The 57,671-nt window shown below is 45.0% G+C and carries 42 protein-coding genes and 1 pseudogene (1 of these 43 running past the window's edge); 19 read left to right on the top strand and 24 right to left on the bottom strand.

The features are described from left to right. The 3 genes from BWI96_RS09575 to purB form a co-directional block, all read right to left on the bottom strand. Positions 1–1,094 carry the 5' portion of an AAA family ATPase gene (locus tag BWI96_RS09575; RefSeq protein WP_106636432.1) on the bottom strand. Its footprint begins 19 nt before the window's first position, so only the first 1,094 of its 1,113 coding nucleotides appear in the window; its start codon is at positions 1,092–1,094; its stop codon lies beyond the left edge, outside the window. Between the two features lie 35 nt (positions 1,095–1,129). After that, entirely contained in the window at positions 1,130–2,338 is a 1,209-nt protein-coding gene (locus BWI96_RS09570; protein WP_106636431.1) for an exonuclease SbcCD subunit D C-terminal domain-containing protein, read from the bottom strand. Positions 2,339–2,612: 274 nt separating this feature from the next. Then, a complete protein-coding gene (gene purB / locus BWI96_RS09565; RefSeq protein WP_106636430.1) occupies positions 2,613–3,959 on the bottom strand; it encodes an adenylosuccinate lyase in 1,347 nt (448 codons plus the stop codon). 256 nt (positions 3,960–4,215) lie between these two features. Here purB and BWI96_RS09560 point away from each other — a divergent pair, with 256 nt between their 5' ends. Further along, entirely contained in the window at positions 4,216–5,625 is a 1,410-nt protein-coding gene (locus BWI96_RS09560; RefSeq protein WP_106636429.1) for an APC family permease, read from the top strand. A 59-nt stretch (positions 5,626–5,684) separates the two neighbouring features. Here the strand turns inward: BWI96_RS09560 and BWI96_RS09555 are convergent, their stop codons facing one another. The 9 genes from BWI96_RS09555 to rnr form a co-directional block, all read right to left on the bottom strand. Further along, positions 5,685–7,487, bottom strand: a complete 1,803-nt coding sequence (locus BWI96_RS09555; protein WP_106636428.1) for a long-chain fatty acid--CoA ligase — start codon at positions 7,485–7,487, stop codon at positions 5,685–5,687. A 114-nt stretch (positions 7,488–7,601) separates the two neighbouring features. After that, positions 7,602–8,735, bottom strand: a complete 1,134-nt coding sequence (locus BWI96_RS09550; protein ID WP_106636427.1) for a M48 family metalloprotease — start codon at positions 8,733–8,735, stop codon at positions 7,602–7,604. Between the two features lie 157 nt (positions 8,736–8,892). After that, positions 8,893–10,728 (bottom strand): tetratricopeptide repeat protein, encoded by a 1,836-nt coding sequence (locus BWI96_RS09545; RefSeq protein ID WP_232793665.1) that lies wholly within the window; start codon positions 10,726–10,728, stop codon positions 8,893–8,895. 589 nt (positions 10,729–11,317) lie between these two features. Continuing rightward, complete coding sequence (locus BWI96_RS09540; protein WP_157830288.1) at positions 11,318–12,940, bottom strand: Ig-like domain-containing domain; 1,623 nt, start codon at positions 12,938–12,940, stop codon at positions 11,318–11,320. Further along, positions 12,921–13,811, bottom strand: coding sequence for a class I SAM-dependent methyltransferase (locus BWI96_RS09535; protein ID WP_106636425.1), 891 nt, complete (start codon positions 13,809–13,811; stop codon positions 12,921–12,923). The genes BWI96_RS09540 and BWI96_RS09535 overlap by 20 nt, the downstream gene beginning before the upstream one ends. Before the next feature lie 136 nt (positions 13,812–13,947). Continuing rightward, on the bottom strand, positions 13,948–15,810 hold the full coding sequence (mnmG, locus tag BWI96_RS09530) for a tRNA uridine-5-carboxymethylaminomethyl(34) synthesis enzyme MnmG (protein ID WP_106636424.1): 1,863 nt from the start codon (positions 15,808–15,810) through the stop codon (positions 13,948–13,950). 138 nt (positions 15,811–15,948) lie between these two features. Then, positions 15,949–16,365, bottom strand: a complete 417-nt coding sequence (gene ybeY / locus BWI96_RS09525; RefSeq protein ID WP_106636423.1) for an rRNA maturation RNase YbeY — start codon at positions 16,363–16,365, stop codon at positions 15,949–15,951. 226 nt (positions 16,366–16,591) lie between these two features. Then, positions 16,592–20,047 carry a DUF4175 family protein gene (locus BWI96_RS09520; RefSeq protein ID WP_232793664.1) on the bottom strand — a complete coding sequence of 1,152 codons (3,456 nt, stop codon included), beginning with the start codon at positions 20,045–20,047 and terminating at the stop codon, positions 16,592–16,594. 581 nt (positions 20,048–20,628) lie between these two features. Then, complete coding sequence (gene rnr, locus BWI96_RS09515) at positions 20,629–22,941, bottom strand: ribonuclease R (protein WP_106636422.1); 2,313 nt, start codon at positions 22,939–22,941, stop codon at positions 20,629–20,631. 294 nt (positions 22,942–23,235) lie between these two features. Between rnr and BWI96_RS09510 the strand changes: the two genes are divergently transcribed. The 3 genes from BWI96_RS09510 (at position 23,236) to BWI96_RS09500 (ending at position 25,781) form a co-directional block, all read left to right on the top strand. After that, positions 23,236–24,267 (top strand): rod shape-determining protein, encoded by a 1,032-nt coding sequence (locus BWI96_RS09510; RefSeq protein WP_106636421.1) that lies wholly within the window; start codon positions 23,236–23,238, stop codon positions 24,265–24,267. Positions 24,268–24,347: 80 nt separating this feature from the next. Beyond that, positions 24,348–25,184: a rod shape-determining protein MreC gene (gene mreC, locus BWI96_RS09505; protein WP_106636420.1), complete on the top strand. Its 837-nt coding sequence runs from the start codon at positions 24,348–24,350 to the stop codon at positions 25,182–25,184. A 93-nt stretch (positions 25,185–25,277) separates the two neighbouring features. Further along, positions 25,278–25,781 carry a hypothetical protein gene (locus tag BWI96_RS09500; protein ID WP_106636419.1) on the top strand — a complete coding sequence of 168 codons (504 nt, stop codon included), beginning with the start codon at positions 25,278–25,280 and terminating at the stop codon, positions 25,779–25,781. A 336-nt stretch (positions 25,782–26,117) separates the two neighbouring features. Here the strand turns inward: BWI96_RS09500 and BWI96_RS09495 are convergent, their stop codons facing one another. The 4 genes from BWI96_RS09495 to glyA form a co-directional block, all read right to left on the bottom strand. After that, the gene (locus BWI96_RS09495) at positions 26,118–30,065 is read right to left on the bottom strand and encodes a S8 family serine peptidase (RefSeq protein WP_106636418.1); all 3,948 of its coding nucleotides are present in this window, start codon (positions 30,063–30,065) and stop codon (positions 26,118–26,120) included. Positions 30,066–30,460: 395 nt separating this feature from the next. Beyond that, entirely contained in the window at positions 30,461–30,871 is a 411-nt protein-coding gene (locus BWI96_RS23260; RefSeq protein WP_369804129.1) for a twin-arginine translocase subunit TatC, read from the bottom strand. Continuing rightward, positions 30,802–31,350, bottom strand: a complete 549-nt coding sequence (locus BWI96_RS23255) for a twin-arginine translocase subunit TatC (RefSeq protein WP_369804128.1) — start codon at positions 31,348–31,350, stop codon at positions 30,802–30,804. Before BWI96_RS23255 ends, BWI96_RS23260 begins: the two co-directional genes overlap by 70 nt. Before the next feature lie 205 nt (positions 31,351–31,555). Beyond that, entirely contained in the window at positions 31,556–32,851 is a 1,296-nt protein-coding gene (gene glyA / locus BWI96_RS09485) for a serine hydroxymethyltransferase (RefSeq protein WP_106636417.1), read from the bottom strand. A gap of 284 nt (positions 32,852–33,135) precedes the next feature. On the opposite strand from glyA, the gene BWI96_RS09480 reads away from it, so the two are divergent. After that, positions 33,136–34,095, top strand: a complete 960-nt coding sequence (locus BWI96_RS09480) for an MlaD family protein (protein ID WP_106636416.1) — start codon at positions 33,136–33,138, stop codon at positions 34,093–34,095. A 165-nt stretch (positions 34,096–34,260) separates the two neighbouring features. Here BWI96_RS09480 and rdgB read toward each other — a convergent pair whose 3' ends face one another. Together rdgB and BWI96_RS09470 are read right to left on the bottom strand one after the other, a co-directional pair. After that, positions 34,261–34,833: an RdgB/HAM1 family non-canonical purine NTP pyrophosphatase gene (gene rdgB / locus BWI96_RS09475; RefSeq protein WP_106636415.1), complete on the bottom strand. Its 573-nt coding sequence runs from the start codon at positions 34,831–34,833 to the stop codon at positions 34,261–34,263. A 358-nt stretch (positions 34,834–35,191) separates the two neighbouring features. Beyond that, on the bottom strand, positions 35,192–37,303 hold the full coding sequence (locus BWI96_RS09470; RefSeq protein WP_106636414.1) for a thioredoxin family protein: 2,112 nt from the start codon (positions 37,301–37,303) through the stop codon (positions 35,192–35,194). 270 nt (positions 37,304–37,573) lie between these two features. Between BWI96_RS09470 and BWI96_RS09465 the strand changes: the two genes are divergently transcribed. The 3 genes from BWI96_RS09465 (at position 37,574) to BWI96_RS09455 (ending at position 40,845) form a co-directional block, all read left to right on the top strand. Continuing rightward, positions 37,574–38,344, top strand: coding sequence for a TerC family protein (locus BWI96_RS09465; RefSeq protein ID WP_106636413.1), 771 nt, complete (start codon positions 37,574–37,576; stop codon positions 38,342–38,344). Between the two features lie 150 nt (positions 38,345–38,494). Further along, positions 38,495–39,982 carry an amino acid permease gene (locus tag BWI96_RS09460; RefSeq protein WP_106636412.1) on the top strand — a complete coding sequence of 496 codons (1,488 nt, stop codon included), beginning with the start codon at positions 38,495–38,497 and terminating at the stop codon, positions 39,980–39,982. Positions 39,983–40,209: 227 nt separating this feature from the next. Further along, complete coding sequence (locus BWI96_RS09455) at positions 40,210–40,845, top strand: thioredoxin family protein (RefSeq protein WP_106636411.1); 636 nt, start codon at positions 40,210–40,212, stop codon at positions 40,843–40,845. A gap of 81 nt (positions 40,846–40,926) precedes the next feature. On the opposite strand, the gene BWI96_RS09450 is transcribed toward BWI96_RS09455, so the two are convergent. Further along, positions 40,927–41,844, bottom strand: coding sequence for a DUF2167 domain-containing protein (locus tag BWI96_RS09450; protein ID WP_106636410.1), 918 nt, complete (start codon positions 41,842–41,844; stop codon positions 40,927–40,929). A 153-nt stretch (positions 41,845–41,997) separates the two neighbouring features. Next, positions 41,998–42,717: an outer membrane beta-barrel protein gene (locus BWI96_RS09445; RefSeq protein WP_106636409.1), complete on the bottom strand. Its 720-nt coding sequence runs from the start codon at positions 42,715–42,717 to the stop codon at positions 41,998–42,000. A gap of 336 nt (positions 42,718–43,053) precedes the next feature. Between BWI96_RS09445 and BWI96_RS09440 the strand changes: the two genes are divergently transcribed. Both BWI96_RS09440 and BWI96_RS09435 read left to right on the top strand, forming a co-directional pair. Continuing rightward, entirely contained in the window at positions 43,054–43,470 is a 417-nt protein-coding gene (locus BWI96_RS09440) for a 5-formyltetrahydrofolate cyclo-ligase (protein WP_255400688.1), read from the top strand. 321 nt (positions 43,471–43,791) lie between these two features. After that, positions 43,792–44,784, top strand: coding sequence for an aspartate-semialdehyde dehydrogenase (locus BWI96_RS09435; protein WP_106636407.1), 993 nt, complete (start codon positions 43,792–43,794; stop codon positions 44,782–44,784). Positions 44,785–44,811: 27 nt separating this feature from the next. Here the strand turns inward: BWI96_RS09435 and BWI96_RS09430 are convergent, their stop codons facing one another. Then, the gene (locus BWI96_RS09430; RefSeq protein ID WP_157830287.1) at positions 44,812–45,738 is read right to left on the bottom strand and encodes a hypothetical protein; all 927 of its coding nucleotides are present in this window, start codon (positions 45,736–45,738) and stop codon (positions 44,812–44,814) included. Positions 45,739–45,949: 211 nt separating this feature from the next. On the opposite strand from BWI96_RS09430, the pseudogene uvrB reads away from it, so the two are divergent. Then, positions 45,950–47,964, top strand: a pseudogene (gene uvrB / locus BWI96_RS09425) (excinuclease ABC subunit UvrB). Positions 47,965–48,022: 58 nt separating this feature from the next. On the opposite strand, the gene BWI96_RS09420 reads toward uvrB, so the two are convergent. Beyond that, entirely contained in the window at positions 48,023–48,271 is a 249-nt protein-coding gene (locus BWI96_RS09420) for a helix-turn-helix domain-containing protein (protein ID WP_232793681.1), read from the bottom strand. A 266-nt stretch (positions 48,272–48,537) separates the two neighbouring features. Between BWI96_RS09420 and BWI96_RS09415 the strand changes: the two genes are divergently transcribed. Next, positions 48,538–49,182, top strand: coding sequence for an NAD(P)-dependent oxidoreductase (locus BWI96_RS09415; protein WP_106636404.1), 645 nt, complete (start codon positions 48,538–48,540; stop codon positions 49,180–49,182). 235 nt (positions 49,183–49,417) lie between these two features. Here the strand turns inward: BWI96_RS09415 and BWI96_RS21565 are convergent, their stop codons facing one another. After that, entirely contained in the window at positions 49,418–49,570 is a 153-nt protein-coding gene (locus BWI96_RS21565) for a hypothetical protein (protein WP_157830286.1), read from the bottom strand. 57 nt (positions 49,571–49,627) lie between these two features. After that, positions 49,628–50,227, bottom strand: a complete 600-nt coding sequence (locus tag BWI96_RS09410; protein WP_106636403.1) for a PepSY-like domain-containing protein — start codon at positions 50,225–50,227, stop codon at positions 49,628–49,630. 89 nt (positions 50,228–50,316) lie between these two features. Between BWI96_RS09410 and BWI96_RS09405 the strand changes: the two genes are divergently transcribed. The 7 genes from BWI96_RS09405 to gcvT all read left to right on the top strand — a co-directional run bounded on the left by BWI96_RS09405 (position 50,317) and on the right by gcvT (position 57,627). After that, positions 50,317–51,090 (top strand): RNA polymerase sigma factor, encoded by a 774-nt coding sequence (locus BWI96_RS09405; protein ID WP_106636402.1) that lies wholly within the window; start codon positions 50,317–50,319, stop codon positions 51,088–51,090. Then, positions 51,087–52,694, top strand: coding sequence for a hypothetical protein (locus BWI96_RS09400; protein ID WP_106636401.1), 1,608 nt, complete (start codon positions 51,087–51,089; stop codon positions 52,692–52,694). Before BWI96_RS09405 ends, BWI96_RS09400 begins: the two co-directional genes overlap by 4 nt. Before the next feature lie 76 nt (positions 52,695–52,770). After that, complete coding sequence (locus BWI96_RS09395) at positions 52,771–53,973, top strand: glycoside hydrolase family 172 protein (RefSeq protein ID WP_232793663.1); 1,203 nt, start codon at positions 52,771–52,773, stop codon at positions 53,971–53,973. 31 nt (positions 53,974–54,004) lie between these two features. Further along, entirely contained in the window at positions 54,005–55,120 is a 1,116-nt protein-coding gene (locus BWI96_RS09390; protein ID WP_106636399.1) for a VCBS repeat-containing protein, read from the top strand. A gap of 131 nt (positions 55,121–55,251) precedes the next feature. Next, positions 55,252–55,719: a hypothetical protein gene (locus BWI96_RS09385; RefSeq protein ID WP_106636398.1), complete on the top strand. Its 468-nt coding sequence runs from the start codon at positions 55,252–55,254 to the stop codon at positions 55,717–55,719. A 215-nt stretch (positions 55,720–55,934) separates the two neighbouring features. Continuing rightward, positions 55,935–56,444: an HAD-IIIA family hydrolase gene (locus BWI96_RS09380; RefSeq protein WP_106636397.1), complete on the top strand. Its 510-nt coding sequence runs from the start codon at positions 55,935–55,937 to the stop codon at positions 56,442–56,444. Between the two features lie 91 nt (positions 56,445–56,535). Then, positions 56,536–57,627 (top strand): glycine cleavage system aminomethyltransferase GcvT, encoded by a 1,092-nt coding sequence (gene gcvT, locus BWI96_RS09375; protein ID WP_106636396.1) that lies wholly within the window; start codon positions 56,536–56,538, stop codon positions 57,625–57,627. Positions 57,628–57,671: the final 44 nt, after the last annotated feature.

Here is a 57,671-nt window from a genome sequence, read left to right as displayed (position 1 = left end):
TCAATACTTCGCTGAGCTGACTGGGCCGTCACTAATTCCGTTACTAATCCTGCAATGTCTGATAGTAACTGCTTCTGGTTTTGCTGAGCCAGTGCCTGCTCTTTGGTAATCCGTTCCCACTGAAGCTTAGTGCTTTTCAGGCTTTGCTCCTGTAGCTGATAGTTCGTAAGCGGTTCTGAAAATTGCTGGACTCGTTCATGCCGTTCCAGGACCAGAGCATCCTGCGTATCAAAGGTTTGTTTATCCACATTCCAACGTGGGTATTCTCTCTGATGCAGTACGTCGAGAGCAGTCTGAATTTCCCGAATCCGCTTTTTTCGCTGCACCTGTACTTCCAGCGATTTTCGTTTTGTTTCAGATACTCGGTATAACTCTTCGTGCTTTTCTATTTCTTCCAGCAAGACTTTTAGCTCTTCTTCCGTAAGAATTTTCTGAAGATCAAGGCTTTGTTGTTTGCTTTCGATTTCTTTTTTATGGTGATCGTGCCAGCGGGAAAAAGCTTCCATACCGAGTTTCCGGTAGATCTCCGTACCCGTAATCCGTTCGAGTAACTCCGCCCGTTCTTCGCGTCTGGCTTTCAGAAAAGCCGCAAAGTCGCCCTGCGAAAGCAAGATGGCTTTGACAAATTGTTCATAATCCAGCCCAACCCGTTTTCGGATTTCTTCCTGAACTTCCTTCTTTTTCTTCGAGGCCAGAATGGTATTACTTTCTAAATCAGCAATTTCAGCGTATTCATCCAGTCGGGACTGTCCTTTATTAGCTCCCCGGCTGATGATTTCCCGCTGTAAACTCCACTTGGCCCGGTACGACCCTCGTGGCGTGGTAAAGCTAACTTCCGCATAAGCCTGATTGGTATCCCGGGTGAGAATACCTCCCAGTTTTTCCAGCAGATTACTATTGACCTCTCCCAATCGAGGCGTTCGGTGATACAAAGCCAGGGTAATTACGTCGAGAATTGTGGTTTTCCCCGCTCCGGTGGGGCCGGTAATGGCAAAAAGATTGGAGTTGCGAAACGCAGCTTCATTCTGAAAATCAATGGTATGCTGGCCCCGTAAGGAGTTAATATTCTCGAAACTAACTTTTAAAATACGCATTCGGATGTTGGATCATCAGGGAATGAATTCAGGCTTTACTGCACCGAATTCATCAACTCGTGGAAAGCTTCCGTTAATAAGACTTTGGATTCGTCAGAACCAGCATTTTCCTGCAACCACTGCTCAAATACCTGAGCAGGAGCCAGCTCGGGCAAAGCCATGGTTTCACCGAATAATTCATCAGTCGTTTTGAGTTGTTGCTGGAATTTGAATCGCCAGTTCAACACGGAAAGGTGAGAATGGTTCAGTTTCAAAAAATAAGCCTTTGCCTGATCAATCAATGCCGGATCGCGATGCTCTTCGTGGATTTCTATTTCAGCTAATGTGGATAACTCATCCGAATGTTGATAACTATTCAATAGCGTTTCTATCTCGGTGAATGACCCCCTGAATCGGCGTAGCTGGCGAAATTTAGGAATGTTAACTTCCTGAATATCAATAATCTTATTATTCTTTATCTCGATGTGGATAACTAATTTCTCATCCAGTCTTTCACTAAAGCTGAGAGCTACGGGCGAGCCCGAGTAACGAACATACTCCTTTTTCCCTAACATTTGAGGTCTGTGGATATGTCCCAAAGCCAGGTAATCGAAAGCAGGGAAAAGACTTACCTCAAACAAATCGAGTGTACCAATGCTATGCAGTTTTTCGTCGTTGTCGGACGTAGCAGAGCCATTCACAAACAAATGACCCATGCCTAAAAGGGGTACATCAGCGTAGGTTTTTCGGCCATGAGCATGCACCTGGTCGTATCGACGCTGAATACCCGCCCGAACGGCCATACGGCGATCTTCAAAGGTTTCGCCTTCCACCGAACGTTTCAAATCCCGATCCCGCAGGAAAGGAACGGCGGCGACGGCAGCCTGAAGTTTTCCATGACGGTCGAGTAGGGGAAGGACTTCTTCGTGACAATCATCACAGGCTCCGCCAATGACGTGTACATCCAATAAGGCCAGTAACTCGCGGGGGCCATTGAGGACCGCCGCCGAGTCGTGGTTACCACCCGTAATAATCAGCCGACATTTCAGACGTATTAATTTTCTGAGAAAATCGTAATACACCTGCATCGCTTCCGTAGAAGGGTTAGCCGTGTCGAAAATATCCCCCGCAACGAGTAACACATCAATTTGCCGTTCTTCGATGGTCTGCAACAACCAGTCCACAAACCGACGGCTGTCTTCAAGCAAGTCCGTTTGGTAAAGTCTCTTTCCTAAATGCCAGTCGGCTGTGTGCAAAATCTTCATTCTTCAAAAATAAAACAATCGCTTAGAAAAAATCCCCGAATGGTACAGCTACCAAACGGGGATGCTTCCAAAATCTTATAACTCGGTGGAAAATGGGTCACTGAGAATTCGATACGTATGCTCAACTGCCCAACTCTAAATTTTTATTCAATTCTCAGAGCCTTAAAACCGATTATTTATCCACCCTTAATTTTTGAAAATCAACAACTTATCCACATATTTTTCCACACTCAAAATTGTTGTCCACAAATCGAACGAAACCTGATTTTTAGACTTATTCAAGTACACCGAGGTAATTAAAGGGCGAAATGGCTCTCAATTCGGCTTTTATGGCTTCTGACACATCCAGAGTCTCAATAAACTCAGCAATCGTTTTTTCAGTGATCGCTTCGTTCTTCCGGGTCAGGGCTTTGAGAGCTTCATAAGGTTGTGGATAACTTTCGCGACGTAATACCGTCTGAATTGCTTCGGCTACTACGGCCCAGTTGGCCTCTAGGTCGGCATCGATGGCCGCCTGATTTAATTCCAATTTGTCAATGCCGCGAAGTAAAGATTTCAGAGCGATCAGTGTGTGAGCCAAAGGCATACCCAAATTCCGAAGTACCGTTGAATCAGTCAGATCGCGTTGCAAACGTGAAATAGGTAACTTGGCCGACAGGTGTTCGTATAAGGCATTCGCCACTCCGAAGTTTCCTTCGGCATTTTCAAAATCAATGGGGTTAACCTTATGAGGCATCGCCGAAGAACCGACTTCCCCCGCTTTGATTTTTTGCTTGAAGTAATTCATGGAAACGTACGTCCACACATCCCGAGAAAAATCAATGAGGATGGTGTTCAGGCGTTTCAAAGTATCCAGTAAAGCCGCCAGATGGTCGTAGTGTTCAATCTGAGTGGTGTACTTACTACGGGTTAATCCCAAGTTATCCACAAACGTATTCCCAAACTCAGGCCAGTTAAAAGCGGGGTAAGCGACCCAGTGGGCATTGAAGTTACCCGTTGCTCCACCGAACTTAGCCGCGTGTGGAATAGCGGTTAACAGGGCCTGCTGCTGTTTAATACGTTCGATGAATACCAGAATCTCCTTGCCCAAACGGGTTGGAGAAGCGGGCTGACCGTGCGTACGTGCCAGCAGAGCCACGTCTTTCCAGCTTTCAGACCGTTCGGTTAACTTGTGGATAACTTCCTCAAAGGCAGGAGTAATGACTGCCTCCATCGCTTCTTTTAGCGATAATGGGATAGCCGTATTGTTTACGTCCTGAGACGTTAAGCCAAAGTGGATAAACTCCAGATACTGCTCAATGTCCAGATCTTTAAGTTTTTCCTTGATAAAGTATTCAACGGCCTTCACATCGTGATTGGTCGTTTTCTCAATTTCTTTGATTCGGAGGGCGTCCGTTTCTGAAAACTCTGTATAAATGGAGCGTAACTTTCCAAAAAGAGCCGTATCAAACTGAGCCAGTTGGGGAAGCGGCAATTCGCAAAGGGCAATAAAGTATTCGATTTCAATCCGAACCCGATAGTGAATTAACCCGAACTCTGAGAAAAAGGGAGCCAGGGATTCCGTCGCCCGGCGATAGCGGCCATCTACGGGAGAGATAGCGGTTAAGGTAGTGAGAGCCATACTAATTTGCTTCGTAAAAGACAAAGTTACCCTGATTTTGTGAAGAATAGCGATTCTGCTAGGCCTAATCCGTAGAGACGTCGATTTATCGCGTCTTCTTTTTATCTGATTCCTATTTATTTGAAATAGATACGCGGAATTAGACGCGATAAATCGACGTCTCTACGAATATTAATTCCAAACAAACACCCAGTAATGCCTATTTTTTCCGAATTTGCTTTCATATTTCATCAAATTACCTACATAAACTATTCTTATGCCTGAATCACAGGGTCATCTTCGTCGGTCTATTGGCCTGGTATCCGGGATTGTGTTTGTTATCAGTGCGGTTATCGGGACGGGCGTTTTTAAAAAAGTAGCCCCCATGTCGGCTGAGCTACAATCGCCGGGCCTGGTGCTGGCGGCCTGGTTATTGGCAGGATTAATTAGTCTGGCCGGAACGCTCAGTAATGCAGAGGTTGCCAGTATGCTCGTGGATTCGGGTGGGGAATACGTCTATTTTCGAACCATCTACAATCGCTTTTTTGCCTTTCTGCTCGGCTGGACCAACTTCGCGGTCATCAGAACGGCATCGATTGCTTCCATTTCTTACGTATTCGCTCAATCGTTAGGCTCACTCATTACCCTACCCGCCACGCCCGCCTCCCTGGCGGATATTAACCTTCTGGGATTGCACCCGCTGGATAACCTCAGTGTTAAGGCCGTTGCCATTGGACTGGTGTTAGCTCTGACTTTTCTCAATGCCCGAGGATTAAAAATGGGTGAAACCATCAGCCGGATTCTGACGGTAACCATGATTGGAACCATGCTGGTTATCATTATTCTGGGGTTAACTTCATCCACTGGAAGCTGGGCTAATATTCAGCAACCTTCGATTGATTTTAACGCTGAAGCCATGTCAGGAGGAACGCTTCTGAGTGCCTTAGCTTTGGCCTGTTTAAGTGCGTTCTGGGCTTATGAAGGCTGGAATAATCTGGGGTATATCGGTGGAGAAATTGAAAATCCGCAACGAAATCTCCCCTGGGCTTTAACTATCGGTACACTGATCATCATGACGATTTATCTATTGATGAACTTCGTGTACTTCTACGTATTACCCATTGACGAGATTATTAATGTGCATAAGTCACAAAATGGTATCGCAGCGGTGGTAGCCGTGAAGCATTTTCTGGGAGCAGGGGGTGGATTAGCCATTTCTTTGCTGATTCTGGTTACGACATTCAACTGTACCAGCAGTACGATTTTGATGGCTTCGCGTTTGTTTTACGCGATGGCGAAGGACGGTTTGTTCTTTAAATCAGCGAATTATATTCACCCGGTTTTTAATACGCCTTCTAAAGCATTGTGGATGCAGGGCGTATGGTCTTCGGTACTGATTTTATCAGGAACGTTCGATCAGTTAACCGATATGCTTATTTTCGCTTCGTTCATTTTTTACGGAGCTACAACGCTGGGCGTGTTCATTTTACGCCGGAAAATGCCAGATGTCAATCGTCCCTACAAGGTGATTGGTTACCCTGTAGTACCCGCCCTCTTCCTGATTTTCTGTGGCTTTCTAGTGATCAACACCCTTTTTAACCGTACAACAGAGGCTTTGATAGGTTTGTTATTAATGGCCACGGGCTTACCGTTTTACGCCATCTGGCGAAAGCGGGCGACAGTTTAGTAATTTGAGTGGTTGGTTATTAGTTGTTAGAAAGAAAAACTAATAACAACCACTATCAACTAACTATACATGCTTTCGATCAAATCCTTATACTTCTGAACCACTACTTTGCGTTTGATTTTCAACGTTGGAGTTAATTCTCCGGCGTCGATGGTAAAGAGTTTGCTGAGTAATGTATACTTCTTCACACGTTCGAACTGGGCAAAACTTTCGTTTAACTTTTCGATTTCCAGGTGCAGTTTTTCCAGTACCTGTTCGTTTTTTATCATCTTCTCGGGCGTAGAGTATTCAATCTGATTAAGGTTACAATACACCTTCAAGGCCTCGAAGTTGGGAACAATAATGGCCGATGGAAATTTCTGACCTTCACCCACCACGATGATTTGTTCAATGTACTTCGATTCCTTAAGCTTGTTTTCAATCAACTGAGGGGCTACGTATTTACCTCCCGAGGTTTTGAACATTTCTTTCTTTCGATCCGTAATCTTTAGAAAACGGCCTTCGACGGCTTCGCCAATATCACCCGTATGAAACCAGCCTTCGGCGTCAATAGCCTGAGCCGTCAGTTCCGGCTGGTTATAATACCCCTTCATAATATTGGGACCCTTGACCAGAATTTCACCATCATCCGCAATTTTGACAGTTACTTCGGGCAACACACTACCCACGCAACCTACCCGCAGGTCAGGCGGATTCACCCGGCCTACGGAGACCACGGGCGAAGTTTCGGTCAGGCCATAGCCTTCGGCTACGGGGATTTCCGCCGCCCAGAACACGCGGGACAAACGGGGCTGCAAGGCCGCCGATCCGGTACAAACGATTTTGATGTTCCCGCCTAAAGCCTCTTTCCATTTACTGAAGATGAGTTTGCGAGCCAGTTTCAACTGCGTATTATACCAAAAACCCTGATCAACGGCGGGATCATACCGAAGCCCTAGCTTCAAAGCCCAGAAGAATAACTGCTTCTTGATTCCCTTTAATTCATACCCTTTGGCCACAATCTTATCGTACACTTTTTCCAAAAGACGCGGCACCGTCGTGAATACAGTGGGCTTTACCTCCTTGAGGTTATCCGCAATCGTATCCATGCTTTCAGCGTAGAAAACCGATACTCCGTATCGCATATACACGTAGAGAATGGTCCGCTCATATACGTGACTCAAAGGCAGGAAACTTAGCCCCCGCTCGTGAGGTTTCATGGGCATGTAAGGTTTTACGCCTTCAATATTAGAGATCACATTTCGGTGCGTTAACATGACTCCTTTGGGCGTTCCGGTCGTACCTGACGTATAAATCAAGGTTAATAAATCCTCAGGCTGAACGGTTTCTCTGATTTCCTCCAGCGACGGAATGTCTGCTTCATTCGCCAGATCCGTTAGCTCCTTCCAGTTCTTTACGCCTGTAATGGAATCAATGGAATAGATTTGAGGTACTTCGGAAAGGCTATTGACCGCTTCAGATACCTTACCATACAGAGCTTCATTGGATACAAATACAATTTTTACTCCGGCATCATTAAGAATGTAACGGTAATCGTCAACAGTAATGGTAGGGTATAAGGGAACCGATACCGCTCCGATTTGCTGAATTCCGAAATCAATGAAATGCCATTCCGGACGGTTATTCGACACAATTGCAATCTTATCATCTTTCCGAATACCCGCTTTCAACAAACCTAAACTCACCAGATTGGCTTGACGAAGAAACTCAGCCGCCGGTATTTTTTCCCATACACCATTCTTTTTAGAGGCTAGAGCTTCCTGGCTGTTCGTTTCCTGAACGAATCGGGTTAATACTTCAAAAACTCGCTTATACGGGTACTCTTTCGCTTCGCTGGGAAATGAGGAGGTTATTACTTGCATTATAATGTGGTTTGTGGCTAAGTATTCAGATTTCAAGTCTAAGTTATACTTAATAAAGAATACTCCGAAAACAGTTACGAGTATACATAAAAAAAGGCCGGTAATCCGGCCTTCTCATTTGAAAAATAAATCGTTATTTTTTGTCCTGTCGAGCATCTTTGATGTAGTACAGAACTTCTTCGTATCCACTGGAATAAACGTATTTACCTCGCCATGTCGGTAACCGTTTTTAAATTCGCCAATATAGCGGTCGCCATTTTTGAATTTAAGCATACCCACACCCTGACAAACTCCGGCGTAAAAGTCTCCGGAATACACCGCTCCGTTGGTATACCAGAGCGTTCCCTTGCCTTCAAAACGACCGTTCAAGAAATCACCTTCGTATTTCTTTTTGCCATTGGCGTAAAATTGTGTACCGACCCCGTTAGGCCGATTATTTTTCCATTGCCCTTCGTATTTCTCCAGTGTCTTCCGATTGACATAGGAACCCATGCCTTCCGAACAGTTGCCGGTAACACAACCCGTGCGGGCAGGAGCTTCTGCGACTATTACCGGGGCTTTAGTTTCAACGGGAGCCGATGGGGTAGGGGAGGAATCTGGAACTTTATTCGCTATACGTGGGTAAAAATTATCCGCTTCACGCCATCCTTTCTCAATTGCGGATAATCGATCACGTTTGGCAGGGTGCGTCGCGTCGCCTTCGTCGTTCTGTAAAAGCTGAATCGCAATTTGGGCGTTTTCCAAAGTTCCCCCCAGATTGTGGATAACAAAACCAGAGAAGTAATCAGCCTGTAACTCCTTATCAGGGCGACTGCCGGTACCGTCCGATGTATGACCCAAAATGTGGTGACCAATCTCGTGAGCCATAATACTAGTAGCCGACCAATCCGTGCGGGTGCGGTTTTCTACCTGCTTTAAAAAGGCATTGTCATAAACTACGTAGCGAACTCCGTTGATAATGGTAGCATAACAGTTATCGGTATTGGGACATTCAACCACCTGAAAGTTTCGCTTCCCAAAACCCATGCCCGCCGACTTCAGAATGTTATCCACAACGCCTTCGGCATGTTGATTAGACTTAAATAGATATACGTCGCAAGGTCCTTTTTGTAGTTTTTGCGAGCCATAACTCCAAGTTGGAAACTTATCTTCCTGATTATCAGAAGAATTTTGAGAAAAAGCGGGTCCGCACAGAAACACCAAACCGCAGAAAAGGCCCTGCTTGACAAGACGGCTTAAAGTAGACATGTGGATAACTTTGTTGGGTTATTAACAATAGGAATGACTTTTCCACAACGAAAAGAGGGGGATAGAAGTTCGTGGCTCATCCAGTTGCGGCCCACGTCCGTTTTTCAACGGTATTTCCACGAGCCACGAACTCTAACTTAACAATCGAAAAGATTGATTAATTTATTGCATCACCCCGAAGATTTCTAAAACGTTTGCGGGCTTCAGCGGTGTAAATACTACCGGGATACTTCGTCAGGATTTCCTGATACAGCTTCATTGCCGTTTCCTTGTCATTTTTATTCTCCTGCTGAAGCTTTGCCATCAAAAACAAAGCATCGTCACCCAGAATGTCCTGAGGGTGGGTTTTGATGATTTTATCGAGATCTTCAATGGCTTCATCCGTCCGGTTTTCCTTGATCAGCGTATTGGCTCTTCGCCAGAGAATCTCATCGGCCAGCGAATGATCTTTGTATTTCTGGTATAGGTCATTGAGCGAAGCCAGAGCTTCATCCGTCCGGTTCTGGAAAAGTAACAGATCTATCGCCGCGTAGGCTTTCATGGCCGTTTCGGTGGTATCCATGCCCGTATTGTCCTGAATTAATAAACTCAGCTCAATAGCATCGTTGGAGATTTCGCGAGTAGTGGCCTTTTTGAGAATATCCAGTACATCTTTGGCCAGCTCAAAATCGCCTTTGTAATACGACAACTTCGCGTTTTTCAACTTGGCATCGTAACCCATCGGACTGTCTTTCGCTGACTTTTCCACTTGCGAGTAAAGTAGTGTGGATTCCCAGGGTTCGCCTTTCAACAGGAAAACGTCACCTAACTCCAGCTTGCACTTATTCACAAAATCCTGATCCATTCCACCCGCCTGAATGGCTTTCTGGAGAATGGTGGCGGCTGTATCTTTCTCGTCGAGGTAAAACGCGTAGAGGTGAGCCGAGTTACGCAGGGCTTCCAGCGTGCGGGGGTTTTCACCCAATTCCGATAACAAGCGACCGTATTCGTTAATTAGTACCCGGACATCTTCCTGTTTCACGGGATAAGTGGTCTTAACCACTTCTTCCTTGGCATTGATTAACAAACGGCGATAAACGGGATAGTTGGTACTTTTGGGGTATTCTTTCACCAAATACTCAAAAACTTTCCCCGCTGCTTCGTAGTCTTTGTTCTGCATGGCCAGGAAGCCAATTTCCGTAACTTTCTGACCTTCCTGCTTTAACCGCCGATCCAGAGCACGGGCCTGGATGAAGGCTTTCCCAAATTCTTTCTGCTGGAGCAGGTACCAAATCAGCATTTCCCCGTAATACTTCTCATTGGGCAATTCCTGTACTTTGCGGTAAAGCGTTTTCTCCAGTGCCAGTACGATTTTCTCGTCTTTCATTTCATCCTGCAAAATGCCCTGCACCAGATCGGTATTACTTTCATTCGATCCAAAGACGAGATATTCCTCGATCATGGCTTCCGATTGGCCCAAAAGTCGATGCAGACGAGCGATCTGCAAAGAATAGCGTGATGGGTCACGCTGAGCTTTTCGAGCCTCCTGGAAGAGTTTTAGGGCCCAATCGAGCTGATCTTTATCAGCCAGGTTCTTTCCGAGCCGATACGTCCATTCTTCTTTTCGCTGTCCTTTTACCAAAGCTTCGTTATACCACTTATCAGCTTCTTTGACTTTTCCCTGACTTTCGAGCATACGGGCATAGTCCAGCGAGTAGAAGGGATTCTCGGGCTCTTCCTTCATCTGCTTTTTCAAAAATTTTTCAGCCTGATTCCAGTCTTTCAACTTAACCAGACTTTCGAGGTAAGGCTCGTATACTTCCGCCAGCAGGCTTTTCTCTTTAGCCAGTTTCTCAAGGGTAGCACGGGCTTTTTCATATTCCCCATTGCGAAGGTATTCTTTCCCCAATTGAACTTCCGGCGTCTCCACCTGAGCGGGCATAATCTGAGCATTACTCCCAAACGAAATCAGAAGAGCTCCGCAAAAGAACAGTCTGAACAGTTTCTTCACCATTTACATTTATTAAGAAATTCTTTTTTAAAATCTTTTTTAATGGTTGTTATAAAGCCGGTGGAAAAGTGAATAAATTTTTTTTCAAAAACACTTGATTGGATCATCGTTGATTAAATCCCGGCTTGTCCACACTTACCCACATCTTTGTGCACATCTAATATACTGATTTACAATTAAATTCTATTTACCCACATTTTGAAGAGTTATACACCGTGGAAAAGTGGATAATTTTTACCCCTGGAAAAACGGTTAATAACTAGTTCATGATTCGGGGATTACTCGGGAGTTTTCAACGGATAACTTTCATTTTCAGTCTTTAGGGATTGGATTGTGGATAGCCCTATGAATAGTCCACAGGCTTTTTCCCCAGTATCCACAGCAAAAAGCCAGTTTATCAACGTTCTTATCCACAGAAAGTTTGGACATTTTTAATTTAGAATGTAGCTTTTCCGTAGTCTCCTATTTTAGGACCCAAAATGACTTTTTCCACCGGACTTTTCCACATAGTAAAAAGGCCTTCTATCGGTCTTCTGAGGCATAAAAAAGCCCGTCCGAGTGGGACAGGCTTTCGATGGGGATAAGCAAATGGCTACAATGAAAAGTCGTTACCTAGTAACTCGAAATTGGCCTTTAGCTTAATATCATTCGGAAAGACGATGACGGGCTCAGGCGGAATGAATTCATCAGGATTACCCGCATCCCATTTACCATTTTTATTCAAATCCAGAATGAGCCTTAACTTATAGGTTCCCGGAGGGACGGCGGTAAAGGTATAAGGGCTCTTATTAGGAATGCTGCGAATCACTTTGAAATCGGCTGCACTTAATAACTCGACCATATAATTCGACTGGACGTTTCGAACTTCGCCACTGATGGTCCCGTACTTTTCGGGATCACGTAATGGATTCAAATTTTTTACGGCCTGCACGGTATCTTCTTCAATGGAAATGAAAGTGCCTTTCGGAAAAAGGCTGCGAACGTCGCGTTTGAATTTTAATTCCTTTTCGATCTTGAATTCCGTTCGATAGGCATTCCATTCAAAATCGTTAGCAGTGAAATTAACATCGCGAATAGTATCTTCCTGAATACGGACCAATAGCGGATTAAAGCGGGTGATGGGTTTGTTGAATACCATCTGCATTTTAAAAACCTCGTCTATGTCTTCTCCACTTTTCGGCGTTTGTTTTACTTCCAGAGATTCGCGGGTATCCGCATCACGTTTGCCTTTTTCGCGGAAACGAATTTTTTGATCGCTGGTAAAATTGCGACCCAGAGAATCCTGAACGGTAACACTGGCCCGTAAGGTATCCGTAGAATTGATGGTATTATAAAACCGGATCTGATTGGATTCGATCAGAGCGTAAGGCAAGCTGTCACCCGCAAATTTAACCTTAACCGAAGTAATGCCTCTGGGATAAATCAGAGAAAAAGTCCGGGATGTTGCCAGCGTCTTGGGGGTTCGCTGCGGCGACTGGTCAGCGTTTGTAATTTTAAGAATGGGCGAATCCGTGAAGCCGGGTATGGTAATAGGGTTGGGGTGAAAAGCGATGGCTTCCTTTTCGGTATTATATAAAAGGTTATTGTTAACGTCTTTCAAAGCCGCTAGCCAGTACCGTCCCGGAGCCATATTTTCCAGATTAAATCGACCGGAGCTGTCGGTCTTCGTCAGGTAATAAGGTTTGTTTTTCGAAAACTTCAGGGTGTCACTTACCTGGTATAATCCGACCAGAGCATCATACACCGGACGGTCAGTAAGTAACTCCTTCACCGTTCCCTGCAAGCGAAGCGAGTCAAGTTGAGTACCTGTACTGAAAACCAGTTTAACGTTCCGGGCAGGGTTGCGTTCGGTTACATCCTTGAATGCATTCCGAAAGTTTAAGGTGTAAGTGGTGTTGGGGCGGAAGTCTTTTTCGAAAGTAATCCGCACGCCTTTGGGGTAAGTTTTAAAGTCAAACGTTCCTTCAATGGCGGGGGTAATAAGTAACTGTTGATTCAGGTTATCGATGTTGATATACTCATCAAAATCCAGCTCAACGATTTTCCCTTTAAAGTTCGTCGTTAGATTTTCAGGTACCTGGCGAGCCACTTTCGGGGGCGTTAAGTCTTTTTCTCCACCCGACGGCGAACTCTGCTGGGCACAACCCGCCAGCCCGATCATCCATATGATGGCCCAGCATAATGCGGTGAAATGGTTACGCTTTTTTGAATACATAAATAAGGCTGGAGTAATTGTTCTGATGGCTTTTGGCCCACTGATTCGAGCGAAGCCCTTTCCGTACGGCTTCCACATAATTGATTTTACCATCCCGGTATTTCGTGCTGAGCATACTCACGTAAAACGAATCGAAAGGCATGGGTAAGGTTTGCGTCAGTGTAAATCCTTTTTCTGATACTAATTGTTGAATGGCCTTTTGTGAGAAGTGATACAGGTGGCGGGGTACGTCGTAAGCGGCCCAGTATTTACCGTATTCCTGAGCATCGAAAGACTGCAAATTGGGAACCGCAATGACCAGATGACCCTGATTCGCTACCCGATCTTTCAGCCAGTTTAGGGTTGCATCGAGTTGATGAATGTGCTCTAACACATGCCACATCGTAATCATCTGAAAGGTCTCCCCTGCATAACTTTCGAGAATGGAAGACTGAATATGTTCAGCCGTTTGTTCGACTGCAATTTGGCGGGCTCCGGCGTCGGGTTCAATGCCTGCTACTTGCCAGCCGTCCTCTTTACATACTGATAGAAACATGCCCGTGCCGCAACCCACATCGAGTAAGCGACCTTTTTTAGGGCTTAATTCATTGACCAGTTTGAGCTTGTTTTGAAGCGTAATCTTCCGAACACTGTGATAAGCTTTGGCGACTAATCCCTGTTTGGTATTACTGTGAGAGATATAATCGGTCGATTGGTAATAGGCTCCAATTTCATTTTCTGCGGGACGTGGATTTGTAAAAACAAAGCCGCAGGACTGGCATTGCTCCAGTGTGAATTCTTCCTGACTAACAGTATAATCCTTGCAAACCAGGTAGGGGGTACGTCGCTCCCCTTTGCACACTGGGCAGCAACTGAGGGTTTCCATTTTCATGCTTCAAAAATAGCCGATGAGTTTTGATTCCCTGAGCATATCGGTCGAGCATCTTTCATGACTTCGTTAAATATGCTTAAGGCTAATAAAAAACCCCTTCGCGGAGGAAGGGGTTTTCATAAGAAAGTCTGGATGGTTATCGGCCCAGATGCACCATCAGGATTGAAATATCCGAGGGAGATACCCCACTGATGCGGGAAGCCTGGCCCAGCGTTTCGGGACGAATACGGGTTAACTTCTGCCGACTTTCAATAGATAAGGCCGTCAGTTTGCTATAGTCGAAGTTAGGATGAATGACCAGATTTTCAAGGCGACTCAGTTTTTCCACCTGACTTCGCTCCCGTTCCATGTAGTCCTCATACTTCACATTGATCTCCGCCTGCTCCAGAATTTCGTCTGAATATAGGCTCCGTAGTTCCGCTGTAGCAGTGCTCAGGTCAAGAAGTCCGTGAATATCCAATTCTGGACGCTTTAAAAGTTGGTATAAATTGGTTTTTTCCCGCAATAAAGCTGAGTTCTGACGCTCCAGACCCACATTTGCCTCTTCGGGAGTAACCTTCATTTTTTTGAGGTCATCGATCAATCGGGCGGTCATCATCCGCTTTTCCTGCACCTTTTGGTAGCGTTCTTCCGAAGCCAGCCCCAGTTGATAGCCTTTTTCAGTTAAGCGAAGATCCGCATTATCCTGACGAAGCAGGGTTCTGTATTCGGCCCGGGAAGTAAACATCCGGTAGGGTTCTTCCGTACCTTTATTAATCAGGTCATCGATTAAAACCCCGATGTAAGCCTCTGAGCGATGCAATACAAAAGGCTCTTTTCCGTGAACTTGATTGTGTGCATTGATACCTGCCATGAGTCCCTGGCAAGCGGCTTCTTCATAACCTGTCGTTCCATTAATCTGTCCGGCAAAGAATAACCCCTGAATCAGTTGGGTCTCCAGCGTAGACTTTAACTGGGTTGGAGGGAAGAAGTCATACTCAATAGCATACCCCGGGCGGAACATACGTACCTGTTCAAAGCCGGGAATTTTTTTCAAAGCAGCATACTGTACATCTTCAGGCAGTGACGTTGAAAACCCATTGACGTACACTTCAACGGTATTCCATCCTTCAGGTTCTACGAAAATCTGGTGACGATCTTTATCCGCAAAACGGTTGATTTTATCTTCGACGGAAGGGCAGTAGCGAGGACCTAATCCTTTAATCCGACCCGCAAACATGGGCGATTTCTCAAACCCAGTCCGCAGAATTTCGTGGACTTCGTGATTGGTATACGTAATCCAGCAACTGCGTTGTTCTTGCAATACGGGCGTATCCAGGTAAGAAAATTTACCGGGTAGCTCATCTCCCAGTTGTTCTTCCATTTTAGAATAATCCAGACTGCGAGCATCCACGCGTGGCGGCGTTCCGGTTTTCATTCGTCCGGCTTCAAAACCTAATTGAACGAGTTGTTCCGTAATGCCAGTCGCTGCTCGTTCAGCGGTACGTCCTCCTCCAAACTGTTTTTCACCAATATGAATTAATCCATTCAGGAATGTTCCGTTGGTTAGTACGACAGATTTGGATTTGATTTCAATACCGAGCTGGGTGCGAACGCCGGTTACTTTACCCTCTTCCACCAGAAGTCCTGAAACCATTTCCTGCCAGAAATCGACGTTTTTATTTTGTTCCAAAGCCAGACGCCATTCTTCCGCAAAACGCATCCGGTCGGATTGGCATCGGGGAGACCACATGGCTGGACCTTTCGAACGGTTGAGCATGCGGAACTGAATCATGGTTTTATCAGAGATAATACCTGACATACCCCCGAGGGCATCTACCTCCCGCACAATCTGACCTTTGGCTACTCCACCCATGGCTGGGTTGCAGGACATCTGGGCAATGGTATTCATGTTCATCGTAATGAGCAATACCTTCGATCCCATTTGAGCCGCCGCATGAGCCGCTTCACATCCGGCATGGCCGGCTCCCACTACTATGACATCGTACTCGTTAAACATCTTTTTGTATGTTACTCATTTTCAGTACTTAGTGCTTTGTATGAGTAAACGTTAGGGCTGTGTGAATTTTTGTAATTTTTGAATGTTTCACGTGGAAACTTATTTTTTTATCAAAAAGTAATGTTTCACGTGAAAATATTAAGGTCTTAAAGCCAGATAGTGAGACTCTAAACGACGCATTTCAGCTTCCTCTTCATCCGTCTTATCCAGATACCCCGAAAGGTGTAAGACGCCATGCACGAGTACCCGACAAAGCTCGTCGTAAAAAAGAGTATTGAGTGAACGGGCATTGTCTTCAACTCGTTCCACGCTTACAAAAATATCTCCGCTTAATAGACTCTCTTCTTCTGAGTTATCAAACGTAATGATATCTGTATACGTATCATGATCCAGATACTCAATATTGATCTTGTGTAGATACTCGTCAGAGCAGAAAATATAATTTAACTCATGGATTTTAAATCCTTCAGCCAAGGCAACCGTGTTAAGCCAGCGACGAGTTTTTTGTGGAAATGGGACTTTAAATTCTACGTCCTCTATGAAATAGCGAATCATTCAGAAACAAATTGAGAATCACAAAGATAAGGCGAATTCAAGTAGGATAGAAGCCTGAAAATGAAACGGTGGATAACTCTGTGGAAAACCCGGTGGATAAGATCGTGCATAACTAACGACCTGACTATTAATAACGTACAAGCTGGTGCTGCAATCTAACAATCACAGCAATCATAAACCTGAAGCAAGAAAAAAGCTGAACCTTTCGATTCAGCTTTCAGTAGGATTAACGAAGTTTTTTAAAGTACTGATCCACTTCCTTTTTATAGAACGGAGCCAGAGAGGGCGGAACCGTTCGTAATAACTCGGTCTGCTTTTGCTTCTCCTTTACGTACTGTTCAAAGGCAGGGGGGACTTTGGGAGGAAGGGGTTTTGCCGTTTCTGATTTCCTTTTTTCGTCCTCTTCCTGTTGCTGAATCGCCTTTTCAGACTCCAGTAAGCGGGTCAGAATATCCTTATTACGGTTAATGGTATTTGGAGTAAGCCGCTTATTAACCAAATCTTCTTCCGTCTGATCCATCTTTTTCATAAGATCATTCGCTTCGTTTTGCAATTTCTTACCTGCTTCTGTTCCTTTCAGCCGTTCCATAGCTTCCTGCAATTGTTTGCGAATAGCCGCCTGCTGAGCGGCCATCTGTGCCATTTGCTCGGAGAATTGTCGACCCTGTTTATTACCACCCTGCTGCATCTGCTGCATTTGTTGATTCATTTTCTCCTGCTGTTTACTCATGCCGGGGGCGTTGCCTTTTTGTTTTTTGCCTTTTCCTTTGCCGGAAGCCATCATATTCATGGCATTATCCTGCATTTGCTTGAGCACGTCCGAGAGCATCAGGGCCAGGTTATTCATGTTCGTCATGGCAAATTGCTGGCGAGCGGTGGCTTGTGACAGTTTCCGCTCACGGATCGACTTGGCAGCATCGTCCATGTTTTTCTTCATACTGCCTACTTCGCGGGTAACAAATGCTTCAATTTGCATGACGCGTTTCGCCAGGGAGTATAAACTGTCTTCAATGATCTTGGCATCATCCTGCATTTTGATTTGCTCCTGAGCCAGTTTTACGAAGCGAGGATCAGCCAGTTGAATGCCCCGGAACTCCTTCATTAAGCGTTCCTGGTCAAAACTCAGGTGAACCAGATTTTCCAGAATATCCCGTAGGTGATCCATATTTTCCTGATTCTCTTCCATCTCCGCTTCCTGTTTCATCTCCGACAGTTTCTGAGCCAGTTTCTGCATTTGCTGGGCGGCCTGCTTCTGCTTTTTAGCGGCTGATTTCTGATTGCCCTGCTTCATATCCTGCATGCTCTGTTCCTGCTGTTTGGAGATGTCTTCCTGCTCTTGCTTGCCCATATCCATGTTTTCCATGTCTTTGAGCTCTTTATTTAGTTCTTCCACCTGCTTCAGCTCTTCCTTGACATTCTTCATCTCATCCTGTAGTTTCTGCTGTTCCTGCTGAAGAGGAGAGGCATTTTCATCGGCCTTTTGACTCTCTTTAGAATCCTGATCTTTCTGGTCGGTGTTCTGATTTTTCAAGGAATCCGTTTCGTTCTTCCCATTTTTAGGATCCTTAGAGTCCTTATTAGTTGAATCGTTCGGCTGATTTTTATCTAATTTCTGATCTTTACCCGGATCCGTTTTCTGAGCTAATTGTTCCTGATTTTTAGCCAGTTTTTTTAACTCTTCGATAGACTTATCCAGCTTTTGTTCGCGTTGCAGACGCTTGAATAACTGCATCGCCCGATCCAGATCTTTCTCGGCATTACGCTCCTTTGACTTCAGGCGATCCAGCAAGTCCAGCATGCGTTCGTCCTGATTTTTTTCCAGCATTTCCTTAAGCTGCTCATAGAGTTTATCCGAGTCGTTTTTCATTAACTCATTCATGAGCTTCTGGAGCTGCTCAAACTTCTTGGCTAACTCGGGTTTCTGTTCACTGAAACGTTGCTGCTTTTCGGTTAAGCTTTGGTTCAATTCCTGTAACTGCCGGATTTCATCCTGTAGTTCCTGCCGCTTTTTCAGCAGTTCTTCTACCTGTTTTTTATCCTGATAATCCAGATCACGTTTGTTCTTCAGGCGAGTTTCCAGAGCTTCGAGTTCCTTTTTGAGTTGCTGGGCTTTACTCAAAGAGCGGTCCATCTGATGCTCGGTTTTATCAATAGCCTGTTCAATTTCTTTGTCAATCGCTTTTTTAGAAGGGATGGAATAGTTCATTACGCCCGTCTTGGCTGCTTTTGCTCCATTGACGCCATCATTATCCCATACCTGAACGAAGTATTCAATCTTATCGCCCGGGGCCAGTTTAAGACTATCAGTAGACCATTGGTAATAAAAACTCTGAATGGTTTGGCCTTTAGAGAAGGGAATACCCAGAGAAGCATATGCTTTAGGCTCAGGCTTGCCTTCCCGCTGGATGCGATAAAAAAGTTTGAGATTCGATACCCCATAGTCATCCCCAATGTTTCCACCTAACACCAGATAGTTATATAAAGTAGAATCGCGGTATTGTTCGAGTGAAATGGTAGGATACTTATCGGGAATTACGTTCAGAAAGAAGCTAACCGGCTCGCGATTGTTAGCGTATTTATTTTTCAGAAAAACCTGATACTCGCCGGATTTACGAGCTTGTTTAGCAAAAGAAAATCCTCCAATCATGGCCTTTTTCGCAGTCTGTTGTCCAGTTTCTCCTTCAAAAGCCAGGTTAACGGCATCTGTTTCAGACGCGTCAAATTCCCATTCAATGCGGGTTCCTTCAGGAACGGAAAGGTTGCCCGTGTTTTCTACGGATTCAGTAGGTTTACTAAGATAAGCCGGGTAATGGAGGTTCACCGCAAAGCCTGTCAGATTAGGTCGGGCAATGAGATCAATTTCGTACGCATGAGAGGTATAACCCGCTGCCTCAAACTTAAAATCAATATCCTGTTGCACTTTGCGGAAGGTGTATTGGTAATGCCGCTGATCGGTCGATTCCATCTTGAAGCGTCGTCCTTCGAAAGTCAGATACACGGCTTCGGGAATGGCTTCGCCCTGAAGCCTTAATTGGACGGTATAGTCCTCGTTTCTAAAAGCTTGTAATTCTTTGTTTTCAAGCAGGAAAGTAAAGGGAGCCTCTTCCGCAAATTCATTGGTGAAATAGACAATCCGCGTCGTGGATTTGGTAAAAAACTGCGGCCAGATCAGGAGAATGGCTGCTATGACCAAAGCCGGTATGGCTACGAACTTGATGTATTTTTTATTCTCATTGAGCTTAACCGCATCCGCAAATTTGACCAGCGTCAGTTGCTGTGACTTCTGCTCAATAGAAGCCAGGATTAACTCGTTCTGGTTATGATTTAGTCCAACGAGTTGAAGCGTGTTTAGTAATCGATCACCCACTTCCGGGAAAAAACGTCCAATCTGCTGAGCGGCTTGTTCATTGGAAAGGGGCTTCTGTTTTCCGTATAAATACACCAATGGTTTGATTACCCAGAAGATGATGGAAAACAGAAAGACGGCAACAAAACCAAAGAAAAGAACCGTGCGGAAGATCGTGCCGAAATGGCCGAAATATTCAAGGGTATTCAAAAGCAAATAAGCCGAAAGCACCACGGCTGCCGAAAAGAGAATACCCTTTAACAGCAAGTTGGTATAAAACTTTCGCTTGTATTCGTCCAGTTGCCCTAATAGAGTAGAGATTGGAGAGTGTTGCATAGAGTACAGAGGCCTTTAGAGTAAATGCAGTATGAAGCGTATACCGAAGTATAGAGCAGTCGTGTATTTTAAACGATTTAAGTTACAAAAAATTTATTAATAACCGGTAAAAGCTTCGGTTTGCGTTTATTAATTATTTGATAATCATACAAATACCTTAGAGACAATCTGTCAATGAAATTCAAATAAAAGTAAGTAGGCTTTTCCCTTCGTTCGAGCGGGTGTAGAGCTTACTTGGCCTTGGGAAGATTTCTTTGAATGTTACTTCCCCGGTCTGGATGGATCCGGATGAAATTCGGGGACACTGGTTGGTATTTATAATTATCGCACACCTGTTGGGTACATCATATCCTCAAGGCCTGTCATCCAGAGCGAAGCGAAGGACCTTATTGCCTTCTTTTAACTTATGGGGTCATGAGGTATCATTATCAATCTTAAAAGCCAATATCTATTCCTTCGTTCAAAAGAAGAGGTAATGGACTCTCTGTTTAGTAGAATATCATTTTGGGTGCATCGCTCATCTTCTAAACAAAAAGAACCAGATCTTATCGACCCGGTTCTTAATAATCATTATTTAGTAATTAGCGTTTTTTTCGAGAAGAACTATTCCGATTTTTATCTCTTGGCGAAGAGCTGGAAGGCTTACGATTTCGGTTCCCACCGCCTCGGTTCCCACCCCTGTTACCTGAGGATGGAATGGGTTTGAGTCGGGGAGACTCGCCCGTAGTCAAGATGCCTAATAATTCCAGATCAATGATCCGGCGACTTAAGTTGGCTTCTTTTACCTTCACCCGAACGTTATCTCCAAAGTTGATAATACGTCCTGAATTCTGACCTACTAATCGGAAATTAGCAGCATCCAGATCATAATAATCATCTTTCAAATCACTCAGGCGAATCATACCTTCACTGGCGGTTTCTTTGATTTCCACGAATAAACCAAACTCGGTAACACCTGAAACCATACCGTCGAAGACTTCGCCCTGATGCGACTGCATGAACTCGACCTGTTTGTATTTAATACTGGCCCTTTCGGCTTCGGCGGCCATTTTCTCGCGTTCGGAGCTGTGCTTACAGCGACCTTCGTATTCGTTCCGGTTTTCTGAATTGCCGCCGTCCAGGTAATGTTGAAGCAAACGGTGAGCCATCATATCCGGGTAGCGACGAATGGGAGAGGTGAAGTGCGAATAGTGAGCGAAAGCCAAACCAAAGTGACCAATCTCTTCCGTCGAATAGCGGGCTTTGGCCATCGTTCGTACGGCCAGATTCTCAATTAGGTTTTGCTCGGGCTTACCTTCCACTGCCGTCATCATGCGGTTGAGCGAGCTGGCAATGTTCCCCTCTACATTGACCTGATAGCCGAAACGAAGAGCAAAATCCGCAAAGGTCTTCAAGCGATCTTTATCGGGAGCTTCGTGAATTCGGTATACCATCGTATTACGAGGCTCGTCTTTCTTGAGATTAAAAACAAATTCCGCTACTCGCTTATTGGCCAGCAACATGAATTCTTCGATTAGCTTGTGAGCGTCTTTCCGAACTTTCTGATATACATCGAGAGGCTTCCCATTTTCATCCAGACGGAATTTAACTTCAACCGTTTCAAAATTGACCGCTCCTTTACGGAAACGCTCAGCCCGTAGTGTTTTGGCCAGATCATTCAACACGTGCAAATCTTTCTGGAAATTAACGGTGGCCTCTACCTTTCTCTTTCGGCCTTTGGGCTTGTCCGTAGCTTCTGGCGTGGCAGGCGTTTCACTTTCTGTTAATTCAGCTTCCAGTAACTCCTGAGCTTCCTCGTAACTAAAGCGTTTATCCGAGTGAATGATGGTTCGGCCAAACCATTCATTGATAATTCGGGCCTTATCATCGAGTTCAAAGACGGCTGAAAAGGTCAGCTTATCTTCATTAGGCCGAAGCGAACAAAGGTTATTGGAAAGCTTTTCGGGTAACATCGGCACGGTCCGGTCAACCAGGTAAACCGATGTAGCTCGGGCGTAGGCTTCTTTTTCCAACTCCGTTCCCGGCTGGATGTAATGGGTAACGTCGGCAATGTGAACGCCTACGCGGATATTACCATTTTCAAGATACTCAATGGAAAGAGCATCATCGAAATCTTTGGCATCGGCGGGGTCAATCGTGAACGTAGTAATGGGGCGGAAATCCCGACGCTTTTTAACTTCTTTCGGGGTGATCTTCTCCGGAATGGCTTCTGCCGCCGCCGTGATGTGTTCTGGAAATTCATTGGGTAAACCAAATTCGGCCAGAATTGCGTGCATTTCGGTGTTATTATCACCCGCATTTCCTAGTACAGTTTTAACCCTACCTTCGGCCCGCTGCCCTTCTACGGGGAATTTAGTAATCTCGGCGATTACTTTCTGACCGTCTTCTACGCCATTAAAATCTTCACTTCGAATGAAAAAATTCGTATAAATCCGGCGATTGTCGGGATAAACGAATCCATATTTTGGACTCATCTGTTCGAAAGTTCCTACAACTTCCTGCCGGGTTCGGTGAAGAACCTCCTGCACCTCGCCTTCGGGACGATAGCCAGAACGCTTACTGCCTTTCCAGATCGAAATCCGTACCTGATCGCCATCCATGGCAGAATTCAGGTTATCCGTTGGAACATATACGTCAGGCTCGTCGGGTTTGGCGTCGTCCAGCACAACAAACGCAAAATTTTTGTTGGTGTGTTCCACCCGGCCCGTGCGGTAACGTAAGCCCGTATCTACCTGATACTTACCTTGAGCGAAAAGTAATTTTCCTTCTTCATTGAGCTCTTCGATCATGAGGCGATAAATCTCCCGCAGGGACTTTCCCCGTACATCCATCTGATCGCATAACTCCGAAATAGTGAAGGCTTCTTTGTAATTAATATCAAAAAAAGAGTGAATTTCGGCTTTAAGTTGATTGAGGAAACGTTCTTCTTTCGTGACTGTATGATTTTCTTTTGAATTTTTTTCATGTAAATTATATCGTTACGTACTGATTAACAGATGGTTGAGTGAATTGGTTCTGCGTTGGAATTTATTACATACAGATTGGAAATACCTATACTACCGGCAAATAACAACTAAAGTTAAAGTTGTATTATTTAAAAAACGTTTCGAAGATATTTCTTCGAAGATTGCCTAATTTTGCACATTCCTAAGAATTGAACTAAAAAAACTGACGCTCAGAGGCTTCCAATGGCATTATTCGATTTCCTAACCAGCGACATAGCGATCGATTTGGGCACGGCCAACACGCTCATTATTCATAAAGGCAGAATAGTAGTGGACGAACCCTCTATTATCGCCCTCGATAAAACCACTGGCAAAGTACTGGCCATTGGTCATCGAGCCATGCAAATGCACGAAAAAACCAACGAAAACATCAAAACGATACGTCCCCTTAAGGATGGCGTTATTGCCGACTTTACGGCAGCCGAGTTGATGATTCGGGGGATGATTAAAATGATTGACGAACGCAAAGGCATGCGTTTCTTCACCGCTTCTCACCGCATGGTAGTTTGTATTCCTTCCGGTATTACCGAAGTGGAGAAACGAGCTGTAAAAGATTCGTGCGAGCATGCCGGTGCAAAAGAGGTGTACATGGTACACGAACCCATCGCCGCAGCCTTGGGTATCGGTATCGATATTCAGCAACCCAACGGTTCCATGATTGTGGATATCGGAGGGGGAACAACGGAGATTGCCGTGATCGCACTTTCGGGTATCGTTTGTGAAGCATCCGTTCGCATTGCCGGGGATGTCTTTACCCGTGATATTGTGGATTACATGCGTCGGGAACATAACCTCCTGATTGGCGAGCGTTCGGCTGAGATGATTAAAATCGAAGTAGGAGCAGCCTTACCCGAACTGGAAAACCCACCCGCGGATTTCGAAATCCGTGGTCGGGATTTGATGACGGGTATTCCGAAAGAAATTAAAGTAACGTATTCGGAGATTGCATATGCCCTTGATAAATCGATCTCGAAAATTGAGGAAGCTACCATGAAGGCTCTTGAAACGTCACCTCCAGAGCTTTCGGCGGATATTTACCACAATGGTATTCACCTGACGGGTGGCGGTGCCTTATTACATGGATTGGACAAACGTCTGGGTGCAAAAACAAAACTTCCGATTCACATCGCCGATGATCCCCTGCGGGCTGTCGTTCGTGGAACGGGCGAAGTATTGAAAGATCTGGATAAATTTAAGGCCGTTCTTATTAGTTAATTTCAGGACAGCGTAAAACGTAAGTAACCCAGTCATCAACTGACTCGGTTACTTACGTTCTCATTTTTGCTTCCCGTTGCATGAATTCGCTTTTTGCTTTTATAGCCCGGCAGCGGGCCTTTATTTTATTCATCCTGCTCGAAGTTTTAAGCTTGTGGTTTTACTTCAAGTTTAACAACTACCCAAGCTCGATTTATTTCCACACGTCCAATTATTACGTGGCCAAAAGCCTTCAGTTACAGGCTTCCGTCACGCAATATTTGAATCTGGGGCAGGTAAATGCGGGCTTGGCGGCTGAAAACGCCCGTTTGAATGCGGAGTTAACCAAGCTCCAGAATAAACAGGTACCTAGCGTTATTAACTACAAAGCGGATTCAGCGGTTGCTACGCGGTTTCAGCCGGTGGTAGCCAAAGTGGTGAAAAACTCCATCGTTGTGGCTCAGAACAACTACCTCACCCTCGACAAGGGCACAGCGGATGGCGTTCAGCCGGGAATGGGTGTTATTTCTCCCACGGGTGTGGTGGGTATCGTTAAAGGCTGCTCCGAGCATTTTTCTCTGGTAACTTCTATTCTGCACATTGATCCGCCCATGCGGGTTTCTTCGGAGGTACGACGTAGCGGAGAAATTGGTTCCAGCCGTTGGGAAGGACAAAATACCGAGATCGTGAAGCTCTTCGATGTGTCGCGTTATAAGTCGGTAAAAATGGGGGATACTATTGTTACTTCGCATTTTAACTCCGTTTTCCCGGCGGGAATTATGGTGGGCACCGTTAAAAAATTAGGCGTTAGTTCAGACCAGACGTTCTGGGATATTGATGTAAAACTCGCGACGGATTTACGTAACCTGTCCTACGTGTATATCATTAATAATCGCCTTCAGAAAGAGCAAGAACAACTCGAAAGTACCGTCAAGTAAAAGAGTTTAGTGGTTTGAGTTTAGGGTTTAGAGTTAATAACGAACTCCAAACTCCAAACATAAAAACCCTAAACCCAAACCGCATTTAACCCCATGAATCGAAATATTTTAGGTATTGCCTTTTGGGTAGTTCTTTACTTATTGCTTCAGGTCTTTTTCTTTCGAAGCATGATCCTTTTCGATCATGCCTTTTGCTTTATATACATTGCCAGCGTTCTTTCTTTGCCTTTTGATACTCCCAAAACCTGGGTGTTGTTGCTGGCTTTCGTCTCCGGCTTCTTTGTCGATTTCTTTTATAATACGTTAGGATTACACGCGGCCTGTACGGTTTTTCTGGCTTTTGCACGTCCCGGTATTCTGAGATTATTAACACCTGCCCGAGGATACGAAGAACGTAACGAACCTACACTGGAAGTGATGAATCTCTGGTGGGTGATTCGCTATACATTCATTGCCGCATTACTGCATCATGCGTTACTTTTCAGTCTCGAATCTTTAAGCCTGGCTTTGATTGCTCCGACGTTGATTAAGATTATAGCCAGTACCTTTTATTCGACATTGGTTATCGTTATTCTTCAGTTCTTTAGAGGAAACTAGAGGTTGTACTGTGGTTAACTACTAATAATTCTTTCCTGTCATTCAGAGCGTAGCGAAGAACCTTACTTAGAGTTACAAGTAATAGTTTCTGATTGAAATTAATGAGCCTTTTCCAAAAATAGTCCCATGCCTACAGAAGGTCTCTCTCTACGTTCGAGATGACAGGCGAAGGAATAGACCACCATAAAAAATGCGACTCGTTTCAGCGAGTCGCATTTTCTTTTTATTCCCGTAGACACGTCGATTGACCGCGTCTCATGTTTTCCATTTCAATTAATCTGTTTACTGCAACTGAATTTGATTAGGCTAAACAGATTAATTGAGGTCTCTACGGACTTAATTCTTGATAAACCGTTGACTTACCCGTTCATGTTCGTCGATAATCTGCACAAGATATAATCCGTTACTCCAGCGGGAAACGTCTACGTCAAGATAATAACCCGTTCCTAACGGAGACATCTGCTGCGTTAGAAGCGTTTTCCCATCACTACTCAAAATAGTTGCCGAGACATTGGAAGCGGTAGGGTTATCATATTCAATGCGAATACGTTCCTGAGCCGGGTTCGGTGATACCTTGAAAATAGTTGCCTTCTGAACGGGTTCCACCGATGTAATAACCACGGTAACGGCCTGCGAACGGGCTTTACAACCAGCCGATTGCGTAGTTTCCACCTGGTAAGAACCCGATTGCCCAACCAGATAGGTTTGAGATGAGGCTCCCGAAATCAGCGTACTATCCCGATACCATTGATACGCCGTTGCTGCGGAAGAAGTTAGCTGTAAGTCCTGACGGTTAATGGTCGGAATCGTTACAGCCTGACTGCGTACCACTGTAGTGGAAGAGGTCGTCTCACAACCCGAAGGTTCCGAAACTTTTACCGTATAACTTCCAGCCTGGTTGAGCGTATACGTCGACGAAGTGGCCCCAGAAATCGTCTGGTTTTCTTTGTACCATTGATAGATGAATCCAGTTCCAGTGTTAGCCTGTAAGGTGAGGGTTCCGTTCTGGCACACCAGGGCACTATCTCCGGCGGTAATGCGGGCAGGCGAGGTAACCGTTCCTACTGTTACGGGCACTGCAACCCGATTACTGGAACAACCGCTGGCTTTTACTTTCAGATCGTAGAAGTAATAATAGTAGGTATAAGCGGCACTACCAGCTCCATTCCCCGTAATCGAAAAGATATTACTGATACTGAATGGATAAGGCTTGGTGCTACTGCTCAGGTTTCGGTAAATCGTAGCTCCATTGCCGTATGCAATCTGAATTTGATAATCTCCCGCCGGAATGTTCAGTCCGAGTGGGTAAATGGCTCCATTATCACTAGCGTCGTCCGTACTGGCACCCGTTGCCGCCGGATTTCTAGTAGCCGTTACATCCAGCGTTACACTGGAGAATATATTTCCCGAAGCATTAACAACCGAAAAAGTAATCGTACCGCTATTGCCAATGTATAATCGGGCACTTTCCAGTACTACCGGAATATCAGCATGTACAGTAATCGCAGGTGTGAACTGGTTATATCCACCACCCGGATAAACCGATTTATTAGCCGGGCCTACCGTGCCGCTGAATTCGTTCAGGCTGGCATAGATCATTCCAGAGGCGGGTTTCTGAGCAATAGAAGTGGCATTACCAATGGCGAGTAAGTTACCTCCACTGGGCGAGTCGTACCAGAAAGCGGTGCCCGAAGCGGAGTTTCGCAAGGTTACCTTCGCATCTGTTCCGCAGGTTTGAGCGGTAGCGACGGGAGTAACCAGGGCTGCACTCGTCCGCGTTTGCGTTAATCCATCATTGCTGGATTGTTGATCTCCCGGTAAGGCTGTGGTAACAGTAATGGTATACGTTTTGGTAGCTTCGGGTGTAAACGATCCCGTCAACCACACATTTTTCTGCTGAAAGGCATTAATACTGGTCTGGCCGGAAAAGGTGGCTACTGTGGTAGTTCCCTCTTTAATTTGAGCCGTAATGGGGATAGAAGATTGATTTTCTGTACCAAAATTCTTCACCGTTACCTGCACAGAAGTACTTCCGCCGGAACAGAAATTCGCTTCGGGCGAAAGCAATGCGGTTATGCCTACGTCTTTGGCAGGCGTAACAATTTTCAATGCGTATTGCTGCGTTTGTCCGGCAGTATAGTTACCGCACGCCGTAATAGCTGTTGAGCCTTCTTGAGTAATGATTCGTAAGGGAATGAACTGCCCGGTAGTGACGCCCGAAGGAATAGTAACAGTTCCGCTGAATAGGCCTCCACTTTGCAAAACGGATGAAGTTCCCAGCGTTTCATTCGCATCTTCGAAATCACCGTCCAGATTCCAGTCGGCAAAGAGTTTTACCATTTTGCTAGTGCTGGTTCCGTTACAGTTTGCTACGGTAATTTCATAATTAATGGTCTGACCTGTAGATACTTCAGCGATTTGGTCTGCAAATACGAGATTTGTTGAACAACCTTCAGGTAAGGCATTATTGATGGTACCGAAAACGACTTTACTGATTTTACTGACATTCGTATTGGTTGCCAGAGCCGAGCAGTAGGCCGTTCCGCCAATACCGCTCATGATTAAACTATAAGCCTGAGGGGCGGATAAGCTGTTTTTGTGAGAAACGGTAATGGTATAAGTCCGGCCAGGAACGGGATTCTCAATGACAACCTGCTCAACATTATCCCGGATATTATCTCCACGAGTGGCCAGAGCGGAAGGATTTTCAGGATCGAGAATGTAGGGAAGGCTGGTCGTTGTTCCATCTGAAATCCGAATATCCAGGTCATTCACTAATCGGGGTGTACGGTTATTTAAAGCCGCCGCATTGGCGGTTAAGGGCGTTGCTTCGGGATCAATCCAGGCGATGGTTACGACTAGCGGACCTTTACCGGAAGCAATCACTTGTTGCGTGTAGGTTTGCCCTGAGCTTAATTCGCGTTCAGCGATGGAGTAACTCTTATCCTGATTAAGAATAGCCTTGGCGGCTTTCTCCATGTTCAGTAATCCCCAGCCGTAGGTATAATCTGGCCCCTTGTTTCCGGCCTCATCTGCGGTATGGATTACTAATCCTTTCAGCGTGGAAGAACGCATGAACTGGTTGTTATTCTGCTGACTGTAAAGCTCCTGTAGCAAAAACAGACTTCCCGAAACGTTAGGGGATGCCATCGAAGTGCCTGAAAGCGTAGCATACGCATCGCGGGCCGACGAAGTAGAAGAGAGAACATTGACTCCATCGCCAACGATATCAGGTTTAATACGCCCATCGTCGGTAGGTCCAGTGCTGCTGAATGAGCCTAGCTGCACATCTGAAGCATAGTTATAACCCTGAGGTAAGCCATACACTGCTCCAACGGTCAGGATATTTTTTGCCGTAGCATAGGTTGGAATATTATCAAAAGCTCCATTGCTCTTGCGGACTTTCGTACTGGTTGTAGAACCCGAACCGATGCTATACGAAGCTCCGTCGGCGGGTTTGTTGGTTCCATTGGCATCGCGGTCATTACCCGCCGCAAAACAGATCAGGTAATTGGGTGAGTTAACGGCAATGCGATCCAGCGATTGAGCATTAGAGCTATAATAGCCAAATTTATAATCTTCTGTTTCGCTGACGGCATCGGTGCCGTACCAACGCCAGGTCGTGCCGTCTTCGTCCAGTTGCCAGCCCGCCAATTGTCCGTAGGAGTGATTGGAGATTAACAAACCCGAAGCAGCACTGGTTATTTCTGAAATATCATTGTTAAAATCCCAGGCCCGAAGCGAAGCTCCCGTAGACATACCTTTGGCTAATGGGTTAACTCCACTGGCAATCATTGTTCCGGCCACGTGCGTAGCGTGTGAGTTATTACTCGTGACGTTATCTACCTGCGTTACCCGACCTGAAAATTCCACGTGATCTGAGCGAACGGCCCCACCGTCCCATACGCCTAAACGGCCATTCATAACGGAGCTTCCACCCGTAAGACTTAATCCCAGACTTCCTCCCTTTTGAAGCGTATTCGTGCGGGTTGTTGCGGCGGCAATTACGTTCGAAAAAGTAGTTATATATACCGGTTCTCCGTGAGCATCAAGACCTTGAAGTTTAATACGACGACCATTGGCATACAGCCGCTCGACAAACCAGCCGCGTTTATTGACAAGATCCAGAGCTTTCGTATAGGAGGTCTTTTCCTGATCGGCCAACTGGCGAGCCGCCTTTTCCAATAATTGCGTTTGTTTCTGTGAATAAAGTGAAAGAGGTTTTTGGGCCAGGGCAGGATAGAAGACCAATGATCCTAGTAATACCAGTATATATTTTTTCATTTCTTGCGGGGTTACTATTCAAAATACGATACGTTAAAAGTAGGGGTGATGTTGCAGGTTTCGACGGGTAATGTGTTGATTATTATTATTTGGCAAGGCACCTTAAAGTAGAGACGCGATTTGTCACTTCTGGTCAAAAAGATGATGATACGTTTCAGTAGGTTATCAACTTCTTTCCTTCATCCAGAGCGAAGCGAAGGACCTTATTATCTTCTTCTAATTTATTAGGTCATGAGGTACCGTTAATAATCTAAAAGTTTCCCCCTGATCTCTCCATTCTTTTGAGAGATCGGTTAAGGAATATATGCCTGTTATCAACAGTGAAACTTCGACTGTGGGAATAATGGCAAATCGGTAACTAACAAAAAAGCCCCTGATTTCTCAGAGGCTTTTTCCTAGTTATTTTCTCTAAATCGAGCTTCGTTTTCTTCTGCAATTTCGCTGGCAAGTCGGGCTTTTTCCCGTTTATTATTCACTCTTGCCGAAACGAAAATACTGATTTCATAAAGTAATAATAAAGGAGCCGTTACCAGCATCTGACTAAATACGTCGGGTGAAGGAGTAATAACCGCCGCGATAATCAGGATAACAATGAAGGCGTGTTTCCGATAGTCCCGCATGAACTTAGGAGTCATAATCCCCACCTGCGATAACACGAAAATGATCATCGGTAACTGAAACGTCAGACCGCAGGCCAGAACCATCATTACCAGCAAACTCACATAAGAAGAAATATCTACCTGATTTTGAATGGATTCATCAATCTTAAAATCAGCAAGGAAATTAATGGCCAGGGGACTGACCACAAATAACCGAAGGTTACCCCGCAGAAAAACAGGAGCGTTACCCAAAATACCGACCCCCGGGAAGCACTAATTTCCACATCCCGAAGACCTGGTTTAATGAATCGCCATAATTCCCAGAAGGCATACGGAAAGGCTAGTGATAAACCAATGAAAAAGGAATAGGTAATGGCCATCATGAATTGACCCGTCATTTCCCGGTTAATCAGAATGAAGTCAATTTTCTGAACGCATAAATCAGGAGCATTCACGATCTGGGCTAAATCGCAAAGCTTGCGATAGGTCCAGAAATCGGGTCGGCTGGGAGCCAGGATAATGCCATTCCAGATTTCGTTATGAAAAGCAAACGCCAGAACGGTAAAGACGATAATGGCCGCGAGTGCCCGGATGATGTGCCAGCGAAGTTCCTCCAAGTGTTCAATGAAGGTCATTTCACCGCCCGTTTCTTCTTCATTTTCGTCCCAATGTTGATCCAGAGGCATTGTATAAATGTTAAATATGAATAAAAATTTCGGCTATACTGATGTTCAAAAGAGTAAATTAATAGATCAGAGCCGAACGTTTCAACCTTTGACTATCCATTTTTTGCTCTTCAATAAAAAAGATCGTTTGAAGCAGTTGATTTGAAGAGTAAACTTCAAAGCTTTTAAACTGTTTCAAACGATCTTCAACCTTATAATTATTTAATTAGCGGTACAGCGGGAAGTTTTCAGTCCAGGCATTTACCTTTTTCTTCACTTCTGCGATGTAGCTTTCATTTTCGTTGTGCGTTAGCACGTCGTCAATCCACTCTACAATTTGTAGCATATCATTCTCTTTCAGACCACGTGTCGTCATAGCAGCCGTTCCTACCCGCATACCGGAAGTAACGAAGGGAGACTTATCGTCAAAAGGAACCATGTTTTTGTTCACCGTGATGTCAGCTTTGATCAGCGTGTTTTCAGCTAATTTACCCGTCCAGCCTTTGGGGCGGAGGTCAATAAGCATCAGGTGGTTATCCGTTCCGCCGGAGCTGATTTGATACCCTTTATCGATAAAGGCCTGAGCCATTACCTGAGCGTTTTTCTTTACCTGAATGGCATATTCGCCGAATTCTTCCGTCAGAGCTTCACCGAATGCTACGGCTTTAGCCGCAATCACGTGTTCCAGCGGGCCACCTTGCGTGCCGGGGAATACGGCAGAATCCAGCAGGCTGGTCATGGTACGGATGTCCCCTTTAGGCGTGGTAATACCGAAAGGATTTTCGAAATCTTTACCCACCAGAATCAAACCACCACGAGGACCACGCAGCGTTTTGTGCGTCGTTGTCGTTACGATGTGGCAGTGTTCCATGGGGTTATTCAACAACCCTTTGGCAATCAGAGCCGAAGGGTGAGAAATATCCGCTAATAATAAAGCTCCGATTTGATCAGCGATGGCACGCAGACGAACGTAGTCCCAGTCACGAGAATAGGCTGAAGCACCGCAAATCAGCAGGCGGGGACGCTCACGTAAAGCGATTTCTTCTACTTTATCCCAATCGATCAGACCCGTTTCCTGTTCTACACCGTAGAAGAAAGGCTGGAAATATTTACCCGAGAAGTTTACAGGAGAACCGTGTGAAAGGTGACCCCCGTGAGCCAGACTGAAACCGAGGATTTTATCACCAGGGTTCAGGAATGACAGAAAAACGGCTGCGTTTGCCTGAGCTCCCGAGTGAGGCTGAACGTTTGCCCAGCTAGCTCCGAATAATTCTTTTGCCCGGTCAATAGCCAGTTGTTCCACTTGGTCAACCACTTCGCATCCGCCGTAATAACGTTTACCGGGAAGACCTTCAGCGTATTTATTCGTTAATACACTGCCTTGAGCTTCCATCACTTGCTTAGACGTGAAGTTTTCAGAAGCGATCAATTCAATGCCATATTCCTGGCGATGAGCTTCTTTCTCAATGAGATCGAAAAGTTGGGTGTCGCGTTCAATGCGGGAAGCGGTAACCGTTGACATGGCTATAAAGCAGGTTATGTAAATGGTAGATTTTTTCGCTAAATTAATCTGATTGTCAGTTTATTGGCTTTCCAGAAAAGGCCTAACTGACACAGAAAGACAAAGGTACACCGGAAACCTAAGCTTGCCAAATCCTAAGGTCTGGCTCAGTGTTTTTAGAATCCTATTCTGCAATTTCCCGGTTATGGGCTACTTTTGGGAGTTTTCTGTCTAAATAGTCAGTATCGCATACCAATACCTTCTGCCTGAGTACTGACTATTGTTCAATGAACGTTTGAAAAGCCATGTCAAAAGAAATAAAAGTTGGAATAATGACCCTGGTTTCAGGGCTTGTCTTGTACTTCGGATTCAACTTTCTGAAAGGGTCCGATCTGTTTTCCAGTTCCCGAGATTATTATGTGCTGTATGATAGTGTAGATGGACTAACCTCCTCCAATCAGATTATGCTCAATGGCGTAGCGGTAGGTCGAGTTAAAGAAACCCGTATTCTCACGGAACATAATAATAAAATTCTGGTAACCCTCACGCTGGACCAAGATATTCCCCTCACTACCAACACAGTAGCTCTGTTAGGTGATAACGGGCTCATTGGGGGGAAAGTAATTCAATTGCAAATTGGCAAAGGCTCGGCCATCGCTGCTGGCGATACACTTAAAGGAAATAAACAGGCGGGCTTAACGGCGGCTTTACAGGATAAAGCTTTGCCCATTATGACTGATGCGGATTCACTGATTCGTAATCTGAATGTAGTCGTTTCTCGTTTCAAGCAAACGGGCGACGTGCTGAATCAGTTACTGGCTAATGTGGATGAAACCGGGCTGGCTCTGCGGGCTACGATCAATGAAAACCGCAAAAACCTGACGGGTATTACTACCAACCTGAGTAAGTTATCTGCTCAACTGGTGGAAACGGAAAAAAGCATTAAGCCCATTATGGCCAAGGCAAATACCTTCACGGATTCGCTGAATGCCCTTCGTTTAGGTCAGACCGTAGCAAAAGCGAACCAGACCGTAGCTGAATTACAGGCCATGTTACAGGCGTTGAAAGAAGGTCAGGGAACCGCTGGAAAACTATTGAAGGATGATCAGTTATACACCAACATGAATCAGTCGATTCGGGATTTGGATAAACTGCTCGTTGACCTTCGCCAGCAACCCAAACGTTACGTTCATTTCTCTGTTTTTGGAGGAGGGAAGAAAGGCAAAAAAGCCGCTGGCGATACGCTGGGGAATGGGGAGAAATAGTTGTTAGTTGATCTGTAGTTAATAGAATAGTCTTTAGAAGGTCGCTGCCAGCAGAAAAGCTGGCAGCTTTTTTATGAAATAACCGCAAGCAAGGGGTAAACTAATTTTGAGTCAAGCCTATAATGCTGCCAGCGAAAAAGCTGGCAGCGATACTTAAAGAGATCCTTAGACAGTCGTCAAAAACTCTACCATTTTCGTGACTGCTCGGGTGCGGTGGTTGATGGCGTTTTTTTCTTCCATGGTCATTTCACCAAAACTACGATCAAAACCTTCGGGCTGAAAAATAGGGTCGTATCCAAAGCCGTGATCGCCACGGGGAGCCTCTAGTATGGTTCCTTCCACGATTCCTTCAAACTGATAAATCTCTTCTTGAATAATCAGCGTGATAACCGTACGAAAACGAGCTGAGCGATCAGTAACTCCTTCCAACTGAGTTAATACCTTCTGCATATTCGCCTGAGCATCCCGTGAACCCGAATAAAAAGCGGAGTCCACACCGGGTTCGCCATTCAAAGCCGTAATCTCTAGTCCGGTATCATCGCCGAAACAATCAACATTGTAGTAATCAGCGAGGTACTTGGTTTTTTGGAGTGAATTGGCTTCCAGCGTCCGTCCGGTTTCGGGAAGTTCTTCGGTACAATCAATATCAGCTAACGTTTTTAATTCAAAGCTAGAGCCTAAAAAAGTCTGAATTTCGTCCAGCTTATGACGGTTATTGGTTGCGACGACTAGTTGCATCTTTCTGCGTTTAGAGTTTTGGGTTTTGAGTTGAGCGTTACGCACTCCTAATGGTTCTCGAAACCTTCTTTTTAGATTCAAAGGTAAATCGGCTGTCATTAAAGAAACATAAAGGGCTGGCTAAAATTTACGTTCGTTAGACTTTAGGGCACAAGTTTAAGCTGTCATCTTGAACAAAGAGAAAGACCTTACTTGTGAATGTAAGCGGAGTCTGAAGAAGGCGAGTTATGTTCAATTCCCGATAAGTTCCTTCGTTTCGCTATGGAAGCCAGACTTGGGGTTTGAATTTGGCCCCAAGTCTGGCTTCATTACTCCAGAAAGAAAAAAGCCATCCTGTTAACAGGATGGCTTTTTGTCATTACTTCTGCTGACTGAACTTTGCTTTTCCTTCGTCGAGATAGCTGATAAACTTCTCCACATTAGGCTCGTAAGCAACCGCTTTTACCAGTGGTGTTGCATCATTATCTGGGTCGATTAACACGTATAGGGGCTGGGCGTTGAAGTTATACTTTGAAATTTCAAAGTCCAGGTTCTGATCGCCGATGGCGGTTTTGGGTTTGCCGTCCACTTTCGAAACGTAATGTTCACTTTCGGGAAGCTCGGTTTTGTCATCCACGTACAGCGAAATGATGATGTAATCTTCGCGTAAACGTTTCAGTACTTCCGGCTGACTCCAAACCGTTTCTTCCATCTTCCGGCAATTCACGCAACCGTGACCCGTAAAGTCAATAAAGACAGGTTTGCCCACCTGCTTTGCATAAGCAATGCCCTCTTTGTAATCAAAGAAACCTTCCAGTCCGTGGGGTAACTTCAGAAAATCGGCGTACTTCCGTCCCGCCGGTAAGGTGCTGCCTGTTCCCTGTTGTGCAGTAGGAGCATTGTGATGCAGGTTAAATTCCTGCGAAGTTTCGGGAGGTAATAAACCCGAAAGTGGTTTTAGCGGAGCTCCGAATAAGCCGGGAATCAGATAGACCACAAAGGAGAAAATTACAATGGCGAACAACGTACGGGGAATCGAAACGCGATCTACCGGGCTATCATGAGACATTAATACTTTGCCCAATAGATTGAAGCCCATCAGAGCAAAAATGACAATCCAGAGGGAGAGATATACTTCACGGTTCAGTAAGCCCCAGTGATAGGTTTGATCGGGAACACTCAGGAATTTTAACGCAATAGCTAACTCCAGAAAACCTAACTGAACTTTCAACGTGTTTAGCCAGCCACCCGACTTAGGCATGGTTTTCAAAAAGCTCGGAATAAAGGCTGCAATCACGAAAGGTAAGGCGAAGGCCGTACCGAAACTGATGTTTAGTAAAGCCGAATCCCAGATACTGCCTTTGGCCGCCAGAATGGCTGCTGTACCCACAATCGGAGCCGTACACGAGAATGAAACCAGAGCCTGAGCAAAAGCCATAAAGAAAATACCACCCCAACCACCTTTATCGGCCTGAGCGTCTACTTTATTCACAAAGGCACTGGGTAAATTCAGCTCGAAAGCTCCGAGGAACGACAGGGAAAAGAGAACGAAAATCAGGAAAATAAATACGTTGGGAATCCAGTGCGTACTGATAAAATTCACAAATCCGCTACCAAAGACGGCGGAAATCAGCGTTCCGAAAAAAGCGAAAATCAGAATGATCGAAACACCGTAGAACAGGGCTTTCGTCATGCCTTCCATCCGCGAATCGACGCGTTTAGTAAACATGGCCACCGTCATCGGAATCATAGGATAGACGCAGGGCATTGCTACTGCCGCTAACCCCGCTAGAAAGGCTAATACAACATCGCCGAAGCCAACCCCACTTTTCTGATCTTTAGCCTCTTCTGGAGTTACAGCGGCCTCCGTTGCTGGTGCCGATCCCGTCGCTATAGTATCCGTATCTTCCGTGGTTGGTGCAACTACTGTGGAGTTGGCCGTATCAGCAGGCGTGCTGGTTACAGCGGGCGTTTTTGCTTCTTCGGTTTTGGGAGCTTCCGTAACGGGCGTTGCCGCCGCAATTACTTTCAGTTTGGTGAGATTAAAATCACCATCATTAATGGGAATGCATAAGCCATCGTCCTGGCAAACCTGACCGCCAATGTTTCCTTCAATTTTAGCTCCTTCTTTCAGAATCTTGACGGTCTGGCGAAAGGCAGGCTTCCCTTCAAAAAAGCGAACTTTCCCGTCGAAGATTTCGTCCATTTTTTCAATGGGCTTACTCGTCGTGCGGAATTTGCCTACGGTTTCGTACGCATCACTTTTCTTCAACTTGATTACCGTTGGCAGAGGTCCCACATCGGGATCCTGATCGGGAGAGAAGATATGCCATCCGCTGTTTACATCAACTTCTACAATCACGTCTACCGTTTCGCCCACCTTAACTTCGTTTTTGGAAAGGGAGAACTTCAGGGCGTAAGGCTTGACCACCTGGGCCTGAGCCGCGATGGCCGTCCATACCCAGAGAGATAATACTAGTAACTTTTTCATGAATGTTGAATGAGTCGAGGACGATGAATGGGGAAAACCAATGAGCAGATTCCTCCGTCCTGCGTCATCTATGCACTGATATTAGTCGGCAACGCAAAATAAATCAGGATAGTTTAGTTTTTGAAAAGGAAGTGTGTTAATCCTGCTTATCCAACGATTTATAGTAAATAATTGCCGGAGGATCGCATTAAAATGAAGCTTTTAGCCCTCCATGCCTTAAATTTGCTGGGTATGGGCCTACACTCTCCCAATTTTCTTTGATAAATCAGAATGGATTTTCTACACCAAATACTCGGGAATGACCTGGAAGCCGCCGGCTTTGTTATCCTGAATTTGATCCTGATTGAAAGTTTACTGTCCGTAGATAACGCCGCTGTATTGGCTACGATGGTCATGGACCTATCGCCTGAACAGCGTAATAAAGCTCTGAAATACGGTATTATTGGTGCTTACTTATTTCGGGGGCTTTGTCTGCTGGCGGCTACCTGGCTCGTAAAAATCTGGTGGCTAAAACCCATCGGCGGAATTTATCTGCTGTATCTCTGTTTCAGCTACTTTTTCAAAGGCTCTCAGCCCGAAGAAGAGCACGAAATCCAGAAAAAAGATTCCTGGTTTTACCGGAATACCATTGGTTTGCTTGGCAAGTTCTGGGCAACCGTTGCTCTGGTCGAAGTGATGGATCTGGCCTTTTCCATTGACAACGTTTTTGCCGCCGTTGCTTTCACCGATAATATCTATCTGATCTGCACAGGCGTCTTCATCGGAATTCTGGCGATGCGTTTTGTGGCTCAGTCTTTCGTGAAACTCATGGAGAAATTTCCTTTTCTGGAAGGAGTTGCTTTTCTGGTCATTGGGCTTTTAGGATTGAAGCTCATGTCTTCCGCGGCGTGTCATTTCTTCAAGGAAACCGCCATTTGTACGTTTCTGGAGGGCGAAGAAGCGGACTTGTACGTATCCATTGCAACGGTCGTTCTTTTTGTCGTGCCCGTTTTAGGGTCACTTCTTTTCAATGTCCCGAAACGGCATATAACAGAAGATTGATCCAGTTTCATTTCTTGAATAGCTTCAGTTAAAAAAGCAGACACGTTTGCGGTAACGCTCTGTTTTTTTGCATATTTGAAGAATAATATTTTGCCGCTTCATTGATAACCTAGACAACATTTTAAATTTTACTCCTAACGGAACATTTGTATGGCGAACATTTGGGTAAAGAAGCCCCTGAAACAGTTACTAAACGAGGCGGAAGCCACAGGTGAAGGCTCATTAAAACGAACACTTACCGCTGGAAACCTGATTGCTCTGGGAATTGGAGCGATCATCGGGGCGGGTCTTTTCGTACGTACGGCTGCCGCCGCTGCTGATAGTGCCGGTCCTTCTGTAACGATTTCTTTCATTCTGGCCGCTGTGGGTTGTGCCCTGGCTGGTTTATGCTACGCTGAATTTGCTTCCATGATCCCCATCGCGGGTTCTGCTTATACGTATTCGTATGCAACTATGGGTGAGTTTGTAGCCTGGACCATTGGTTGGGATTTAGTATTAGAGTACGCTTTGGGTGCTGCAACGGTTTCCATTGCCTGGTCCGAATATCTGAACAAGCTTCTGGCCACGATCTTTGGGACTGAGATCCCTTATCAGTGGTGTCATTCACCCTTTCAGGTTTCAGAGTTGGGTACGCATGGAATTATGAATATTCCGGCCGTATTTATTCTCTTCTGTATAACCTTGTTGTTAATCCGTGGCGTTCAGGAATCAGCGACCGTTAATGCAGTTATCGTTGTACTGAAAGTAGCGATCGTCGTTCTCTTTATTGCTCTGGGCTGGCAGTACATTAACCCTGCCAACCACATGCCTTACATTCCTGAAGCAACGCGAGTGACTGATTCCGCAGGTGTAACCCGAGACTTTGGTGGGTTCTGGGGAATTGTGGGCGGTGCAGGTACCGTATTCTTCGCTTTCATTGGTTTTGATGCCGTTTCAACCGCAGCTCAGGAAGCGAAAAATCCTAGCCGTGACATGCCGATTGGTATCCTCGTTTCGCTCGTGATTTGTACCATTCTTTATATTCTTTTTGGTCACGTATTAACGGGAATTGCTAACTATACGGAATTCCGTACGGCAGGTAAAGAAGCATCGGTGGTGTATGCCATTCAGAAATATATGCACGATTACCAGTGGTTAGGCACTTTGATCACCGTGGCTATTTTGGCAGGTTTCTCATCCGTAATTCTGGTGATGTTGTTAGGTCAGTCTCGGGTGTTCTATTCTATGGCAAACGATGGTCTGGTACCTAAAGTATTCAGCCAGTTACACCCTAAATTCCGCACGCCTTACCGTTCGAACATGTTGTTTTTCGTTTTCGTAGGTATTTTCGCTGCCTTCGTTCCTGGTGACGTGGTAGGTGATATGACCAGTATTGGTACATTATTCGCCTTCGTTCTGGTATCACTCGGCGTGGTAATCATGCGTAAAACGGATCCGAATGTACCTCGTCCCTTTAGAACACCTTTCTCACCCGTAGTGCCTATTTTGGGTGCAGTTACCTGTCTGTTAATGATCTATGGACTAGGTCAGGAAAACTGGCTTCGTCTGATCGTATGGATGGCCCTGGGTCTGGTGATCTATTTTGGTTATAGCGTTCGTCGAAGTAAACTTCAACGTCCCGGAGCTGGTGAAGAATAAGCACTTCTTACAGCTATGATATACCTTAAAGGGCGCTCTGGATGCAGAGCCGCCCTTTTATATTTGTCTTTGATAATCATATAGTTTTACGGCAGGTAATAAATAAATATTCATGAGTATTCGTTATTAACCGATTGAGGAATAATCTTGTGAAAGAAAAATAAATCCGCCAGAGCCGTCTTATCTAATCCGGGAAGTACAAAGCTCAAAAATTATTACCGACTACTATGAATACGAGAATTTATAGAACCTGCCTCTGCCTCTGGATAGGTCTGCTAGCCTGGAGTACGCTGAAGGCTGCCGATCATCCGACTGATCAGCGGGGATATAATATTGGAGAAACCGTTGCCAATTTCGTGCTGAAAAATGTAGATGGCCGAATGTTGGGTCTGTCTGAATTTAGGGCCAGCAAAGGAGTCATTGTGGTATTCACAACGAATCACTGCCCCTACGCGAAAGCCTATGAAGACCGCATTATTGCTCTGGACGCCAAGTACAAATCGCAGGGTTTTCCGGTATTGGCCATTAATCCCAATGATCCTTCGGCTTATGAAGAAGATTCCTATGAAAACATGAAGGTAAGAGCCAATGCCAAGCGTTACCCCTTTCCGTATCTGTTTGATGATACCCAGAAAGTAGCAAAAAACTTTGGAGCGAGTCGTACGCCTCAGGTTTATATTCTGGTTCGGGAAGGCGATAAATTTACCGTTCAGTACATGGGTGCTCTGGATGATAATTCACAGGACCCCTCTGGCGTAACCCGGAGATATGTAGAAGATGCCGTTAATAACCTCATTCAGGGTAAACCCGTCATGTTGAACGTAACCAAATCGGTGGGTTGTGCGATTCAGTGGAAGGAATGATAACGAAGAATAGATTTACTAGTTAAATAAAAGAGCTCGGTCCTACCGAGCTCTTTTATTTAACTAGTAAAGTGGTTGTAACTAAGCTTCAGTTGAAGAGGTCGGATCTTCTTCAATTTCTGGAACCAGTTCTTCTTTTTTACGACCTAAGAAGAATCTCTTTATAACTCCCCAGCCCGCAGCAATAGCTACGATGATGGCTTTCCAAAACTTCAATATCAGTGCTAGGAATCCTACTTTAGTCAGAATCTTACCTGCTACCAAACTTCCAATGGTCCAGGCCGCAACATTATCCACATCGGGAAGATAGTCAGCGTATGTACTGCCGGGATTAAAAGTAATACTGCCTAAAACTTTGTCGATATTTGCTTTTACTTCAGGAAGTTCGCTCATAGATGCAACAGCATTAAGCATGAAAATTCCTTTTCTTCCTAAAATTCGAAGATTATAGTTTAACGTATGTTCATCACTATCTCCAAATTTCAATTCCTTAGCCCAGTGAAGTACTTTTTTATTACTATCATAATAAGGTACAGAAGCCCATTTAACTAACTCTAATGGGGGATAACCCTGCTTAATTCTTTCAGGATTAGCCTCGTTAATTTCTTCCTGTTGTTCTTTTAAAAGATCATCGTAATCGATGTCCTGGGCATCATCGTCTTTGACATAACCCATAGCATCATAGCTAATGGTAAAGACCCAGCTTTTTTCTCCTAAGACACCGTGATTGACAGGAACAAGTAATCCCAGAATAGATTCATTGGCTGGATTACCCCATAAGTCCGTTAAGACATACTGGCTTTGTTTCTTGTCGAGAAATTGAAAGCCTGCCGGAACCGTGAGTGTAGCATTGCCTTCTTCCAGCTTAATAACACCAGTCTGATAGCGAAGAGATTTTTCAATTTTTTCATGTTCAAGCTTTAGGCTATCTAGATTTTGAGCTTGAAGAGATGATAACGCGAATAGTAATAAAGATAGGAAAAGGAATAATTTTCTCATGGACAAGGTTAGTTGTGGAGATTAATATTTTAATTGATTATGGACTTTGTAAATATATAAATATTACGAATTAATTTAAATGTTAATCGGGCTTTTAAAAGCAACGATTTATCGCTTTTAAAAGCCCGATTAAGAGGGAAGTATGGAACTATATTATAAACGAATTCCAAAATTAATTGCACTCATTTCGGGACCTTTATTGGTTTGGAAAACATTATTTAAATCATATTGAACAAAGAAGGAACCCGCTTTGCGGAAGGCAATGTCAAGAGCTACGCCGTAACGTATGTTATTCATGTAAAAGCGACCATGATCGCGACTTTTGTTACCATCCTGATCTTTGATTTTCGTGTAACTGTCCAGTCTCATACCCGCATAACCCCCGAAACTAACCTGAGAAACCACTCCTTCGCGGAACACTACTGTGGGCATTACTGGAATATTAAGGTAAGCGGCAGTTAATTTACTTTTCTGTAGAGGACGACCCGCTTCGGGGAAAGTAACCTGTCCATTGGCCGCATTAACTACGTTGTTTTCCTGAAACATGAAGTTATTCCAACTAACTTCCACGCCCGTTTTCAACGCGAAGGCGGCTTTGTTGCCTTTGTATAAGCGAAAACGGTGAGAAGAACCGATGGATACGAAGCGACTTCCCAGTGGACGAAGGTCATAGCCTGAGATGCCATTTGAGTTTTTCACGTTCAGAGCATTGAGTCCGAAAGAGAAATCCATACCGTGGGTAACAGCAGGAATCCAGCTTAATACCTTAACTGGTTTGGTAGGTAAGGTGGGTAACGTATCCGCAGGGGCTTGTCCAAAAGCTACCGAAGTAAGGGTGGATAAAGCGGCGATGGCAATTAAGGAGCGTTTCATGGCTATGTCTATTTAGAAGGTTCTTTTAACAGGAATTCTTTACTTTCGAATTCAATTAGCAGATGTGCAAGCCTGGAAGAAGGTGAATGATATCAGTAGTAATGGTCAATAAGCGGGAAGAAAGGTTGAAATCGCAGATAAGAATGGCTTGAGACCGAAAAACAGCGTTATGACTAAAGCAGAACTACGAAAAGAATTCCGTCAGAAACGGCAGGGATTAACCGATGAGGAACTAGTTATCCACAGTCAGGCGATTGCTCAACATTTAATTCTTTCGTCACTGGTAACCTCTATTCACACCTTACACGTTTTTTGCCCATTCGAAAGAAGAGAGAGGTGGATATGTATGAAGTTATCCACAAGGTTCAAGAGAGTTATCCACAAATCAATATAGTGGTTTCACGTTCTAATCCAGAGACACGACGGTTAACCCACTATTTACTAACCGCAACTACTGAAATTGTGGAAAACCAATGGGGAATTCCTGAGCCCGTCCCGGGGACTTCAATGGAAATTGCGGATGCTGAAATTGATGCAGTCCTGATTCCATTAATGGCTTTCGATCTGGCTGGAAATCGGGTAGGGTACGGCATGGGCTTTTACGATCGGTTTTTATCCCGTTGTCGGCAGGAGGTCCAGAAGATTGGCGTTTCATTTTTCGAGCCGGTACCACTCATTACGGATATTACCTCAGATGATGTGCCTTTAACGGCCTGCATTACTCCGCAGGAGATTTGGCATTTTATGCACTGAGCTAGCCTTTGTTTGGGAATACTTTTCAAAAGAAAAATAAAAAAACGGGGTAACTGTTTTTCAATCGCCGAGAAACCCCTTACTTTGCGGCCAATTCGACAATTCGTCACAGTGAACACAAAGAAAATTAAATAGAACATTCGGAGTGAGCGGGGCCTCGACCCTCGTTTGCCAGAATTGTTTTGTCGGTTTTCTCTCCTTCACGGTGACGAATTTTTTTATGGCCATACCTCAACACTGGTACGAAAATTGCTGTTGAATATGAGCATATTACGAAAACAAGAGTCTATTTATTCACTATAATTTCTTCGTTACAAAACAATGAAAGTTGCTGTAGTTGGAGCCACCGGCCTCGTGGGTGGTGAGATGTTAAAAGTATTGGAAGAACGTAACTTCCCCATCACCGAACTCATTCCGGTCGCTTCTGAGCGTTCTGTGGGTAAAAAAGTAAGCTTCAAGGGACAGGAATATACCGTAGTTAGTTTTGAAGATGCCATTGTTGCTAAACCAGCAATCGCCATTTTCTCAGCGGGCGGTAGCACTTCTCTGGAGCTGGCTCCCAAGTTTGCAGAAGCAGGCATTTTTGTAATTGATAACTCTTCAGCCTGGCGGATGGACCCTACGAAAAAACTCGTAGTACCCGAAATCAACGCTCACACGCTGACGAAAGAAGATAAAATCATTGCAAACCCCAACTGTTCAACGATTCAGATGGTGGTGGTGTTGAACCCGCTGCATCAGCAATATAAAATCAAACGCGTAGTCGTTTCGACATATCAGTCTGTAACAGGTACGGGTAAAGCGGCGGTTGACCAGTTATTTGCCGAGCGTAAAGGCGATGATACGGTGAAAAAAGTATATCCTCACCCCATCGACCTGAACGTACTTCCTCACATCGACGTATTCCTGGATAACGGCTATACGAAAGAGGAAATGAAAATGGTGAATGAAACCAAGAAAATCATGGGGGATGAAACCATCGCGGTAACGGCTACTACGGTACGTATTCCTACGATTGGTGGTCACTCAGAGGCAGTTAACATCGAATTTGAAAACGACTTCGATCTGGAAGAAGTACGGGCCATTCTGGAAAAAGCTCCCGGTGTAGTGGTTCAGGATGATCCAAAAAATCAGGTATATCCGATGCCATTAACGGCTCACGGCAAAGATGAAACCTTCGTGGGTCGCATCCGTCGGGACGAATCTCAGCCGAACACCCTGAACTTATGGATCGTAGCTGACAACCTGCGTAAAGGAGCAGCCACGAACGCCGTTCAGATCGCTGAATATCTGAATACAAATGAGTTAGTATAAAGTTATTACTAATGAAGAAAGAGCGGGCTAGTAATTACTGGCTCGCTTTTTCTTTGTTCGAAATTCTCCTAGTCGATAAATATAACCGAACTGGATAGCGGGCTTTCGGGCGTTGTTACCTATTGTACAAGATGCCAAATGCCTTTCAACCTGAAAGGCCAGCATGATATTTGAAGTATTAAACCATTGAGGGCCGGTATAATCTTTCGTAATGGTTTTTCCCCAGGTAGCTTTTAGAATCATAGCTCCTTCGTTGTCGGGGAAATGATTGAAAACCAATTCACTCGATAAAGCCAGCGTTGTTAACCCTCGGGAAGAAGCAACGATCCAGTTATCCGTATATTCTCTTGAGCCTAAGCCTACGTAACGAGAGTGATAAATGGTCTTGTTAGGTATTTTCTGGCGAATATCATACAATGAGCCATATTCCTGACTGTAAGCCCATTCAATTCCTAGGTACCGCCAATTGACATGTTTTCCCCCGCCAATACATGCATTTAGGTGAGCACTACCCCTCATGCCCCAACCGTAAAAGTGATACGTTCCCGCGTATTGACTGAATAATCTCCCATAGCTGGGGCTAGATGTATGACTCGTGGTATCGTATTCTGAAAAGGTATAAGGACCAATGGCATACGTTCCAATAAAGCCAAAAGTTCCGTAAGAGATACTTGCATTTCTCCAGCTATGAGCTCTGCTTACTTGTGCTAACCCAAATTTATAGCCATTTTTTGATGCGTTAGTAGCTCTATTGTAACCATCGCCCACGGTATAAACGCCACCCACATACCACGCTGAATGAACACCGCTGTCTTTAGGAGCGAAGGGTTTAGGTTGATAAATCAGATCATGAGCATGAAGTCCAGCTCCGAGTCGGTAATTACGTACCGTTTGGCAGCTAGTCAAATATACCGTCACAATACAGAAAAAGCAGAAGTAATAAAGGCATTTCATAAGGATAGGTGCAGGGTAAATAATGGATTACATCAACTACGCGAAAGACCCCAAGTTTTTTCAAAAAGTTGGAATGGAAAGGCTTTTTTAAGCGTTAATGTCTGGATGGCCCGAATCGTATCTTTCTGACCATTTTTTAGTAGTTTCACTCATTCGAAAAGGGCTGATTGTCCTTTCGATTTTTTTGTGTAAAGAAGCTGAACCGAACGCCATGAATTTTGAATTAACCTCTGAATATCAGCCCACGGGCGACCAGCCCAAAGCCATTCAGCAGCTCGTTGAAGGAATTAACCGAAATGAACCGGCTCAGGTCTTGCTGGGGGTAACCGGCTCGGGTAAAACCTTTACGGTAGCTAATGTTATTAAAGAAATTAATCGTCCGACGCTGATTCTCAGCCATAACAAAACGCTGGCGGCTCAATTGTACGGTGAGTTCAAGCAGTTCTTCCCCAATAACGCCGTCGAGTACTTCATTAGTTACTACGATTACTACCAGCCCGAGGCGTATATCGCCACGACGAATACGTACATCGAGAAAGATCTTGCCATTAATCAGGAAATCGACAAACTTCGACTTTCAGCCACTTCAGCGTTGATGTCTGGTCGGCGGGATGTGATTGTGGTGGCTTCGGTTTCGTGTATCTACGGTATGGGTAACCCCGACGAATTCCGTAAGAGCATTATGCGGGTGGGGGTCGGAGAGTTATACTCTCGAAACCAGTTCCTGTATCGCCTGGTTGAGATTTTATATTCGAGAACGGAAGCCGATTTCGCCCGGGGAACGTTCCGGGTGAAAGGGGACACCGTTGATGTTCACTTACCCTATGCAGAGTTTGGGTATCGTTTCATCTTTTTTGGGGATGAAATAGAAGCCATTCATCGGATTGATCCGGCATCGGGTAAGAAGATTGGCGAAGAAAACCGCGTAGCCATTTTCCCGGCCAATCTGTTTGTAACGGGTCGCGATACGCTGGCCCGGGCCATGCACGAAATTCAGGATGATCTGGTGGAACAGATCAAATTTTCGAAAAAGAACTGCGTTTGCAGGAAGCCGACCGAATTAAGCAACGGACGGAATTCGACATGGAAATGATGCGGGAGTTAGGGTATTGCTCGGGTATTGAGAACTATTCCCGTTATTTTGATAACCGATTACCCGGCCAGCGACCTTTCTGCCTGCTGGACTTTTTCCCCGAAGATTACCTCATGGTGATTGACGAAAGTCACGTAACCGTTCCGCAGATTCGGGCGATGTGGGGCGGTGACCGTTCGCGTAAGGAAGCCCTGGTTGATTATGGGTTCCGCTTACCTAGTGCTCTGGATAACCGTCCTTTGACTTTCCAGGAATTCGAAAGTATGGCCTTACAAACGCTCTACGTTTCTGCTACGCCCGCTGATTATGAATTACGCCGGAGCGAAGGGGTTGTTGTTGAACAAATCATTCGCCCAACGGGTCTATTAGATCCGGAAATTGAAGTTCGCCCCAGCATTAACCAGATTGATGATTTACTGGATGAAATTCACGATCGCATTAAACGCGAGGAGCGGGTGCTGGTAACCACTCTGACCAAGCGAATGGCCGAAGAGCTTTCCAAGTACCTGGATCGGGTAGGTGTGAAGTGCCGGTATATTCACTCGGAAGTAAAAACGCTCGAACGGGTCGAAATTTTGCGGGAGTTACGTTTGGGTATCTTTGATGTACTGGTGGGGGTTAACCTCCTTCGGGAAGGCTTGGATTTACCTGAAGTTTCGCTGGTTGCGATTATGGATGCTGATAAAGAAGGGTTCCTGCGGGATATTCGTTCACTGATTCAGACGATTGGTCGGGCAGCCCGGAATGATCGCGGTAAGGTATTGATGTACGCCGACCGCATTACGGGATCCATGGAAAAAGCCATTAGTGAAACGGCTCGTCGCCGGGCCTTACAAATGGAGTATAACGCCGATAATGGGATAACTCCGAGAACGGTACGTAAATCGAAAGACGTAATTCTGGAACAAACCAGCATTGCGGATGTCATGGGTAAGCCCTCTCGAAATTATTATGTGGAACCTCAGGAGATCTCGCTGGCTGCCGACCCTGTGATGGCCTATATGGATAAAGATGCTATTAACGAACGCATCAAACAGGTGCAGAAAGAAATGGAGCAGGCCGCTAAAGAACTCGACTTTATGAATGCTGCCAAGCTTCGGGATGAAATGCTGAGTTTGAAGAAGATGTTGTAGTTATTGGTAGCCTATTGCTGCCCGAAAGTTCTAAAACTTTCGGGCATTTTTTGATAGACTAGTTCTCCGAGTATTTCTGCCGAGCCTTCACAATCTCTGCCTTGTACATATTGGCCCATTCGGCGAGGTCAATCATTCGTTGCAGCAGGCTTTTACCTAAAGCAGTCAACTGATATTCTACCCGAGGTGGAACTTCGGCATACACCTGCCGTTGAACCAGCCCGTCTTCTTCCAGACTTCTCAAGGTAACGGTCAGCATTCGTTGGGAAACGTCACCAATCTGAGCCTTTAATTCATTAAAACGCAGCGTTCCGGCATTGCCTAAATGGATAATCGTTAGGAATGACCACTTATCCCCAATCCGGTCAAGAATGCCACGAACGGGGCAGACGCCGAGTCCATCGGTGTTACTGAAAATTTTTTCTATTTTTCCTGAACCGGATTTTCCTGAGTATCAACAATAGTTACTTCCATGTGCCTTAGTTATCGAAAAATGCCTTCTTGTAAGGCTTAAACCATTGATTTACTTTTGAGTTATTAAAAGTAACCAAGGAAACAAAAATAACTAATAAAATGAAAATTGCACTCATTGGAGCTACTGGATTTGTAGGAACTGCCGTTTTAAACGAAGCTTTAAACCGCGGTCATGAAGTAACGGCCATCGCTCGGAATACCGATAAAATCACGAATACGTCTGAATTTCTAACGGTGAAAGCGGGTGATGTTCAGACCAAAGAAGAAGTAAAATCACTGGTAGCAGGTCATGATGCCGTTGTGAGTTCTTACAACGCGGGCTGGACTAACCCAAACCTGTACGAGGATTTTCTCAAAGGATCACAAGCCATCCTGGACGGAACGAAAGAAGCGGGCGTTTCGCGTCTGATCGTTGTGGGAGGGGCCGGAAGTTTGTATGCTGCTCCAGGAGTGCAATTAGTAGATACGCCTCAATTTCCCGCAGAATGGAAAGCCGGAGCTACTTCTGCCCGTGACTTTCTGAATGTAATTAAAAAAGAATCAACGATTGACTGGACGTTTCTAAGCCCAGCCATCGAACTCGTTCCTGGCGAACGTACAGGAAAATATCGTACGGAATTGGAAAGCCCCGTTTTCGATGAAAAAGGCAAAAGCCGAATCTCAGTAGAAGACCTGGCTGTAGCTATTGTGGATGAATTAGAAAAACCACAATTTGTACAAAAACGCTTTACGATTGGATACTAACAGGAAATACAAGGTTATTACCCAAATAAAGCCTGAAATCTACAGTCCATCGAAGAAGCCTTCGCAGTCACTAAAGTCACGTTACCTTTGAATTGACAATAAGGACAAGTGGCGACTTGAGTCTTATAAGGTACATATTTAGTAACGTGACACCAAGGCGGTGGAGTCACATGATCTACATTAACCCCACATTCCTTTTAGGAGCGTGGGGTTTCTTTTTGATGCCTCCACCGCTCTACAGAATAGCGTATGCTATGAGAATAGTCATACTCATTACTACCATTTCAATCAGCCACTCCGAAAGGGGTAACGTTGAATTTTCGGCTTCCTTCCAGTCTTGAGTCTGTTCTTTGGTTGCCTTGGGTTTGCTTTCCAGTAATGATTCCATGAGAGCGGGAGTTATGCGTGAATGAAAAACCCCGGTAGGTTCTCTACCGGGTAACTATTAATGACGTTTCTTCGGACGAGCTTCTTTCGCGAGTTCTTCCACGAAAGTTCCGCTTGCGTCAAAACGTAATACTTTGATAGAGTTACCACTTTTAATGGCTACGAAATAGACGCCATCCGCATTTTTACCTGCTTTCTCAAGCGTAGCACCGGCGTAATGGGCAGTGATATAAGTAGTAATGCTGGTGGGTAAATCAGCCAGAGCCACTTCCGTAAGTTTCGCCTGCTTCTGGTAATGACTTAATTCCTGAACGAAGACTCCCGCAGCAGTAAATAGTAATGCTTTGGGCTTATTATCTACTGTAATACCCACAATCAGATTACCTTTTTCGTCGCTGGCGGCCAGTTTAATCGTTGCGGTTGGGTAAGTCTGCTGAATGTATGTGGTAATAGCTGAAGACAAAGTCGAAATATCAACTGCCGTTAGTTTTCCTTTGCATTTCTGTTTGGTAACCGAGTCCGCAGCAACGGCAACCCGGGCAGCTGAAAGTGTCATCACTTCCGCCGCTTCTTCCGTTGACGTCGCTAGGTCTTCACGATTACAACTCATCAGGCAAGTCCCGATCAGTATTACTAAAGCAATCCAATAGTTTTTCATAAGTTATTATGGGGTAAAATGTGTTTGATAGCGAATACGCAGGTTTTCGGAACTGCGTTGCAAAGCCTCGAAATAGATTTATTTTTTTAATGAAAATTAAATCAGACAAGAGAGTAATCATCTGTCAATCAGATATATTAGCAGACGAATCGCCACAGTTTAGTAGCAGCTTGGGTAAGGACAGTAAAAAAGTTTGTGGTGGACTGCAACGCCAGGGGCTAGGGCTGCGTAAAGGCATAACAAAGGACCTTAACCACGATCATTTTGTTTTTCCGGAAAAATCATCCTTTTCTGATGATGACCTCGAAGGGGTCATTCAGGCCTGCTTGTTGGAAGACCAGCGGGCCCAGCGGGTGCTTTTCCAGCAGTTTTTCAGTTATGCCAAAAGTATTTGTCTGAGGTATTCTTCAAATGTGGAAGAGGCGGAAGAGATTTTAAATGAGGGGTTCTTTAAGGTATTTAAAAGCCTGCCTAATTACGATACACAATTACCTTTCAAGGCTTGGTTACGTACGATAATGGTTAATTCTGCGATTAGTCATTTCCGTAAAAATCAGAAATTTCATAGTGAAATTGGTTTTGAAGCCATCACTGAACCGGCTTTGGACGAAGGAATTGTGGATCAGATTTCCGCAGAAGAAATATTAGAACTGGTTCAGCAGTTACGTCCCATTTACCGATCTATTTTTCTCATGCACGTCGTGGATGGGTATCAGTTACGGGAAATTGCTGATCAGCTAAATGTAAAGGAAGGAACCGTACGCTCACACTTTGCCCGAGCCCGCGTGATTCTTCAGCAAATGGTTATGGAATCCTATCCTGATGTGGTACAAAAAAACTGGGGGAATACGTCTTTGCCATGAAAACGGATCGTTTCAATGAAGCCATCCGACGAAAGTTGGAAGGGATTGAGCCTCCTTTCGAAGAAAAGGATTGGTCTGCATTCCAGGCTTTTTCCAAGCAGCAGATGCCCGTCTCGTGGTGGGCCAAAACCGGAGCCAAATGGGTTGGCTACGGAGCTTCCGGTTTGGTAGCTTCCGTCTTGATTATTACCAACATTATTCAATATCAGCAGAATAAAGAGTTAAAACAGACGGTTGCCCAATTGCAGCAGGAAGTAAAGCAGCAAGCCGCTCAAACGCGAGTACCCGAATCTTATACTCTTCAAACCCCTTCGAATGAATCAACTTTACCTCATCCTTCCGTTGAGAAACTAACTCCATCGGGTTCTTCAGTGGAAAATCATCCGGCAGAAGAAGCATTGGTGATTGACAAGTTGGAAAAAACGGAAGCTGTTACTTCAACTAAAAAGCGAAGTGCTCTCGTACAAAAATCACAACGTCCAATCATAGAAGCTGAGAAAAATGAATCTGTCGCGATTGCTGAAGATCGGCCTTCAGTAATTAGGAAAGGTACTATTTCTACGGAAGTAAAGGGTAATGTAACGGAAGAACGGGTTATTAAAGAGTCAGATACTGAACCTCGCTATAGCAATCAAGAGCTTATTAAGGAACGTAAAAGCGTCAGGGCTGGCTCTAATCAGTTCAGTAATGAACGTTTTGCTAGTCCTAAAGATAAGCGTAGCCATTCAGGTAACTCGAAGAAACGAGCAGTTGGAGAAACGTCTTCGGAGGAGCTAAACGCTAGTTTGGTAGAGGCTCAGAATCGATCAGCCGTTGAAGTTTTATCAGCCGTTACTACTAAAACATTAGCCCCCAAACTATCCTTTGAAGCTTTTCCGGGTGGGGTGCCAGCGTTCGCCAAAATTCCGGTCAAACGTAAGTTCTACAATTGGGCGGCGGGCTCTTCTTCTTCCACTGCAACTTCCGAAAAAGTAGCGAAAGCTCCTAAAATTCGTCTACCCAAAGAGAATAGCATTAATGCTCGGGCGGGAGTTGGTTTGGATCTTGAAAAAAATTACGTTGGAAAATCCTTAGTAGCGGGGGTAAATTTCGGCAAGCACTGGGGACTTTCATTAGGGTTGAGTAAAGGAGTCATTCAGGGTCAGCAGTATAAAGACGAGCGGGTATTTATGGAACGAAATCGATTTGATTTCAAGAGACGATATGTTCCTCATATTCCACCCATTCCGATTTTTGTGGTCAAAAATATTTCTACGGAAGCAGAGGTCGTTCGAATGCCCGTAGCCGTGAATTATCGGGTCCCATTGCAAAAATCCTGGACATTCTATGCTTCGGCGGGAACAACGTTTGATCTGAAAGTAGAAGAGAAATTTAAGTTTGACCTCGAAAAATGGAATAATAACCCCATTAGAGATCAAGTGATTGCCAAACCCTGGCAAGCTTCTGTTTTCAATAACGTGAATGCGGGTGTGGGAATTGAAAAGCAATGGAATCATTTGGTCGTGCAGGCTGAAACGTACCTGGCTCCAAATCTGAAAGAATGCTCTTTCCGGCAGGAAAAAGCCCCCGCTGGTTTGCGAATCAGAGCCCTATATCAATTCTGAAAATAGGTTTTTGTGAATATAGCCGTGAGCCCTCTGTTTTTCAGAGGGCTCTTTTTGTGAATTTACCTTAATAAAAGTGGGGGAATTCCGATCTTTCGCTCGTAACCTCTTTCTAATTACCACTATGAAATACGTATTACTCGGAAGCCTGATGCTGAGCTTCCTTTCTTCGCACGCTCAAACCAAACCCTGGAATGGCCTTGATGTAGGGCTTTCCAATATTTACCGTCTTTCCAATGCCCAAACCCGCTCCATCAGTCCGGAAAATTTTACGGGAGAACGCGGCAAAGGCGGTATGGCCGATACTTCTGATCATCGGGAGAATCAGTCTAATGCTCGTCGGGAAGCCCGCGATTTGGGGAAGGGCTGGAAAGTAAATCCTTTTATAAAAATAAAACCAAAGCAAACCTTTACGCTGGCCGAAATCTCGGGTTCCGGGCAAATTCAGCACATCTGGATGACACCAACGGGTAACTGGCGATACAGCATTCTTCGATTTTATTGGGATGGTGAAAAAACGCCCTCGGTTGAGGTACCCGTAGGAGATTTCTTTGGAATGGGTTGGGGCGAATACGCTCCATTGAATTCTTTGGCTGTTACCGTAAATCCCGGTAGTGCTTTCAATTGTTATTGGCCCATGCCATTTCGAAAAAAATGTCGCATTACAATGGAGAACCTCGACGAGCACGAAATGCGGCTGTATTATCAGGTTGACTATACTTTGACTGAAGTACCCGAAGATGCGGCTTATTTCCATGCTCAATTTCGCAGAGCCAATGGTCATGATCCTAAGCAGGCTATTACCCTTGTTGACGGCATCAAGGGAAAAGGCCATTACGTTGGAACGTACCTGGCCTGGGGTGTACATAATACGGGTTGGTGGGGAGAAGGGGAGATAAAGTTCTTTATGGATGGTGACAAAGACTATCCTACCATTGCGGGCACAGGAACGGAAGATTACTTCTGCGGCAGTTATAATTTTGACAGGGGAGGAAAATACGTAGAATTTTCTACGCCTTACGCGGGCTTACCGCAGGTAATCCGCCCTGACGGGACGTATCGTTCTCAGCAACGATTCGGACTCTACCGCTGGCACTTACTAGACCCTATTCGTTTTGAAAAAGACCTGAAAGTAACCATTCAGGATCTGGGCTGGCGAAGTGAAGGACGTTACCTGCAACAACGTTCGGATGTAGCCAGTACGATTTTTTGGTATCAAACAGAACCACACGCAGCTTTCCCGACACTTCCCGGAAAAGATAGCCTGGAGGTTAACTAGCAGCGTATTTGATTCACCAACTAATTCAATTATGAAAACCATTTATGGAGGCCTGCTTGTGCTTGTCGTAATGGTGGCATATCCTGACAAAGGAAAATTTCGCCAGCAGAAAATCAGCGACGAACGCTACGAGTCGGTGGGGGTATTTGATGTAAATGGAGATAAAAAACCAGATCTGGTTTCGGGTGCCTGGTGGTATGAAGGACCGAATTTCAAAAAACGGCATCGGATAGGAGAGGTAAAAGCTCAGGGGGAATATTACGATGATTTTTCAACCATTCCATTGGATGTAAATCGAGACGGTCGAATGGATTTTATCACTGGCGGCTGGTGGGGAAATACCGTTCGCTGGCGTGAGAATCCCGGCCATTCTTCCAAGGAATGGCCTGAGCATGTCATTGACAGTTGTGGAAATGTAGAAACCACCCGAGCTTGGGATATCGACGGTGATGGCGTGCCCGAAATTGTCCCTAATACGCCTAATAATCCGTTGCGAGTATACCGCCTCGAAAAGGGAAAAAAAGGAACATTCAAGGCTTACACTTTACATCCCATCCAGGGGCATGGTCTGGGTTTTGGCGATGTGAACGGCGATGGCCGGGGCGACTTTGTGTTGGCTGATGGCTGGCTAGAGGCACCCGAAAAACCCTTTGAGGAGCCCTGGATTTTTCACGATGAACTGAATTTAGGCCAGGCAAGCATCCCGATTTTGGTAGTCGATGTGAATGGGGATGGAAAAAACGACCTCATTGCTGGGCAGGCTCACGATTACGGTTTGTTCTGGTATGAACATAAAAAAGACGGCAATCGGATTGTCTGGGAGAAACGAACCATAGATACGGAGAACTCCCAGTATCACGAAATGCATTGGCGGGACATTGATGGGGATGGAAAACCAGAGCTAATTACAGGCAAGCGTTACCGGGCTCATAATGACAATGATGCCGGAGCAGCTGACTCCTACGGAATGTATTACTTCACGTGGAACGGTCAGAAATTTGAAAAAAACATCATTACCTATGGACCCGCCGGAGAAACCAAAGGAACCGGGATTTATATGGTTGTACAGGATTTAGATAAAGACGGTTATCCCGAACTAATTACTGCGGGAAAAGACGGGCTGAGCATTTTCTGGAACGAGCGATGAGCAACATTTTTCATTTTAATCGCTTTGGGTATTTGGTGATTTAACGGCTGGGCTGTTTGTTTGCCTGCTCATTAACGAACATTCCAGCTCATCCTTTCCCGTGAGCCTACTATTTTAACGAAGCAAACGAAATGGAATCTCTTTACCCCGCCTTTCTTACCATTCACTCCTGGCTCCGCTGGGTAGTGTTGGTACTGGCTGTTCTGGCATTAATTCGGGCAGCACGTGGCCTATCCTCTCATAGTCTGTATACCGATGCCGATCGCAAAACAGGTCTGTTCTTTATGATTTCCTGCGATGTCCAGTTATTGGTAGGATTAATCCTGTACTTTGTTCTGAGTCCTTTATATGGCATCAAAGCATTCCAGATTGAAGGGATCAACCCGATGAAGGATACGACGATCCGTTATTTCGCAGTTGAGCACATTTTTGTCATGATTGTTGCCATTGCATTGGTGCACGTAGGGTATAGCAAAGCCAAAAAAGCGACCTCTGACGCGGTAAAGCATAAAAGCTCATTGATCTTCTTCGGTATTGCTTTGATCCTCATGCTTAGCCGTATTCCCTGGAACCGTCTGTCTCTGGGTAATGAAGGATAATGTATAGAAATAAAGAACGCTCTTGGAAAAGCGTTTACTTTCTGTGAAGAAGCCTGTTACCTGCTAAAGGTGGCAGGCTTTTTTTTAAGAAAATTTTTTAAAAACAAAGTTCGACCGATTCATTTCAATCCCTATATTAGCATTATATGCAAATAATTATTTGCATAATACTATTCGTGTGGCCTCATCACTAGAACCTACAAGCAAGGAACCTTATGAACAAATGCATTTTTCTGGACCGGGACGGTGTATTAAATCAAGATAGTCCGGGGTATTTATATTGCACGGATGATCTGATCATTACCGACGAGACGGTGCAAGCCTTACGGCTTTTGAAGGAGGCTGGCTACATGCTCATTGTGATTACTAATCAGGCAGGAATTGCCAAAGGGTTATATAAAAAAGAGGATGTGGTGAAATGCCACGAATTCTTGCAGGAAAAGTGCGGTAATGTCATAGACGATTTGTATTTCTGTCCTCATCACCCCGATTTTGATACGAATTCTTTGTTACGCAAGCCCGATTCACTGATGATCGAGAAGGCGATGGCTAAGCACCGGATTGATCCGACTCAATCCTGGATGATTGGAGATCAGGAGCGAGACGTGCAGGCGGGCAAAAAAGCGGGCGTTCGCACCATTCGCATCGCCAGCCCTGGTACTCAGTCTAAAGCCGAAGCTTTACGGACCAATCTATGGGAAGCCTCTGCCTTATTGGTAGGTTAATTGGATTCCTTTTTGAGTAAGAACGCATTTACTGGTGGGAAAGCTTATTTTTCCACTATTTTTGCTGTTCCTACAATAGATCCTTTTGTACATGTCAGATTCACTTCGTCAAGTTCAGTTACACGACGTACACGTAGCTCTGGGAGCAAAAATTGTTCCTTTTGCTGGCTTTGAAATGCCCGTTTCTTATACCGGATTAATCCAGGAACACCACGCCGTTCGTAACTCGGTGGGTATTTTTGATGTTTCTCACATGGGAGAATTCCGCGTGAAGGGCGAAAAAGCTCTTGAGTTTTTACAAAGCGTCACGACGAATGATGTAGCGGCTCTGTACGACGGAAAAGTGCAGTATTCCTGTCTGACCAACGAAATGGGTGGTATCGTGGACGATTTGCTGATTTACCGTCGCAGCGAAAACGATTACTTTGTGGTAGTTAATGCTTCCAACATTGAGAAAGACTGGAATTGGTTACAAAAATTCATCATTGAAGGCGTTGAGCTGGAAAACGTATCAGACGACTATTCACTTTTTGCCGTTCAGGGACCTAAAGGCGTAGCGACTATGCAAAAGCTAACCGACCTGAATCTGGAAGAAATGCCTTACTATTCTTTCAAGGAAGGAACCGTGGCTGGTTTTGACGATATTCTGATTGCTACAACGGGTTATACCGGAGCGGGTGGAATGGAAGTATACGTACCCAATCATCAGGCCAAAGCCATGTGGGACGCGATCATGGAAGCCGGAGCGGAGTTTAACATCGTTCCCGTAGGCCTGGGTGCTCGTGATACCTTACGTACCGAAATGGGTTATTGCTTATACGGTAATGATATTGACGATACGACATCGCCCATTGAAGCAGGCTTAGGCTGGATTACGAAATTCAATAAAGAATTCACGTACAGCGATTTCCACAAAAAGCTGAAAGAAAACGGCGTTACCCGTAAGCTGGTTGGTTTTGAAATGATTGACCGTGGCATTCCCCGTCAGCATTATGAAATCATGACGGCTGCCGGACAAATCATCGGTGAAGTAACTTCTGGAACGCAGTCACCCAGTTTGAACAAGGGTATCGGTATGGGTTATGTTCAGGCCGAATACAGCAAAGTAGGTTCTGAGATTTACATTAACATTCGTAACAAGTACCTGAAAGCGGTAGTAGTGAAACTGCCTTTTCTGAAATAACATACCTTACCATAAAAAAGCGGCTACCGATCTTAAAATCAGTA

Origin of the sequence: Siphonobacter sp. SORGH_AS_0500 (genome assembly GCF_002838835.1) — a bacterium.
GTDB lineage: Bacteria > Bacteroidota > Bacteroidia > Cytophagales > Spirosomataceae > Siphonobacter.
This window is presented reverse-complemented; position numbering and strand designations above follow the sequence as displayed.

Excerpts from the sequence above, each read along its gene's own strand:
- BWI96_RS09570 (WP_106636431.1), bottom strand. The coding sequence starts at position 2,338 with ATGAAGATTTTGCACACAGCCGACTGGCATTTAGGAAAGAGACTTTAC.
- purB (WP_106636430.1), bottom strand. The coding sequence starts at position 3,959 with ATGGCTCTCACTACCTTAACCGCTATCTCTCCCGTAGATGGCCGCTAT.
- BWI96_RS09560 (WP_106636429.1), top strand. The coding sequence starts at position 4,216 with ATGCCTGAATCACAGGGTCATCTTCGTCGGTCTATTGGCCTGGTATCC.
- BWI96_RS09555 (WP_106636428.1), bottom strand. The coding sequence starts at position 7,487 with ATGCAAGTAATAACCTCCTCATTTCCCAGCGAAGCGAAAGAGTACCCG.
- BWI96_RS09550 (WP_106636427.1), bottom strand. The coding sequence starts at position 8,735 with ATGTCTACTTTAAGCCGTCTTGTCAAGCAGGGCCTTTTCTGCGGTTTG.
- BWI96_RS09545 (WP_232793665.1), bottom strand. The coding sequence starts at position 10,728 with ATGGTGAAGAAACTGTTCAGACTGTTCTTTTGCGGAGCTCTTCTGATT.
- BWI96_RS09540 (WP_157830288.1), bottom strand. The coding sequence starts at position 12,940 with ATGTATTCAAAAAAGCGTAACCATTTCACCGCATTATGCTGGGCCATC.
- BWI96_RS09535 (WP_106636425.1), bottom strand. The coding sequence starts at position 13,811 with ATGAAAATGGAAACCCTCAGTTGCTGCCCAGTGTGCAAAGGGGAGCGA.
- mnmG (WP_106636424.1), bottom strand. The coding sequence starts at position 15,810 with ATGTTTAACGAGTACGATGTCATAGTAGTGGGAGCCGGCCATGCCGGA.
- ybeY (WP_106636423.1), bottom strand. The coding sequence starts at position 16,365 with ATGATTCGCTATTTCATAGAGGACGTAGAATTTAAAGTCCCATTTCCA.
- BWI96_RS09520 (WP_232793664.1), bottom strand. The coding sequence starts at position 20,047 with ATGCAACACTCTCCAATCTCTACTCTATTAGGGCAACTGGACGAATAC.
- BWI96_RS09510 (WP_106636421.1), top strand. The coding sequence starts at position 23,236 with ATGGCATTATTCGATTTCCTAACCAGCGACATAGCGATCGATTTGGGC.
- mreC (WP_106636420.1), top strand. The coding sequence starts at position 24,348 with ATGAATTCGCTTTTTGCTTTTATAGCCCGGCAGCGGGCCTTTATTTTA.
- BWI96_RS09500 (WP_106636419.1), top strand. The coding sequence starts at position 25,278 with ATGAATCGAAATATTTTAGGTATTGCCTTTTGGGTAGTTCTTTACTTA.
- BWI96_RS09495 (WP_106636418.1), bottom strand. The coding sequence starts at position 30,065 with ATGAAAAAATATATACTGGTATTACTAGGATCATTGGTCTTCTATCCT.
- BWI96_RS23255 (WP_369804128.1), bottom strand. The coding sequence starts at position 31,350 with ATGCCTCTGGATCAACATTGGGACGAAAATGAAGAAGAAACGGGCGGT.
- glyA (WP_106636417.1), bottom strand. The coding sequence starts at position 32,851 with ATGTCAACGGTTACCGCTTCCCGCATTGAACGCGACACCCAACTTTTC.
- BWI96_RS09480 (WP_106636416.1), top strand. The coding sequence starts at position 33,136 with ATGTCAAAAGAAATAAAAGTTGGAATAATGACCCTGGTTTCAGGGCTT.
- rdgB (WP_106636415.1), bottom strand. The coding sequence starts at position 34,833 with ATGCAACTAGTCGTCGCAACCAATAACCGTCATAAGCTGGACGAAATT.
- BWI96_RS09470 (WP_106636414.1), bottom strand. The coding sequence starts at position 37,303 with ATGAAAAAGTTACTAGTATTATCTCTCTGGGTATGGACGGCCATCGCG.
- BWI96_RS09465 (WP_106636413.1), top strand. The coding sequence starts at position 37,574 with ATGGATTTTCTACACCAAATACTCGGGAATGACCTGGAAGCCGCCGGC.
- BWI96_RS09460 (WP_106636412.1), top strand. The coding sequence starts at position 38,495 with ATGGCGAACATTTGGGTAAAGAAGCCCCTGAAACAGTTACTAAACGAG.
- BWI96_RS09455 (WP_106636411.1), top strand. The coding sequence starts at position 40,210 with ATGAATACGAGAATTTATAGAACCTGCCTCTGCCTCTGGATAGGTCTG.
- BWI96_RS09450 (WP_106636410.1), bottom strand. The coding sequence starts at position 41,844 with ATGAGAAAATTATTCCTTTTCCTATCTTTATTACTATTCGCGTTATCA.
- BWI96_RS09445 (WP_106636409.1), bottom strand. The coding sequence starts at position 42,717 with ATGAAACGCTCCTTAATTGCCATCGCCGCTTTATCCACCCTTACTTCG.
- BWI96_RS09435 (WP_106636407.1), top strand. The coding sequence starts at position 43,792 with ATGAAAGTTGCTGTAGTTGGAGCCACCGGCCTCGTGGGTGGTGAGATG.
- BWI96_RS09430 (WP_157830287.1), bottom strand. The coding sequence starts at position 45,738 with ATGAAATGCCTTTATTACTTCTGCTTTTTCTGTATTGTGACGGTATAT.
- BWI96_RS09415 (WP_106636404.1), top strand. The coding sequence starts at position 48,538 with ATGAAAATTGCACTCATTGGAGCTACTGGATTTGTAGGAACTGCCGTT.
- BWI96_RS21565 (WP_157830286.1), bottom strand. The coding sequence starts at position 49,570 with ATGGAATCATTACTGGAAAGCAAACCCAAGGCAACCAAAGAACAGACT.
- BWI96_RS09410 (WP_106636403.1), bottom strand. The coding sequence starts at position 50,227 with ATGAAAAACTATTGGATTGCTTTAGTAATACTGATCGGGACTTGCCTG.
- BWI96_RS09405 (WP_106636402.1), top strand. The coding sequence starts at position 50,317 with ATGAAAATTAAATCAGACAAGAGAGTAATCATCTGTCAATCAGATATA.
- BWI96_RS09400 (WP_106636401.1), top strand. The coding sequence starts at position 51,087 with ATGAAAACGGATCGTTTCAATGAAGCCATCCGACGAAAGTTGGAAGGG.
- BWI96_RS09390 (WP_106636399.1), top strand. The coding sequence starts at position 54,005 with ATGAAAACCATTTATGGAGGCCTGCTTGTGCTTGTCGTAATGGTGGCA.
- BWI96_RS09385 (WP_106636398.1), top strand. The coding sequence starts at position 55,252 with ATGGAATCTCTTTACCCCGCCTTTCTTACCATTCACTCCTGGCTCCGC.
- BWI96_RS09380 (WP_106636397.1), top strand. The coding sequence starts at position 55,935 with ATGAACAAATGCATTTTTCTGGACCGGGACGGTGTATTAAATCAAGAT.
- gcvT (WP_106636396.1), top strand. The coding sequence starts at position 56,536 with ATGTCAGATTCACTTCGTCAAGTTCAGTTACACGACGTACACGTAGCT.